The 57,671-nt window shown below is 38.1% G+C and carries 64 protein-coding genes and 1 CRISPR repeat array (1 of these 65 running past the window's edge); of the genes, 26 read left to right on the top strand and 38 right to left on the bottom strand.

Features of this window, described 5'->3' with window-relative positions:
• The 4 genes in view from comGA to BDR01S_RS14390 are tightly spaced (at most 34 nt apart) and all read left to right on the top strand, a layout consistent with a single transcriptional unit that may run on beyond the window.
• Positions 1-690 carry the 3' portion of a competence type IV pilus ATPase ComGA gene (gene comGA, locus BDR01S_RS14400; RefSeq protein WP_268874682.1) on the top strand. 384 nt of this gene lie to the left of the window's left edge, so the window shows 690 of its 1,074 coding nt (coding positions 385-1,074); its start codon lies off the left edge, out of view; the stop codon is at positions 688-690.
• On the top strand, positions 677-1,708 hold the full coding sequence (gene comGB / locus BDR01S_RS14395; protein ID WP_066257567.1) for a competence type IV pilus assembly protein ComGB: 1,032 nt from the start codon (positions 677-679) through the stop codon (positions 1,706-1,708). The genes comGA and comGB overlap by 14 nt, the downstream gene beginning before the upstream one ends.
• 20 nt (positions 1,709-1,728) lie before the next feature.
• Positions 1,729-1,815 (top strand): prepilin-type N-terminal cleavage/methylation domain-containing protein, encoded by an 87-nt coding sequence (locus tag BDR01S_RS24915; RefSeq protein WP_082797427.1) that lies wholly within the window; start codon positions 1,729-1,731, stop codon positions 1,813-1,815.
• A gap of 34 nt (positions 1,816-1,849) precedes the next feature.
• A complete protein-coding gene (locus tag BDR01S_RS14390) occupies positions 1,850-3,265 on the top strand; it encodes a recombinase family protein (protein WP_066257569.1) in 1,416 nt (471 codons plus the stop codon).
• Between the two features lie 444 nt (positions 3,266-3,709).
• On the opposite strand, the gene BDR01S_RS14385 is transcribed toward BDR01S_RS14390, so the two are convergent.
• Positions 3,710-4,117 (bottom strand): NUMOD4 domain-containing protein, encoded by a 408-nt coding sequence (locus tag BDR01S_RS14385; protein ID WP_066257571.1) that lies wholly within the window; start codon positions 4,115-4,117, stop codon positions 3,710-3,712.
• A gap of 320 nt (positions 4,118-4,437) precedes the next feature.
• On the opposite strand from BDR01S_RS14385, the gene BDR01S_RS14380 reads away from it, so the two are divergent.
• A complete protein-coding gene (locus BDR01S_RS14380) occupies positions 4,438-5,013 on the top strand; it encodes a recombinase family protein (RefSeq protein ID WP_066257573.1) in 576 nt (191 codons plus the stop codon).
• A 414-nt stretch (positions 5,014-5,427) separates the two neighbouring features.
• Here BDR01S_RS14380 and BDR01S_RS14375 read toward each other — a convergent pair whose 3' ends face one another.
• The 6 genes from BDR01S_RS14375 to BDR01S_RS14355 all read right to left on the bottom strand — a co-directional run bounded on the left by BDR01S_RS14375 (position 5,428) and on the right by BDR01S_RS14355 (position 14,979).
• Positions 5,428-6,288, bottom strand: a complete 861-nt coding sequence (locus BDR01S_RS14375) for a divalent-cation tolerance protein CutA (protein WP_066257575.1) — start codon at positions 6,286-6,288, stop codon at positions 5,428-5,430.
• A 528-nt stretch (positions 6,289-6,816) separates the two neighbouring features.
• A complete protein-coding gene (locus tag BDR01S_RS26735) occupies positions 6,817-7,047 on the bottom strand; it encodes a hypothetical protein (protein WP_418303030.1) in 231 nt (76 codons plus the stop codon).
• Positions 7,048-8,097: 1,050 nt separating this feature from the next.
• A CRISPR array of direct repeats spans positions 8,098-9,253; the repeat unit is 32 nt; unit sequence ATTTCAATCCACGCATCCATGAAGGATGCGAC.
• A gap of 225 nt (positions 9,254-9,478) precedes the next feature.
• Positions 9,479-10,342 (bottom strand): type I-C CRISPR-associated protein Cas7/Csd2, encoded by an 864-nt coding sequence (gene cas7c, locus BDR01S_RS14370; protein ID WP_066257579.1) that lies wholly within the window; start codon positions 10,340-10,342, stop codon positions 9,479-9,481.
• A 5-nt stretch (positions 10,343-10,347) separates the two neighbouring features.
• The gene (cas8c, locus tag BDR01S_RS14365; protein WP_066257581.1) at positions 10,348-12,126 is read right to left on the bottom strand and encodes a type I-C CRISPR-associated protein Cas8c/Csd1; all 1,779 of its coding nucleotides are present in this window, start codon (positions 12,124-12,126) and stop codon (positions 10,348-10,350) included.
• Positions 12,126-12,770, bottom strand: coding sequence for a type I-C CRISPR-associated protein Cas5c (cas5c, locus tag BDR01S_RS14360; protein WP_235846570.1), 645 nt, complete (start codon positions 12,768-12,770; stop codon positions 12,126-12,128). The genes cas8c and cas5c overlap by 1 nt, the downstream gene beginning before the upstream one ends.
• A gap of 40 nt (positions 12,771-12,810) precedes the next feature.
• Positions 12,811-14,979 (bottom strand): CRISPR-associated helicase/endonuclease Cas3, encoded by a 2,169-nt coding sequence (locus tag BDR01S_RS14355; protein WP_066257584.1) that lies wholly within the window; start codon positions 14,977-14,979, stop codon positions 12,811-12,813.
• Positions 14,980-15,545: 566 nt separating this feature from the next.
• On the opposite strand from BDR01S_RS14355, the gene BDR01S_RS14350 reads away from it, so the two are divergent.
• From BDR01S_RS14350 to BDR01S_RS14340, 3 genes are all read left to right on the top strand, one after another.
• Positions 15,546-15,767, top strand: a complete 222-nt coding sequence (locus BDR01S_RS14350; RefSeq protein ID WP_066257586.1) for a hypothetical protein — start codon at positions 15,546-15,548, stop codon at positions 15,765-15,767.
• A gap of 231 nt (positions 15,768-15,998) precedes the next feature.
• Positions 15,999-16,442 (top strand): SRA domain-containing endonuclease, encoded by a 444-nt coding sequence (locus BDR01S_RS26025; protein WP_066363218.1) that lies wholly within the window; start codon positions 15,999-16,001, stop codon positions 16,440-16,442.
• Entirely contained in the window at positions 16,420-17,082 is a 663-nt protein-coding gene (locus BDR01S_RS14340; RefSeq protein ID WP_066363215.1) for an HNH endonuclease, read from the top strand. The genes BDR01S_RS26025 and BDR01S_RS14340 overlap by 23 nt, the downstream gene beginning before the upstream one ends.
• Positions 17,083-17,309: 227 nt before the next feature.
• On the opposite strand, the gene BDR01S_RS14335 is transcribed toward BDR01S_RS14340, so the two are convergent.
• Together BDR01S_RS14335 and BDR01S_RS14330 are read right to left on the bottom strand one after the other, a co-directional pair.
• Positions 17,310-18,086, bottom strand: a complete 777-nt coding sequence (locus BDR01S_RS14335) for an adenylate/guanylate cyclase domain-containing protein (RefSeq protein ID WP_066257588.1) — start codon at positions 18,084-18,086, stop codon at positions 17,310-17,312.
• Positions 18,087-18,108: 22 nt separating this feature from the next.
• The gene (locus BDR01S_RS14330; RefSeq protein ID WP_066257590.1) at positions 18,109-19,605 is read right to left on the bottom strand and encodes an adenylate/guanylate cyclase domain-containing protein; all 1,497 of its coding nucleotides are present in this window, start codon (positions 19,603-19,605) and stop codon (positions 18,109-18,111) included.
• Positions 19,606-19,775: 170 nt separating this feature from the next.
• Here BDR01S_RS14330 and BDR01S_RS14325 point away from each other — a divergent pair, with 170 nt between their 5' ends.
• From BDR01S_RS14325 to BDR01S_RS14285, 9 genes are all read left to right on the top strand, one after another.
• Positions 19,776-20,366, top strand: coding sequence for a Pycsar system effector family protein (locus BDR01S_RS14325; protein WP_066257592.1), 591 nt, complete (start codon positions 19,776-19,778; stop codon positions 20,364-20,366).
• Positions 20,367-21,232: 866 nt separating this feature from the next.
• On the top strand, positions 21,233-21,490 hold the full coding sequence (gene comGC / locus BDR01S_RS14320; RefSeq protein ID WP_305802338.1) for a competence type IV pilus major pilin ComGC: 258 nt from the start codon (positions 21,233-21,235) through the stop codon (positions 21,488-21,490).
• A complete protein-coding gene (gene comGD, locus BDR01S_RS14315; protein ID WP_066257596.1) occupies positions 21,490-21,930 on the top strand; it encodes a competence type IV pilus minor pilin ComGD in 441 nt (146 codons plus the stop codon). Before comGC ends, comGD begins: the two co-directional genes overlap by 1 nt.
• Complete coding sequence (locus tag BDR01S_RS25790; protein ID WP_066257597.1) at positions 21,914-22,252, top strand: hypothetical protein; 339 nt, start codon at positions 21,914-21,916, stop codon at positions 22,250-22,252. The genes comGD and BDR01S_RS25790 overlap by 17 nt, the downstream gene beginning before the upstream one ends.
• Positions 22,200-22,676 carry a competence type IV pilus minor pilin ComGF gene (comGF, locus tag BDR01S_RS14305; protein ID WP_235846569.1) on the top strand — a complete coding sequence of 159 codons (477 nt, stop codon included), beginning with the start codon at positions 22,200-22,202 and terminating at the stop codon, positions 22,674-22,676. Before BDR01S_RS25790 ends, comGF begins: the two co-directional genes overlap by 53 nt.
• Positions 22,673-23,059: a competence type IV pilus minor pilin ComGG gene (gene comGG, locus BDR01S_RS14300; protein WP_066257598.1), complete on the top strand. Its 387-nt coding sequence runs from the start codon at positions 22,673-22,675 to the stop codon at positions 23,057-23,059. The genes comGF and comGG overlap by 4 nt, the downstream gene beginning before the upstream one ends.
• 47 nt (positions 23,060-23,106) lie before the next feature.
• Positions 23,107-23,292 carry a YqzE family protein gene (locus BDR01S_RS14295; protein ID WP_066257599.1) on the top strand — a complete coding sequence of 62 codons (186 nt, stop codon included), beginning with the start codon at positions 23,107-23,109 and terminating at the stop codon, positions 23,290-23,292.
• A 234-nt stretch (positions 23,293-23,526) separates the two neighbouring features.
• Complete coding sequence (locus tag BDR01S_RS14290) at positions 23,527-24,225, top strand: helix-turn-helix transcriptional regulator (protein WP_066257600.1); 699 nt, start codon at positions 23,527-23,529, stop codon at positions 24,223-24,225.
• Positions 24,226-24,309: 84 nt separating this feature from the next.
• On the top strand, positions 24,310-24,552 hold the full coding sequence (locus BDR01S_RS14285; RefSeq protein WP_066257603.1) for a DUF2626 domain-containing protein: 243 nt from the start codon (positions 24,310-24,312) through the stop codon (positions 24,550-24,552).
• 43 nt (positions 24,553-24,595) lie between these two features.
• Here BDR01S_RS14285 and BDR01S_RS14280 read toward each other — a convergent pair whose 3' ends face one another.
• Both BDR01S_RS14280 and BDR01S_RS14275 read right to left on the bottom strand, forming a co-directional pair.
• The gene (locus BDR01S_RS14280) at positions 24,596-25,684 is read right to left on the bottom strand and encodes a class I SAM-dependent methyltransferase (protein ID WP_066257604.1); all 1,089 of its coding nucleotides are present in this window, start codon (positions 25,682-25,684) and stop codon (positions 24,596-24,598) included.
• A 164-nt stretch (positions 25,685-25,848) separates the two neighbouring features.
• The gene (locus BDR01S_RS14275) at positions 25,849-26,484 is read right to left on the bottom strand and encodes an MBL fold metallo-hydrolase (protein WP_066257606.1); all 636 of its coding nucleotides are present in this window, start codon (positions 26,482-26,484) and stop codon (positions 25,849-25,851) included.
• 214 nt (positions 26,485-26,698) lie between these two features.
• Between BDR01S_RS14275 and BDR01S_RS24910 the strand changes: the two genes are divergently transcribed.
• On the top strand, positions 26,699-26,875 hold the full coding sequence (locus BDR01S_RS24910) for a DUF2759 domain-containing protein (RefSeq protein WP_066257608.1): 177 nt from the start codon (positions 26,699-26,701) through the stop codon (positions 26,873-26,875).
• A gap of 54 nt (positions 26,876-26,929) precedes the next feature.
• Here the strand turns inward: BDR01S_RS24910 and BDR01S_RS14270 are convergent, their stop codons facing one another.
• The 20 genes from BDR01S_RS14270 to BDR01S_RS14175 all read right to left on the bottom strand — a co-directional run bounded on the left by BDR01S_RS14270 (position 26,930) and on the right by BDR01S_RS14175 (position 44,965).
• The gene (locus tag BDR01S_RS14270) at positions 26,930-27,247 is read right to left on the bottom strand and encodes an MTH1187 family thiamine-binding protein (protein WP_066257611.1); all 318 of its coding nucleotides are present in this window, start codon (positions 27,245-27,247) and stop codon (positions 26,930-26,932) included.
• 88 nt (positions 27,248-27,335) lie between these two features.
• On the bottom strand, positions 27,336-28,466 hold the full coding sequence (locus BDR01S_RS14265; protein WP_157406174.1) for a YqgU-like beta propeller domain-containing protein: 1,131 nt from the start codon (positions 28,464-28,466) through the stop codon (positions 27,336-27,338).
• A 131-nt stretch (positions 28,467-28,597) separates the two neighbouring features.
• On the bottom strand, positions 28,598-29,569 hold the full coding sequence (locus tag BDR01S_RS14260) for an ROK family glucokinase (RefSeq protein ID WP_066257614.1): 972 nt from the start codon (positions 29,567-29,569) through the stop codon (positions 28,598-28,600).
• A gap of 5 nt (positions 29,570-29,574) precedes the next feature.
• The gene (locus BDR01S_RS14255; protein ID WP_066257616.1) at positions 29,575-29,790 is read right to left on the bottom strand and encodes a YqgQ family protein; all 216 of its coding nucleotides are present in this window, start codon (positions 29,788-29,790) and stop codon (positions 29,575-29,577) included.
• A 95-nt stretch (positions 29,791-29,885) separates the two neighbouring features.
• A complete protein-coding gene (locus tag BDR01S_RS14250) occupies positions 29,886-31,430 on the bottom strand; it encodes a rhomboid family protein (RefSeq protein WP_066257617.1) in 1,545 nt (514 codons plus the stop codon).
• Positions 31,431-31,606: 176 nt separating this feature from the next.
• Positions 31,607-31,801 (bottom strand): protein YqgO, encoded by a 195-nt coding sequence (yqgO, locus tag BDR01S_RS14245; RefSeq protein ID WP_066257619.1) that lies wholly within the window; start codon positions 31,799-31,801, stop codon positions 31,607-31,609.
• Positions 31,802-31,894: 93 nt separating this feature from the next.
• Positions 31,895-32,848 (bottom strand): L-lactate dehydrogenase, encoded by a 954-nt coding sequence (locus tag BDR01S_RS14240; RefSeq protein ID WP_066257622.1) that lies wholly within the window; start codon positions 32,846-32,848, stop codon positions 31,895-31,897.
• Between the two features lie 62 nt (positions 32,849-32,910).
• Positions 32,911-33,699: a DUF92 domain-containing protein gene (locus tag BDR01S_RS14235; RefSeq protein ID WP_066257624.1), complete on the bottom strand. Its 789-nt coding sequence runs from the start codon at positions 33,697-33,699 to the stop codon at positions 32,911-32,913.
• Positions 33,696-34,262 carry a 5-formyltetrahydrofolate cyclo-ligase gene (locus tag BDR01S_RS14230; RefSeq protein WP_066257626.1) on the bottom strand — a complete coding sequence of 189 codons (567 nt, stop codon included), beginning with the start codon at positions 34,260-34,262 and terminating at the stop codon, positions 33,696-33,698. The genes BDR01S_RS14235 and BDR01S_RS14230 overlap by 4 nt, the downstream gene beginning before the upstream one ends.
• Before the next feature lie 57 nt (positions 34,263-34,319).
• Positions 34,320-34,469 (bottom strand): 50S ribosomal protein L33, encoded by a 150-nt coding sequence (gene rpmG / locus BDR01S_RS14225; RefSeq protein WP_066064234.1) that lies wholly within the window; start codon positions 34,467-34,469, stop codon positions 34,320-34,322.
• Positions 34,470-34,564: 95 nt separating this feature from the next.
• A complete protein-coding gene (locus BDR01S_RS14220) occupies positions 34,565-35,230 on the bottom strand; it encodes a hypothetical protein (protein ID WP_066257628.1) in 666 nt (221 codons plus the stop codon).
• Between the two features lie 219 nt (positions 35,231-35,449).
• The gene (gene phoU, locus BDR01S_RS14215; RefSeq protein WP_066257630.1) at positions 35,450-36,109 is read right to left on the bottom strand and encodes a phosphate signaling complex protein PhoU; all 660 of its coding nucleotides are present in this window, start codon (positions 36,107-36,109) and stop codon (positions 35,450-35,452) included.
• A 13-nt stretch (positions 36,110-36,122) separates the two neighbouring features.
• Positions 36,123-36,896 (bottom strand): phosphate ABC transporter ATP-binding protein PstB, encoded by a 774-nt coding sequence (gene pstB / locus BDR01S_RS14210; protein ID WP_066257632.1) that lies wholly within the window; start codon positions 36,894-36,896, stop codon positions 36,123-36,125.
• Between the two features lie 12 nt (positions 36,897-36,908).
• Positions 36,909-37,715, bottom strand: coding sequence for a phosphate ABC transporter ATP-binding protein PstB (pstB, locus tag BDR01S_RS14205; protein WP_066260265.1), 807 nt, complete (start codon positions 37,713-37,715; stop codon positions 36,909-36,911).
• A 30-nt stretch (positions 37,716-37,745) separates the two neighbouring features.
• Complete coding sequence (gene pstA, locus BDR01S_RS14200) at positions 37,746-38,633, bottom strand: phosphate ABC transporter permease PstA (RefSeq protein ID WP_066257634.1); 888 nt, start codon at positions 38,631-38,633, stop codon at positions 37,746-37,748.
• Entirely contained in the window at positions 38,633-39,553 is a 921-nt protein-coding gene (gene pstC / locus BDR01S_RS14195; protein WP_066257635.1) for a phosphate ABC transporter permease subunit PstC, read from the bottom strand. The genes pstA and pstC overlap by 1 nt, the downstream gene beginning before the upstream one ends.
• Positions 39,554-39,634: 81 nt before the next feature.
• Positions 39,635-40,552, bottom strand: coding sequence for a phosphate ABC transporter substrate-binding protein (locus BDR01S_RS14190; RefSeq protein ID WP_066257637.1), 918 nt, complete (start codon positions 40,550-40,552; stop codon positions 39,635-39,637).
• Between the two features lie 238 nt (positions 40,553-40,790).
• Complete coding sequence (locus BDR01S_RS14185) at positions 40,791-42,833, bottom strand: peptidoglycan D,D-transpeptidase FtsI family protein (RefSeq protein ID WP_082797431.1); 2,043 nt, start codon at positions 42,831-42,833, stop codon at positions 40,791-40,793.
• A gap of 205 nt (positions 42,834-43,038) precedes the next feature.
• Entirely contained in the window at positions 43,039-44,256 is a 1,218-nt protein-coding gene (locus BDR01S_RS14180; protein ID WP_066257641.1) for an MFS transporter, read from the bottom strand.
• 100 nt (positions 44,257-44,356) lie between these two features.
• A complete protein-coding gene (locus tag BDR01S_RS14175; RefSeq protein WP_066257643.1) occupies positions 44,357-44,965 on the bottom strand; it encodes a superoxide dismutase in 609 nt (202 codons plus the stop codon).
• Positions 44,966-45,317: 352 nt separating this feature from the next.
• Here BDR01S_RS14175 and BDR01S_RS14170 point away from each other — a divergent pair, with 352 nt between their 5' ends.
• Positions 45,318-46,013: a Crp/Fnr family transcriptional regulator gene (locus tag BDR01S_RS14170; RefSeq protein ID WP_066363212.1), complete on the top strand. Its 696-nt coding sequence runs from the start codon at positions 45,318-45,320 to the stop codon at positions 46,011-46,013.
• Between the two features lie 325 nt (positions 46,014-46,338).
• Here the strand turns inward: BDR01S_RS14170 and BDR01S_RS14165 are convergent, their stop codons facing one another.
• Entirely contained in the window at positions 46,339-46,821 is a 483-nt protein-coding gene (locus BDR01S_RS14165; RefSeq protein ID WP_066257645.1) for a DUF456 domain-containing protein, read from the bottom strand.
• A 186-nt stretch (positions 46,822-47,007) separates the two neighbouring features.
• Here BDR01S_RS14165 and BDR01S_RS14160 point away from each other — a divergent pair, with 186 nt between their 5' ends.
• The 3 genes from BDR01S_RS14160 (at position 47,008) to ispG (ending at position 49,428) form a co-directional block, all read left to right on the top strand.
• The gene (locus BDR01S_RS14160) at positions 47,008-47,781 is read left to right on the top strand and encodes a DUF1189 domain-containing protein (RefSeq protein ID WP_066257646.1); all 774 of its coding nucleotides are present in this window, start codon (positions 47,008-47,010) and stop codon (positions 47,779-47,781) included.
• 97 nt (positions 47,782-47,878) lie between these two features.
• Positions 47,879-48,211 carry a protein YqfZ gene (yqfZ, locus tag BDR01S_RS14155; protein ID WP_066257647.1) on the top strand — a complete coding sequence of 111 codons (333 nt, stop codon included), beginning with the start codon at positions 47,879-47,881 and terminating at the stop codon, positions 48,209-48,211.
• A gap of 107 nt (positions 48,212-48,318) precedes the next feature.
• On the top strand, positions 48,319-49,428 hold the full coding sequence (gene ispG, locus BDR01S_RS14150; RefSeq protein WP_066257649.1) for a flavodoxin-dependent (E)-4-hydroxy-3-methylbut-2-enyl-diphosphate synthase: 1,110 nt from the start codon (positions 48,319-48,321) through the stop codon (positions 49,426-49,428).
• 55 nt (positions 49,429-49,483) lie between these two features.
• On the opposite strand, the gene BDR01S_RS14145 is transcribed toward ispG, so the two are convergent.
• Positions 49,484-49,966, bottom strand: a complete 483-nt coding sequence (locus BDR01S_RS14145; RefSeq protein WP_335582592.1) for a DUF4190 domain-containing protein — start codon at positions 49,964-49,966, stop codon at positions 49,484-49,486.
• 186 nt (positions 49,967-50,152) lie between these two features.
• Here BDR01S_RS14145 and BDR01S_RS14140 point away from each other — a divergent pair, with 186 nt between their 5' ends.
• The gene (locus BDR01S_RS14140; RefSeq protein WP_066260276.1) at positions 50,153-50,755 is read left to right on the top strand and encodes a 5' nucleotidase, NT5C type; all 603 of its coding nucleotides are present in this window, start codon (positions 50,153-50,155) and stop codon (positions 50,753-50,755) included.
• Positions 50,756-50,791: 36 nt separating this feature from the next.
• On the opposite strand, the gene zur is transcribed toward BDR01S_RS14140, so the two are convergent.
• The 3 genes from zur to BDR01S_RS14125 are packed head-to-tail and all read right to left on the bottom strand — an operon-like array spanning position 50,792 to position 52,819.
• Positions 50,792-51,202, bottom strand: a complete 411-nt coding sequence (gene zur / locus BDR01S_RS14135; protein WP_066257651.1) for a zinc uptake transcriptional repressor Zur — start codon at positions 51,200-51,202, stop codon at positions 50,792-50,794.
• Positions 51,189-52,049 (bottom strand): metal ABC transporter permease, encoded by an 861-nt coding sequence (locus BDR01S_RS14130; RefSeq protein WP_066257652.1) that lies wholly within the window; start codon positions 52,047-52,049, stop codon positions 51,189-51,191. Before BDR01S_RS14130 ends, zur begins: the two co-directional genes overlap by 14 nt.
• Entirely contained in the window at positions 52,046-52,819 is a 774-nt protein-coding gene (locus BDR01S_RS14125; RefSeq protein WP_066260278.1) for a metal ABC transporter ATP-binding protein, read from the bottom strand. The genes BDR01S_RS14130 and BDR01S_RS14125 overlap by 4 nt, the downstream gene beginning before the upstream one ends.
• A gap of 172 nt (positions 52,820-52,991) precedes the next feature.
• On the opposite strand from BDR01S_RS14125, the gene BDR01S_RS14120 reads away from it, so the two are divergent.
• Entirely contained in the window at positions 52,992-53,249 is a 258-nt protein-coding gene (locus tag BDR01S_RS14120) for a DUF2624 domain-containing protein (protein ID WP_066257653.1), read from the top strand.
• 28 nt (positions 53,250-53,277) lie between these two features.
• On the opposite strand, the gene BDR01S_RS14115 is transcribed toward BDR01S_RS14120, so the two are convergent.
• Positions 53,278-54,171: a deoxyribonuclease IV gene (locus BDR01S_RS14115; protein WP_066260280.1), complete on the bottom strand. Its 894-nt coding sequence runs from the start codon at positions 54,169-54,171 to the stop codon at positions 53,278-53,280.
• A gap of 22 nt (positions 54,172-54,193) precedes the next feature.
• Positions 54,194-55,510: a DEAD/DEAH box helicase gene (locus BDR01S_RS14110; RefSeq protein ID WP_066257654.1), complete on the bottom strand. Its 1,317-nt coding sequence runs from the start codon at positions 55,508-55,510 to the stop codon at positions 54,194-54,196.
• Positions 55,511-55,769: 259 nt separating this feature from the next.
• On the opposite strand from BDR01S_RS14110, the gene vrrA reads away from it, so the two are divergent.
• A complete protein-coding gene (gene vrrA / locus BDR01S_RS14105; protein ID WP_066257656.1) occupies positions 55,770-56,429 on the top strand; it encodes a VrrA/YqfQ family protein in 660 nt (219 codons plus the stop codon).
• A gap of 141 nt (positions 56,430-56,570) precedes the next feature.
• The gene (locus BDR01S_RS14100; RefSeq protein ID WP_066257657.1) at positions 56,571-57,518 is read left to right on the top strand and encodes a 4-hydroxy-3-methylbut-2-enyl diphosphate reductase; all 948 of its coding nucleotides are present in this window, start codon (positions 56,571-56,573) and stop codon (positions 57,516-57,518) included.
• Positions 57,519-57,671: the final 153 nt, after the last annotated feature.

Here is a 57,671-nt window from a genome sequence, read left to right as displayed (position 1 = left end):
AAACTACTCGCTCTTCTCAAACATGCTCATGGGTTAATTATCTTCACTGGGCCAACCGGCTCGGGCAAAACCACAACACTCTATTCTTTATTAAACGAAACTGCCCACTTATTTCATCGTAATGTTATCACTCTCGAAGATCCCATTGAAAAAAACTATGACTCCGTCTTGCAAATTCAAGTGAATGAAAAAGCAGGCGTAACCTATGCCGCCGGACTCAAGGCTATTCTTCGTCATGACCCTGACATTATTATGGTGGGTGAAATAAGAGATGCTGAAACAGCGAAAATTGCCGTTAGAGCAGCATTAACTGGGCATTTAGTGCTCTCAACGATGCATACCCGTGATTCTAAGGGAGCGGTTTATCGATTGCGTGAGTTTGGGGTCAATTGGCTAGAGGTCGAGCAGACGCTCATTGCGATAACCGCTCAAAGGCTGGTTGAACTAACCTGCCCCTTTTGTGAAGGAGATTGTTCACCTATTTGTTATTCCTACGGCAGATGGAAACGCGCCAGTGTGTTTGAACTTTTATCAGGAAGAAATTTACATGCAGTAATGAAAGCTGCTCAAGGAGAACAAGTTAAGATACGTTACCGAATGTTAAAGGATGTAATTAATAAGGGCATTGCCCTTGGGTATATTCAAGAATCTGAATTTGAACGTTTGGTGTATGATGATGAATCGTCATAAATGGGCTGTGAATGAACAAGCTCATTTCCTGAGAAGAACTGGTGAACTATTAGCAAGGGGGTATCCAATTGCCTTAGCAATTGAATCCATAGCATTACAATTATCAACAAAACGTAAGGAGGAGTTAAATGGGTGTTTAGATGAGTTGAAAAAAGGTTTACCGTTTCATGATGCCTTAAATAATCTTGGTTTCCACAAAGACTTAGTCGGTTATGTCTATTTTGCCGAGCAGCACGGCAGCTTTGCAGAAGCTCTGTTAGAAGGAAGTGATCTTGCCCTATTAAAAGATAAAGATTTACACAAATTACTCAAGTTACTTCAATATCCAATGGTACTTTTAGTTATCACAGGATTTCTATTTATTTTTATAGAAAATACTTTACTTCCAAGGTTTACAACCCTTTTTTCATCGCTTGGACTGGAAGCAAATTTTTTCACGAATGTCATTTACTCTTTTGATCATTACTTCCCAATTGTTATCAGTGCCTTACTTCTTACACTAACGATTGGCGCAGTTTATTATTTTCTCTTTTTCCGAAAACTCTCCGTCCTTAAGCAAAGATCTCTACTTGTTCGAATCCCTTTTGTTGGCAGGATCCTCAAGCTACTGTTTACCCACTACTTCTCCATTCAACTAAGCTTCCTCTTGTCCGGTGGATTATCAGTTTCCGAAGCCTTATTACTATTTGAACAGAATCATAGACATCCTTTTTATAGTCACTTAGCTAATCAAATAAAAAGTAAATTAATGACCGGAGAAAAATTGGAGACTATCTTAGCATCACTATCGTTTTTCGAAAAAGAATTTCCGATGATTGTAAAACACGGCCAAGAAAATGGAAAATTGGAGCAGGAATTACTATTTTTTAGTAAGCATTGTGTAACTAACATGGAGGAAATGATAGAAAAACGTTTAAAAACCATTCAGCCAGTTCTTTACCTTTTTATTGGATTTATGGTGGTTTCAATGTATTTGGCTATTCTATTACCTATGTTTCATCTATTAGATGGAATTTAAAAAAATGGAGGTTAATTAAAATGATGAACAATGAGAAAGGCTTCACTTTAATTGAAATGATGATTGTCATGCTAGTAATTTCTGTATTATCATGTATGATAGGCTGACTTTATGATACAATGATTTTAAAGGAGCAATTACATGAGAGTAGCAATTTATACCCGAGTTTCAACCATTATGCAAGCTGAGGAAGGACAATCCCTCGACTCCCAGTTAGAACGTTTAAAAGCCTTCTGTACGAGTCAAGAATGGGTCATTTATAAGGTTTACACTGATGAGGGAATCTCAGCTAAGGACATGGAAAGACCGTCCTTGCAGCGGCTTTTAATCGATGCTCAGAAGGGCCTATTTGATGTCCTATTAGTGTTCAAACTTGACCGCCTCTCCAGGTCAGTTAAAGACCTAAAAGTCATGTTAGATCAACTAGAGAAATACAATGTCAAATTCAAGTCATTAACTGAAACCTTTGACACTACAACCGCCTCAGGGCGATTGTTCTTGAACCTGGTGGCAGCTATGGCTGAGTGGGAGAGGGAAACGATCGGGGAGCGGATCAAAGTCGTATTAGAACACAAAGTAAAAAAAGGTGAGCGTGTTGGCGGTCATGTCGCTTATGGGTATAAAGTTATTGATGGAAAAGTAACGATTGTTCAAGACGAGGCTGAGGTAGTAAAAGACATGTTCAAACGTATTTTACAAGTCGGAGTCCACACCATTACCACTGACCTCAATAGACGGGGTGTACCCACAAGAAAGGGTAACATATGGCACGTTAACACGGTTTTTCAACTGCTCCGAAATGCTTTCTATGCTGGTTATGTGGGTCATGGTGAATATGTTTCAACCGAACACCAGGGGATCATAACAAGAGACGAGTTTGACCGTGTTCAGGAGCATTTAAAGAGGAGAAAAGAACAGTATTCTTTTCGTGGAGACAGTAAACACACATACATCTATTCGGGTGTCCTAAGGTGTGCTCAGTGTGGAAGGAAAATGAATGGAAACTTTCAACGTGACAAGAAAAGATATAGGTGTCTTACCAGGACAACAGGCGGGAACTGTTCGGGGAGTCTGGTTTCAGAACACTTAGTGGATGAGTGGATTTTCTCCAATTTTTCAACTTTGATCAATAATCTCTCTGAAATGGTTAAAACCGTGTCTGAGATTGACTCTGAGAGCAAATTAGAAACACTCGAACGGGAGTTAATGCGACTTAATTCTCTTATGGAGAAGGAAAAACAGTTATTCCGTGCTGATCTAATTGACATGGACTCATTAACTGTAAAGATTGGAGAATATCGACTAAGAGAAAAGGAGATCAGGACGGAAATAGAAAGCCTTAATAAAGTGGACTCAAGTCTTGATAAGATAAAAAAATCCCTGGAGCAACTGGAGGGGAACTGGGTGACGTTCAAAGACAGTGAAAAGAAACAACTGATCCAAGAGTTGTTCTCTGAAATCTATGTGCGATCAACTGGGAGAGCAAAAATCGAGATTGATCCGAGTCGACTGACTTTTAATGATTGGTTTTATGATTTTGAATATGGTGATTTCTAGACCGTTCATAAAAGGACGGTCTTTTTTGCGCTGCTGACCTCCTGGTATTGAGATATTAATTTTATCACTGAGAGATCAGGATTTTGAATACATCAAGAGGGACACCGTTCTCGTTTCCGTTTTGACACCATCAGAAAACGTCAAAAGTCAAGGGAGAGTAAGGAGTTACTAAAGTAACCAAAATTACCACTATTTTTTAGCCGTTTGAATATTGTATTTTAACTCTTTTATCTAGTTTATATGTATATTTATATATTTTAAAAATAGTAACTAATATAGATTCTCTCCTACTCTCCCAAGGGATTGAGGGGGTTTCCTACGGTTACCATTCGATGTCGAAATAGGAACCGACATCCCTCGAACCCTTGATAATACTGACTTTCTGACATCGTCAAAGTAACTGTTTTTCGATTCATAAACGGTGACATAAAAAAAAGACTCCCATTATTGAGAGTCCTTGATCTTATATCCTGTAAAATCCTCTTTAAGTTTGTTGATTTCAATAAACCTCTGAATACTTTCCCCTTTTGTAGCCGCCCACTCAAGATTCAGCACACAATTATTCGCTCGATCTCCGTTGATATGAGTGATATATGTCTTTGAGTAATCAGGCATAAATGCCTCAGCTACTAGATGATGAATAGGAAATACTTTTGACTTCCCATCGCTCAAACTCACATATAGAAAACCGTCCCGTTTAGATGGTTTCAATAACTTCCATTTACCACCTCTCCAACTCCGTACATTTCCAAAATTAGAGACCTGATAAAGACGCTTGTACCCATTTACGTCTCTCCACTCTTCCTCAACCTTCCAAAACTCTTTCATTTTGTTTCCAGTGTTCTTTTCCATTTGTTATCCCTCCAAATATATTTTTGGTTGGGGTACTTTTGATATTAACTCAACCCCACTCAACTTATCTCGACTCGTCTATGATCATTTCATTTGTCTTACAGGCATTACATCGTAAAGATTCTATTTTTTGCACACAAAGAACAACACATATTTTTGTAAAAATAGACCATGATTTAAATGAACAAATTGATAGGTCCTTATTATGTTCAAATAAAGTAGGGTTTCTACTTTTTGTGCAAAATGTCTACTAAGTTATAGATTCTAAATGAACAATTTAGTAAAATATATTCAAAGGGAAATAAGGAGCGGATTCAAAAATGACTATAGGAAAATTCTTAAGTTATGTTAGGGTTTCAACAGTCGACCAGAACGAACAAAGACAGGTAAAAGCAATTGAAGAAAGAGCCATCATTGACAAATGGTTTATTGAGAAGGTAAGTGGAAAGGATACAAACAGACCACAATTACAAGCCATGCTCGATTATATGCGCGAAGGGGATACCGTTATCATTAGCGACTTTTCCCGCCTTGCTAGGAGTACAAAGGATTTACTTGAATTGGTTGAGTTAATGCAGAATAAGAACGTTATATTGGTTTCTCTAAAAGAGAACATTGATACTTCTACACCTCAAGGCAAGTTAATGCTTACCATGTTGGGGGCAATAAATGAGTTTGAAAGAATGAACATGCTTGAACGACAACGTGAGGGAATTGCAATTGCTAAAGCAAATGGAAAGTACAAGGGAAGAAAGGCAATTGAAATAGACGAGAAATTCAAAGGACTGTATGAGCAATACATGGCTCGTAAAATCAATAAAACACAGTTTGCCAATGAATTAGATGTAAGTAGAACAACCTTGTACAAGTTGATTGACGAATACGATGCTGGTTAAAAGTTGTTTATTAGGCTTAATTGACAAGAGGCTAACAGTATGATCGTCTAAGGCGATCACTTAGTATGTCATCATCCATTATTAAAGGATAATTTGAAACCGATAGGAGATAATCTATATAAAAAAAGTAATGGTGGGCAATATATGAACCAACAAAAACCCACTAAGCGCATCCGAAGTTGGAATCCTTTGGTAAATAAAAAGGCAGCACATACTGCTGTGCTTGCCTTTTAAGTTGTTTTTAAGCATCAGTGGAATGTCAGCTTTTCTTTCTCTGCAAAATCCCTTGTTTCACTAACGCACCCCGTTTGTTTAAATACAATCAATATATCACAATCTTTCTTGAGAAAAAGGGCGACCTTCTTCTTGAGGTATCGCACCCTGTAGTTGTATCAGAAACAGACATTTTAGCTGCTAGTTTCCTCCTTTTAATCCTAGCGTGGATTTGATAGTCGCCCAGAATCCTGACTTCTTTGGATTGCTGGGTGCATCCGTAGACCTTATTTGGTTTACAGTTTGACTCAATCCCCCACGATAAATCGCTTCCATCAGTTTATCTACTGCTTCATCCCTTGTTTTAGCAATGACCTTAACAATTCCATTTCTGCTCGTAGCTATCCACTCACCGTTGGTTCTAAACACTCTTCCTTTCCACCTGTAAGTGGATGGCTCTCCATTATTCATTGTAATCCATTTTCCCGATGTGACAATTTCATAACCATTATTCCACTTCACATATCCGTCTTTTCTATTGGCAATATATTGAGCCTTAGATTCGAAGCCAATGAGTCTCCATAATGCTGTTTCACCATTTTTAGCAGCACGCTCTTCGCGTTGCCGAGCAAATTCTTCATTACAACTGTTACAGTATGGGGAAGGTTTAACATTTACAATTGTGAATTGGTTACGAGGTTTGATCTGTTGGCAATGCTTGCATTTTAGAGTACCATTTAAATTACTAGCACTATTCGTTGAGGATTGTACTGGTTTGCTTTTTACCTTTACCGCAACTGGCTTTTCGGTTTGTTCTTCAATGGCTGTCATCAAAATTTCAAATTCCTTATCAGTTAGTTGAAGAATACTCTCCTTTTCATATCCATTATTAATGTATTTTACTTTCACTTGAAGATAGCTATCAATTTTACTTGTCACTTCATGGTCTATGATACTTCGCTTATCTATGGGGTTGCTTACTGATACATATTCAATCTTTAAGCTTTTTTTGTTCGCTCTTATCGAACAACCGCTATAATCTCCTGATAATACTTTCCCCATCTTGCATTACCTCTTTCATTAAGCAACTTAAATCCTTTGAATTAAAAATACCACAAATTACCTAGAGCGAATAGCTCTAAACTTCGAGGGATTTTATATTTTACTAGGTCCTTAATAACCTGGCCATAAAATCTAGTTTTTTATGTATACCTTATTGAGCTAACCTAACCAGTTTAAGTACAAACCTTCACAATCATATTTTATATTTTAACAATTATATCTATTATCCACTCCAACAAAACAAAACCTAATTTCGTCTGAGAGGCTCTGAGAGACGTGGGGATAGTGAGAAGAATTCTCATTTAGGGAAATTTTTTTTCGCTGACTTTCGGGCGTGGTCTTTTCACCTAGGGTCAAAATAAAGGAAATTGGAGGGGGGATGCAATAAAGTTGTTTTTCGAACATTTTGAACCGAAGAAAACACTTGAATAGATTGCAAGTCCCCACCAATCGCATGTATCTCCAATCCACGCACTCATGTAGAGTGCGACCAGTTCCCTGCTCAATGGTCAAACGGACCGTCGGATTTCAATCCACGCACTCATTCAGAGTGCGACAAATCCACGCATCCATGAAGGATGCGACTTGGTTTTTTGAATCCTCATATGTCGATTCTAGATATTTCAATCCACGCATCCCTGAATGAAGGATGCGACGATACGTCAATTTGTTGAAAACAATCCAATGACTTATTTCAATCCACGCACCTATATAAGATGCGATTTCGTTCTTCTCTGCCTGGATCGCTGTACCATCCATGTTTCAATCCACGCACCCTTAAAGGATACGACTTTAATACTTTCAACTTCCGATTGCAAGCAGTCGTTTCAATTCACGCATCCATGTAGGATGCGACCATTCCCTATGATGTTATCGGATTGCAACAATGGATTTCAATTCATGCACTCATGCAGAGTGCGACAATTCGTCCTTGATCTCATAGCCGTCCTTCTCACCATTTCAATCCACGCATACATGTAGAGTACAACTGTTACTCTTACATAGTTCAGTTGCAACCCTAACATTTCATTCCACGCACTCATGCAGAGTGCGACGCCAAGTTGTTATTAAGAGCGATTTCGAATTGACCATTTCAATCCACGCATCCCTGTAGGATGCGACTTTAAATAACTTCGGGAATGCCTTATCCCCTCCCGTGTTTCAATCCACGCATCCATGGAGGATGCGACAACAACTGCTGCTAACTCATGATCATGATTTCAATCCATGCATCCATGAAGGATGCGACCCGAAATAAAGTTTGACGGAGGCTAACTAATATATTTCAATCCACGCATCCCTGAAGGATGCCACTTTTAACTCCATTTTAGGTTGGACAACGATATGCTCATTTCAATCCACGCACCCATGTAGGATGCGACGGTACGCACGACGAACACCATAAGAGCTTAATAGATTTCAATCCACGCACCCATGAAGGATGCGACTTAAAGAATCCGAGAATAATTCTCTATTACGAATTTCAATCCACGCACCCATACAGAGTGCGACATGTTAACGATCAAGTAGCTATTCAAATCATGGAATTTCAATCCACGCACTCATGTCGAGTGCGACACTTTGGGCAACGCCACCGGTGTTACATGCCATATTTCAATCCACGCATCCCTGAAGGGTGCGACTGCGAGCCTTTCTAAATCACTATTTACCTTGTTATTTCAATCCACGCATCCATGGAGGATGCGACAAGACCTCATGGACGTTCACAATGAAATCATGATATTTCAATCCACGCATCCATGTAAAGGATGCGACCCGAACTATCGCCAGCCCTTATCGCAACATTAACATTTCAATCCACGCATCCATGAAGGATGCGACATGGATGATCTACAAGGGAATCTACTGATATTGGATTTCAATCCACGCACCCATGAAGGATGCGACGCGTCCAAAGTCGCCTACTACGTCTATATTGAAAAATTTCAATCCACGCACCCATGAAGGATGCGACCGTCCGACCAAGCGAACAACAAAGGCAACTACTGATTTCAATCCACGCACCCATGAAGGATGCGACAGATGTGGTAGCAACATGGTCCATATCTACGTTATTTCAATCCACGCACCCATGAAGGATGCGACCGTCCGACCAAGCGAACAACAAAGGCAACTACTGATTTCAATCCACGCACCCATGAAGGATGCGACAGAAGGCGACCATGACAAGTACGAGAAGATGATATTTCAATCCACGCATCCATGAAGGATGCGACTTGCAGCACCCACAATAGGGTTTGCCGCTCACCAAGTTTCAATCCACGCACCCATATAGGATGCGACCAGATTGGCATGTCGGCGCAACTGTCCATCGCATATTTCAATCCACGCATCCATGAAGGATGCGACATAAAAAAGAAAATGTCTCATCGGGCTGAATTAGAATTTCAATCCACGCATCCATGAAGGATGCGACCGTACATTTATTGACAATGTTGAATCAAATAGATTATTTCAATCCACGCATCCATGTAGGATGCGACGTTAAATTGACTTTCCAATTGACTCTTATCAAAATTTCAATCCACGCATCCATGAAGGATGCAACGATACGGATTCTCTTGTTTGATCTGTTGCTTGCTATTTCAATCCACGCATCCATGAAGGATGCGACGAGAACCTGAAAATGGAGTGTTTGTCATATCATTATTTCAATCCACGCATCCATGAAGGATGCGACAGTGGCAAATCATTTTTTGCGATGGTTCTTGCTCGATTTCAATCCACGCATCCATGAAGGATGCGACTTACCACGCCAGCCATTTCGCAGTCAGCCGTCAAATTTCAATCCACGCATCCATGAAGGATGCGACACGATGGTTAGCGTGGGGAAGACCAGGATTAAAATTTCAATCCACGCATCCATGAAGGATGCGACTAGACTTAACGATGGCGCTCGCCTTCATTTTAACATTTCAATCCACGCATCCATGAAGGATGCGACGGCGAAGCTTAACCAAAAAGACATTAATAATAATAAATTTTAGTTAAAAAAAGCGCTATTCTCTTTACTTGAGTAAAGAACTTGATAAATGACACGCAAAATTAGACTTACAAAATGAAAATATTGGTGCGAATGTATCCGGTATTTTATGTGAGCTTTACATTCGCACTTAAAATATTAAAGACCTTCTTGCCTCCACCGGTATTTACATTTCTAATTAATGTTTTATTTCTCGATCATTGTCACTCCGTCAGGTATCTTATCCCGTTCAATTTCCACGTGATAATCATAGAAACTTCGGGCAGGACGAGTTTCATCCTTCTTTGTTGCTTTCACAAGGTCGAACAATTGATAAGCAGGTGCATTCCCTAAAACACTTTCATGTTTAAATATATAAAGTTTACGAGAAGACATTTTCCCGCGAGCTGCGGAATGGTCATGGTCAAACATATTAGTTAAAGCATCCCATAATAATTGAAGGTCAGCTTCAGTAAAACCCGCTTTCTTTGCTAAATGGGCAGAAACAAAACCTTCCACCTTGTATAATCCATAGGGGATAATATGCTTTCTCCCCATGGCGCGTTCTTTTTCCAAATCTCTTTCATTCGTAACCGCCATTCTTGTAATCGTGATTTCTTGGGGTACGATCGGGTCGATGCTACGCGAAAAGGCTAATTGAACCGGACCTTGAACTTGACCGCCGTTTACCTCGTTGGTCATCACAGCGCCAAAGGTCCGAATATCGAAAAAGGTAGAACACAAAAATTCTGTAATTTGGCGCGCTAGTTCTTTATCTTTGGGTAATTTCTTTGATTCTGGTTTGATTCCTAAATGATCATACGCCTTTTTGTGCTGAAGATTTAATACTCCGCCCTCTCGAACATAAATATCGTATCCGTCAGCACCCTCTTTGACAATATCCACGTAGTTCCGGATTTTTCTTTTTAGACAAACATCGGTCGCAATACCAAATCCAGTTTCTGGATCAATCCGCGGCATATTTCCGGCATCCGGATCCCCATTTGGATTTCCATTTTCGACATCATAGAATAATACAAATTCATATCGGTTTTGAATGACTTCACTCATCTTATTTACCTACTTTCCTCTTTGGTTTTCTTTTCATATAGTGATGATCGTTGGTGATAGTAGCCTAAGACAAACAAACCTTGATCTTCAAGGTTGAAATGACTTGGGAACTGGGTTACCCCATTCATCACCTCTTCAATTTTCTTATCCATGCTCCACCCATATTCTGCTTTTGATATATGGTGTTGTGCTAACCGTAACAGAAGTGGGAAAACCGAACCTGGGGAGGCAGAAGCTGCCCCAAAATAACGGTCACGTATGGTAGCATTGATGCCTGGATTAGCATCTAGCTGAGCTTTTTCTAATAGAGCGAAAAGGCGTCCCAATCGATAAGATATCTTTGAGTTTTTTTCGTCTAATTTCATAGAGATTGGTACCTCATTTCGTTTATGGAATCGGTTGTTACGTGTTAAGCACGCTTTAATCATAGATGCCCGAATATAATTAACCTTTTGATCAGCTCGGATTCTCGAGATCATAGACTGATATAATGCTTGCGGGTAAGGTCCTCCTGTTAAGATCGACCGCATTAAAATCCCACCGAGCAAAGGGGCAATTCGTTTGGCATCGCCTAATGGAGCCGTTTCTTTCAAGATTAAACTGACTGGTATGAAATCAGGCTCATTGGCAAAACCTTTGACTAATGATAAATCTGCATAATGCTGAATAATTTTTTCAGCAAAAGAACCAAAAGAATCCATATGCCAAAACCTGATGGAAAGCCGACTAGCATTAGGAGCTAGTCCCAAAATGTAAAAATTAACATTCAGATCCACTTCATCACGCAAGGTTTCTCGAATAGGAGAACCTGATTTAAGTTTTAAAAATAAATCTTTTAATAAATCAAGCGTCTTCGGATCCCTTTCAAATCTTTTGGGTTCATCTCCTGCTTCTTGTGATTCTACTTGAGAAGGGTAAAACAAAGCGCTCAACAAATCTTCTTCTAATCCTGGACGTTCCGCCCAAAAAACAGTTGTTGTATCGCCGATCCTGATTCGATGTTTTTCGTTACGCAGCAAATAATTTAAAGCGGTCGTGTAGCCAAAAGTGGCGCTGGCACTTACCGGGGCATTTCCACCACCTTCCTTTCCGTACGAGGTAAACGATTCCTGGTTAAAAGATACCAATGATGCTCCACTAGACTGTGCGCCCACTACCCCTTTGATATTTGGGTGCAACCGAGCAATAGGGGAATATTCTCCTGTAACTAAACATTGTGCAATCAGATCAGACTCCCGTTGTAAGGCGAACCTTTCCCACTTTTCCATAATCATAGGGCGCTCATGTAAATATCCGATTTCGCCCTCCAGACGAAAAACAAGATTACCCCCTTTGTCCAACTCTTCTACAAGACTAGCAATCAAAGGGTGATCTTCAGCCTTTTTGGGGTCCCACTTTCGGAGAAATTGAAGCAAAGCGATTGCCCCTTTGTCTTGAATATCACCAAGAATTTCTTCGTGAAGTCTGGCAAAATGGTTGAACGTATCAATACTTCGTTCCTTTTTGCCACCCTTTGCTAAACCGAGTACATAAGTCGAATTATCACACATAAAATTTGCTGAAATGCCGGATGAACGTTTCACCTGTTCGGGCACATTCATTTCACGAGATACGAGGTTCTTTCCTCTTTCTACTCTCATATCAATGATATTAGTTAATATTCCATTGGCGCTGATCACGAGAGCATGGGATACTTTCGCTATACTATATCCCGGTCTGCTAATTTCGGCATGTTCGTCATTTAGTAAAGTTTCATAATATTGATATAACTTTTGGAGAATCACTAAATTACCATCCCCTTTTTGATCCACGGAACATCAATAATTCCATCTTTCATTGATGCTCTGAAAAATTGAGCAGACCGGTTGTTTTGATAATCAAGGTCCCACAGCATCCATCCCAAATCTCGTTCTTCACCATGGTAAACAGACGGTATCATTTCGTCTTTATCTAATAGACGAAACATGGCTGGAAACTCTTTGCATCCCAGGTAAGGTTGGTGAAAACATTGACCTTGACGAGACCGTCGGATTGCAATATTATAATGTTTTTCCGTGGTATCCTCTGGTCCAGCAAGATCAGTCATATTAAAATGTGCTTCAACTATATAAGCAACATCCCGGAGTAAGAGTGTAGCGCGTTGCTGCCTATCGTCATTTGGATATTGATGTAAATCCTCTTCATTTCCCTTCATAGCAGACTTAATTTTTGCTTCAGATATTTTACTTCCCACTTCGTTTCGACGAATATTATCAAGCCGAATCGGGTTTAAGACATGAATCCGATCCACGACCCATTGGATCGCAGGCTTCCAGTGAATGGATTCAAGGATGCCTCTGGCAGCAGAAGGAGTTATGACGTCATAACTGACGCGCTCTCCTTTCATCTCCGGACGGGTAAAACAAGCATAATTACCCCAGATCAACAAACGAATACCATAGCCCATAAAAAAATCACCTTTCTAAACATTAATCTTTCAACTCAGTTGCAGGTACAAGACCTACATGTTCAAGATAATAGGTTTGGATTAACTCTTCTCTCAATACAAAAAAACGCGATGCTATTTCTTCAATAATGCCACGCTCAAGCATGGTCTGAAACTCATCGTCATAAACTTGAACACTGTATCTTTGGAGTTTCCTTAAATATGTTACAGGAAAATCACTATGCCTTATCTCTTTGATTAACTTCCGGGATTGACCATCCCAGGGAACGATCACGGTTGCCGCATCTTCAATTAATTTAAATTTCTCTGCAATGGTCCGGAACGGAAAAGCGAGTTCTTTTTCCCTCTCATGGATAAGAGGTAAAATCCCTTCTCGATCGAGCCCCTCACGTTCAATATCGAAGAGCTCAGTAAAATAGTCTTCAATAGCAGCTAAACTTAACAAATCCAAATGACGATTCATCACATTTAATCCAACCTGAGCCGTTCTGCTAAGCCATCCCGGCGGCAATCCGTGTTTCTCTGCCGGTATGAATACATAGACAATTCCTTCGCTCCGCAATCCTTCCCGGTTACAACGTCCGGCTGCCTGAGCGATGGAATCGATTCCTGCTATACTGCGATAGACAATCGGAAAGTCAACATCCACTCCCGACTCAATCAATTGGGTAGAGATGACACGGCATGTTTCTCCTTTTTTTAGACGTTCTCGAATAGTCTTTAGAATTTCAGTTCGGTGAGCCGGACACATACGAGTACTTAAATGAAAAACCCCATCTCCACTACACTTTTTGAAAAGAATCCGTGCATGCTTTTTGGAGTTTACGATACATAAGACTTGATCAAGCGCCATTAACCTTTCCGCTAATACATCATCGCTGACAGGTTTTTGAAGTTGGATAACCTTCACCCTTTTTAAGTTTTGATACAATTGTTCAGGATCCTGAATAATCTCGACCGGCTCGTATCCTTTTGGAATAAACGAGTTCAACGCTGGTTGAGTTGCCGTGCAAAGAAGAACAGTGGATTGATAATTCGCTACCATTTCAACCAACGCATTTACACAAGGTTTTAAAAAAGGCGTCGGAATCATTTGGGCTTCATCCATCACGATGACACTTTTGGCTATATTGTGAAGTTTCCGGCACCGAGACGATCTCGCTCCGAATAATGATTCGAAGAACTGAACATTAGTAGTAACAATAATGGGAATATCCCAGTTCTCTGAAGCGAGGCGCAATTTATCCTTTATTTTAGTTTGATCTTCCAACCTATCTTCTGGAAACTCAAAGTTGCTATGGTGTTCTAAAACGTCCTCCGACCCGAATATTGCTCTAAAGTTTTCCGCGTTCTGTTCAATGATGGTTGTGTATGGTATGACATAGATAATCCGTTCCATGCCATGTCTTTTCGCATGATTAAGAGCAAAAGCCATAGAAGATAAGGTTTTTCCTCCTCCTGTCGGAACTGTTAATGTAAAAATGCCCGGTTTGGAGTTCGCCTTTCCACGGCACTGATTTAGAATTTCACGGCGGATATGATTCACTTTTGACGGGTTAGCATTCCTTGTTTTTTCCAACAGTGAACCGTTCAATTTATCCAGCAATTCCCAAATGGAACAGTACTTTCCTCGAAGAGTTGATTTATGCTCATTCAACATTCTCTCTGTATCTAAAAAATCAGCGTCAACCAAAGAAGAAAATAAAAAACGAATCCAGAGTTGAAGGCTAAACCCGTGGCTACACGGTATATTCAATTGAGGAAAATGAATAGCTGATGGATCGGGTAGACGAATTTCGTTCTTAAAATATTGATAATCCGGCAAATCAGATGCCAGCAACCGAGCACTTAATGAAGATTGGTTTCCTGGACTCCCAAAATCGGGAAGTCCTGCGTGATGCCCGGCAACCAAATATGCAATCAACCTTCCATATAACTTATGCCACTTTTCTGCTTCAATGGCGCCAGCCGTCGAGTGGGTAACCTTGCCAATCTCACCTTCTAACCGTTTTTGAAATTCAACAGAATATTTTCCGATGTCGTGAAGTAACCCGGCTGTGTAGGCAAACAGCCCCCCTTGGAAGGGTTCGGCAAATTCTCTTGCCTTCTTCGCGACATCCATTAAGTGTATTTTTAATAGATGCCAGTCACTTTTGTCTTTATTTTCAGTAGAATGTGCATAGTATTTCACGTTATTTCTTCGCCTTCTTCATTTGTGAAGTGATCGGTAAATTATGGATATTTTTCATTCTTCATTTTACAGCAAAAAATGTAAAAATAATAGTAAAGTACCTATTTTTTGTATAAATTAGTAATAGAAATGGAAAAAACTTATATCTAAAAAATCAGTAGATATAGAGCTCTCCCATTCTAATTAGCTGGTGATGAAGGATGGTCAGGTACGCCACACCCTTTACAGGTGTGTGAATTTGAAACATGGGGATATGCGATATGTTGAGAGGTAAAAAAAGGCACTTTATGCGCTTTTTTGATTTCACTTGGAGGACTAATTTTTTTCTTCCATATTGTACGGTGGCCGAATTGTTCTCGATTGCCTTATTAAAGCGTTGGATCTGAACCGATAATAAAAATGATTGTAAAATTATACTTAAACAAACGGGTCTTTTCTTAAAGATCCAGTTTACTTTAAATAGCTACCCTAGATAGTCCTGTTTTCTTATTTCACAAATATGTAACAAGGATTTTGTCATTTATTGTCTAATTACCAAAATAACAAATATTAAGGTGGTTGACTTGATGAAATCTGGTGAAAAGAAAACTTTTGTTTACATGCCCATGTTAGGATTTATTGAAGCAGCGGACACCATGGAAGAGACAATAAAGAGAATCCGCCAAGCAGAAGTGAGGCAGGAAAGCGAGGATAAAAAAATGTTAAGAAGATTAAAAAGAGAAAATCCAGGTAAAAACATCATCAAAGCTGGCGATGGATGGTTAATTACGGAAGCCCCTCTCGAATGAGAAGGGATTTTGTTTTTTGAGAGAAGGATATGCCTCCTCTGAATTAGTTAAGCTGCAAGGCGGAGAAGGCATATTGATGAAACGAAAAGACGCATCCTTTGAGTTTGGAAAACGTAGTCAGTAATAGGTGTTTTAAGGCCGAGTTTTTTTATGTTCTAATAAGTACAAAACGACTATTTTGTCCAAACGTGACCAAACTATTGGTATATTATGTTAGTAAGGAGGGGGATTATGCCGTTAAATAAATGGGTTAATTCAACTATATCGGCTATTAAAAGGCTTGGCGGAGAGGGCACTTTAGATGAGATATATAACGAGGTTGCTCATGCTATAGACTTTGACTTAAACGCATATACAGATTGGAAGGCGCAAATTAGGAAGAATATTTATCTACACTCAAGTGATACAGACATTTTTAAGGGAGCTCCTGGCGGTCCTTTAGATATCTTCTATTCGATAGAAGGAAAGGGAAATGGAAAGTGGGCGTTAAGGAAAACTGATAATTTTAAACCTATATTTCCTTTTATAATAAATGAAGATTATAAACGTGCTGAGATTCACAATGCTTTTGGTGGAAACAGGCAAAGAGGAATATCTGTGTCCAAGAACAATCCGATGATATTTATATTTTCAGGAAAATCTGGAGAGGAATATGGATACTGGATGGCAAGATGATTCGACTTTCTTTTATACAGGTGAAGGTCAGATCGGTAACCAGGTATTTAAAGAAGGTAATAAGGCGCTCAGAGATCACGTGGCTAACAGTAAAGACGTTTTCCTTTTCGAGGTTAACCCTGAATCAGGGCTTCATACCTTTAAAGGACAACTCACTTGCATAGGATACCATACTTTCATTGGTCCCGATAAAAACGGACATCAAAGGAGTATGATTCGATTTGAATTTGAGATGACAGACAAAATTTCTAACGAAATGCAAGCGGACAGTGTTATTGATTCAAAGGACTTAAGCGAATTGCGCATGTTAGCTAGTTCAGCAGGTACCGAAGATTCTAGTTTAACAATCAAGGAACGTAAAATCATTGTACGAAGTCGTGCTGCAGCTGTCAGGAAATACGCACTAGTTCGTTCAAATGGAATTTGCGAAGCGTGCGATGCCACTGCTCCGTTTAATACGCCAAATGGTGATCCGTTTTTGGAAGTACACCACTTAACAAGACTATCAGATGGCGGTCCAGATGCACCAGAACATGTTGCAGCAATTTGTCCGAATTGTCATCGTCGTGTACACTATAGCTCTGACGCTAATGAGTACAATTCTAAACTGATTAATAAAATTGCTTTAAAAGAAAGATGAACCCGCCGTTAATTGGTCGGGTTTTTTGTGTTGAAATTTAAAATAAGATTGAACCCCCTTTTTTGCACATGAAAATGTGAAGAATTTCACTTAAACTAACGGGCAGGATTGCGCAATAAGATATTCATATATATTACTATGGGACAAAGTTAAAGGAGAGGGCTAGACCATGAGGCATATGCCTTGTGGTTTTTTAATATAAAAAAAGCCCACATCAGTGAGCCTTCTCATTTATTCTCTTCTGCCCAGTTGTTAATGCTATTTCTATGAAAATTTCCCACATAAACACTTCCAAACGTATTATGATTCTTTTCCGTTAAGAAATCCTGGAACGTTTGCTGTTTCTCAGCATTTGCAATATACGTGCCTGCACTTACATAAACCTCTTCTGTAACGCAAATTGCGTGCGATGTATATTTTTTATAAGCTAGTCCACACATTTTTGATGCTTTGTTTACAACGTCTCCCATGTATACCAAATCCTTAATACCACTTCCGCTAAATCCCGCTTTAATGACAAGAGCCCTTCCATAGGCAACTCCAATGCCCGCTTTCAACTCATCAAAGTTTTTCCATTTCTTCTTGTATTTCACGTTTAGGGCATTCATCATTGCATTGGACATAGATGAAGCTTGAAGAGCTTCGATAACCGGCGATTCAGCACCTTCTATATCCCCAGCAAACATAGCTGACACACAGTCTCCAACAATGTTAATCTCCTTACACGTTTTAAAGCTGTTAACGATGGCGACCATTTCACTGATATATGCTCTATAGAGACGTGCTAAAGATTTGGACAATTTTCCTTGTGTTTTGATTAGGTCTGTTGAACCTCTCAAGTCTATAAAAATCGCCGCACATTTCACGTATTTTCCGTTGTTAAAGGTTAAGTCATCAATATCAGGGATATCATCTGACTCTTCATACGATGTACTGTCATACAGGATAGAGTCAATTCTTTTTAAACTGTTTTCAAGATTGAAACTTTTATGGCTTGACCTCAATTAATGATTCCTCTCTCTCGTACTATTCAATAAACAGACCTATGCGATTTACGATTTCGTTTTCTATTCCTAATTGTTTGAGAACATTCCTGAGCCGGAGAACGTTATCAACGGATGGATTGTGGTGCTGAATGTGATAAATAACGGCTTGCAAGTACTCCTGCTCTCGACCTACTTTTTTAATAACCGGAACTGAGTTGGACTCTAAAGGAATGTAAGCGGTTGGCAAATCTTCTGTCAATTGTCCAATCAGAATCCGAAACGCTAATTCCGATTCACCTTTGCCATGTAAATACATTACCATTTGAAATACATGCAATTCATTGTGGACAGTCCCGGCTTTCTTTCCAATTGCCGCCCCTAAATCTTGAACTTGCTTCAATTCAATTAAAAAGTCCTCTAGCTTCATATGGTTTGTTCTTTCTCTGAGTGCGGTCACTTTAACAGTGTAGGCGAGTTCTTTTTTCCTGTAAGCAAGGATTCTCTCAATATCCTGTTCTTTCTTCTTCAATTCTTCTTCTTTTTTCTTCACAGCTTGTTCCCGGCTCTGCAGTTCCTGGAGTTTCCTCTCCGCTTGGGACTCTTTTGCGGCGACGGCTACTTCACGTAGAACAACTTGTTCAAAATTACTCAACAGTCCACCAACTTTTGATTCTACACCTTGAACAATGTCCGTGACGATACGTCCAATATCATTACCTTCTGATTCTATGATGCCTTTGTGAGAAGACGTTGCTCGTTTCTCATCTGATTCTTCCCCATCAGATGGTTCCTCTACTAGCTCCGGTAGGTAAAACTCACGAACCCCATACCCTTCAAATAAGGTATCGCCTTTAAATCGAAAGGTCTTTGTCCAAATTTCAGAGCCGTCACTATTTTTCTTGTATTCAGAAGGGAGTTTCTCATAAAAACGCTTTGTCACAAAAATCTCAGATGCTTCTGCGAGGTCGGTATGTTTGCTTGCCACGTTTGCCGTCTTTCCTGCCCACACCAAATCCCTGGAGTCATCTCCTTGATGTTTAATCCCAATGGGTGTGACCAGGATTCTTCCCGTATCAATTCCCACACCACAAGCAATTTCTTTTTGGTTGACGTTTTTTCGGCAGAGCGGGTTAAAAATATATTCAACGACACTTGTAATGGCACGTGCGGCATCCATAGCTTTTTGGATAGAGCTTTCTTCTGCATCATCAACGAATACACCCATCACTCTGTCACCAGCAATTTGTCTAACTCTCCCACCGCTTTCATACACACACATCGACATCGCTCTTGCAAAAGCACGATAGATTTTTGCCATACTTTTGGCTTGAGACTTATCCGATAACTTTGTGGAGCTCCTGATATCAACAAAAAGAATTGTGCAGTTGGTTACTATCAACCCTTTGTTTTTATCCGGCAAGTCATCAACTGACGGAACACTGTCTCCCTCGAAATCATCTACTTCCATTTCTGTGGTAAAGATGGTTTCAATTTTTTCTTCTATTTTCTTCAACCCTTCTTCTGTTACCTTTGGCAATTGCGTGCTCCCCCTTCCCCATTGCAACATTCACAATTTTCATTATACTACTATTTGTGTGGTAGCTAGGTCGAAAGTTTGATACGATTTACATAAGAATTTGTTCTTGCAAAAGAATTATGAAATGGCTATAAAAAGATTGATTATTTGATGTGTAAAGGAGAGCGAGTATGTCAGAAGAAAACAAGTTGAGTGAAAGTGAAATAAAAGAGGAAGCGGTTCAAACATTAGAAAGAATAAACTTTTGGATTTCAAACTGCGACACCAAAATATCCTTCTCATTAGCGTTTGCAGGTATCCTTCTCGGAGGATTTTTTTCGAGCGGTATTATTACCGGTTCATTAAACAAGCTAATGAAAGGGCTCAAGGAGATTGACAAGGATACGCCTTATTTGAAGATTCAATACTTGGAGATAACAACTGTTGTGCTAGTGGTGTTCATTATTTTAATGATTGTTAGCCTCACCTACCTTTTTAGAGGGAAGAAAGGTTCCATTGACACAGGTGTTTACAATGAGGCGGATTTATCGAAGGATTCTACTCTCTTCTTTGGCACCATTCAGAACAAATCTTTTATCGCATTTAAAAACAGTATGATTGGGATAAAGAAAGACGAGCTGGTAAATGATTACCTATCTCAAGTCTACATCAATTCAAAAATATGCAACAGGAAATTCACACTCTACAATAAAGGAGTAAACTGGCTAATCGCATCAACGATTGCATTTATCATTCTAAATGGAATGTTTCTATTCTTATAAAAAAAAGACTCAAGAGAATCTCTTGGGTCTTTTTATTAGGCTGTTTCCTTATAGATAGAGGTATGGTCTCTCATTATAGTGAGGAGGGTAAAGTATAAATTTATTTCACTAACGTGTGCTTATATTTAAGATCAGCTGCCAAACCAGGCGGCTTTTCTTATTTCATAAAGGGGCAGCATTCCTGTAATAAAACAAAATTTGTGAACAAATGTACTTAAACAAACGGGTGCGTTAATGAAATAATCATATATTTCTAAATAAGGCATTACTCATGGGCTCTTGGTCGGTCTTTGGTTGATGTCTTTTTTGTACATCTTGACCACGGGTCAGGATTTGATCTTGTCTGAGACCTTGTTCACAAGATCGTCAATAGTAGGAAATACATAAAAATTATTCCTTACCTCTTCCCGAATCAAAAGACCCTTTTCAACCAATTGAGTAACGATTTTACTTGCTCTTTACGGTCTAAATTTAACTTCTAAGCAATCTTACTTTGAGAAGGTAATGAAACACCCTGACAGAGTTCTGCCGCAATGTATGTAAAAGCATTATCCTCTTGTGTTCAGAGGTCAAAATACTGGTAAACTGTTTTAATCGTTGTTATAAAAAAACCATTATCGTTTCGAGTGGATAGAGCCTGAGCGGTTGCAGTCATCAACTTATTACTTGCCATTGTGTTTTTCCCTCCCTTATCGATAAGTGTGAAGTAAGTTATCCCCACATTTATGCTAAAAGGAACAATATTGAGCCTGGTGACGGCTCTCAGCCCCCTCTTGCTCATTAACCAAGTTTCAATCTTTAATCTTACAATATAGTGGTAGGAAAGAGCGTTCTTGTTTAAAAGTCAGCCTGTTCCACTTGACACAGTGCTGTTAATAATCACAATTCCTAACGTTGCTAAACATAATTCAAATATAAACAATAAAGGCTGCGATGCCTACGTTAAAATGGTTCAAGCTCAAGTTCAAGCATATGAAATGGATAAGAATAAGATTCCCACTATCGCGGAACTAAAAACGGAAGGATATATAAAGACGGACGCTAAAGGCTGTCCAAACGGTAAGACGGTTGAAATAGACTCTGACGGTACTGTTACAGCTGTTGCATCAGTAACCACCCCATAATGAATAACCATCAAAAAGGCTTCACTTTAATTGAGTCCCTGTTAGTTCTCTCCATCTTCATGATTATCTCCTCAATTACAGTTTTCTCCTTAAAGCCACAGCACACAATAATGGAGGATGAGGCCTTTTTAACCCAATTAAAAGCCGACCTATATTATGCACAACAATATGCTATCTCCCATCAGGATGAAGTTTCAATTGTTTTTTTTCCAAGCCAGAATCAGTACTCTATCTTTTTGCTGCCCGACCTGCCACCAGTCGTCCATCGCAATTACTCAAAAAATATTACTCTCACTGAAGGCTCCCTTACCTTATATTTTAAATTTCTAAGTGACGGCAATGTAAACAAATTTGGCACGATCTTTATCCAAACAAACAATAAAAGATATGTTTTAACCGTTTTAATCGGAAAGGGGCGATTCTATGTTAAGGAGTACTAAAGGCTTTTTCTTGCTGGAATTGCTGCTTTCTCTTTCGGCCTGGTTAATGCTTAGCTTATTTTGTCTTCCTTTATTGATTGAGCTAAGGGATCAATCTCGACAATTGGAATTGGAAAGTAAAGCAAGGCAGCTTATGTTTGAGGAACTCCAGACCCAACTAATCAATAATAAATCATTTTCAAATTACACTTCCATTCTGAATGGAGTTGAGTACCAAATCATTTGGAAAAACAGTGGAACAGTTGACCAAAAGGAGGTGTGTGTAAGAATTGAAAAAAATTCTTTCCTGCCTGAAACCGAAATATGCGGTTTACTGGAATGAAAAAGCATTTACGCTCATCGAAGCACTTATTGCTTTTTCTATTTTTACAACGATTATTTTCTTTATGACACCTATTTTTCAAATTATCCTTACGAATAAGGATACTGATGCATCCTTACAGGCAATGGAGTGGGAAGTCTTTTCAAGCCAAATAAAAAAAGAAATAAGATTGTCTACTCGAGCAGAAGTGGTTTCAGGACGACTAATTCTAACGAAGGATATAGAAACCATTCAATATGAAAGATATGGCACTAACCTTAGGAGACGTGTGAATTCTACTGGACATGAAATAATCCTCCAAAATGTTTCACAATTTTCCTTTTCTATTTTAAACAATGCCGTCAAAGTCCTCGTAACGGACCTACGGGGAAGAGAATACTCAGTTACAGCAGTTCCAATCATTAATTGGGGGCCTGTCCCATGAAAAATAATGAGAAAGGGTTCACTTACCCACTTACCTTGTGTTTGGTCATCCTTTTTTTATCATTTTTCTCGTTGCGTATTGAACAATTATTGTCCGTAAGAAAAATGGCACATGAAACAGATATCATTCTGCAAGAGGAGTACTATTTTCTATCGTCAGCAAAAAAAGTTGAAATGAATTTTCAAAAGAGTGGGACATTACCTTCAAAAGGAGCATTTACATTTGTTAATGGCACCATGAATTACCAAGCTGACCCTCCTACTGGATTTATCCAAAGAGTCAATTTCACACTTCGCCTTAATGCAGGTGACAAAGCATTTATCGGTAGGGGATTTTTTGATACAAGAACTAAAAGATTAACCAAATGGATTGAATTGAAGTAAACAAATTTGGACATACTTGATGATGAAAATTAAAGGCAGGTGTGTCCATGAAAACTAATGACTATGTTAAATATATGACCCAAACCATCGTAAAATATGCAGACCAACCGAAGGATGAACGAAGACGTCTTCGGACTGTACGCAAGGAAACAAAAGCATCCTTTTGGTATCGTTGGTTCGGAATACTACCCTACATTCTCTATTATGAAGTAAAAAAAAGACGAAAAATGTAACAGGCAATCCTGCAGGTACATTTTTTGATACTTTTCCAATATAGCAATATTTTGGTCATTGACATTAGTAGTAGTTTATTAGATTTAGCCATTTTTTTATTATATTGTTACAATAAAAAGTCTGAAATTGTGAACATTTTCTAAACTTATAGTGTTAACGTTGTTAACCTCATTCCCATGTACCTTCGGCTGTATTATAATGGAATAAATTATGGGGGTCCGAGGTGAACAGTGATGGAACAAACATTAAAGATAACAAACGTTTTGTCAGATCCAACACGGTACTATATTTATCAATACATTACCAAACGTCATCAAGAAGTAACGGTTCAAGAGGTGGCGGAAAATTTTAATATTCATCCAAATGTAGCAAGATTGCATTTATCAAAGCTAGAAGATGTAAATATGTTAGCATCGGAAACAAAGAAAACTGGAAAAGGCGGCAGGCCAAGTAGGTTGTATCGTTTATCTGACGATGTAATCCAGCTTCATTTCCCATTCCGTGACTACATGCTCTTATCCAAAGTCGCCATTCAAACAATGATTTCGCTTGGAGAAGCAGGAAAGCAAGCCCTTTTCCTAACAGGAAAACGTTTTGGTATTGAAGTGATTGAACAAGAAAAGGCAAAAAGAGCGTTTGGCGAGGAATTAGAATTTGATCAAAAGCTAACAATATTAAAAAGTGCTGCAACGCTTGCAGGTTTTTATCCGGAATTTGAAGCAAACGGAGAAAAAACAAAAATCTATTTCCAAATATTCAATTGCCCATTTAAAGAAGTGGCTGAAGAACATACGGAAACAGTTTGCAGCATGCATCATGAATTTCTAAAGGGCATGTTTGAAGCACTTTTTGAATCCGTTGAGTTGATTGAGAAGGATAATATTATTTCCGGCTGCGAAACTTGTTCTTATCAAGCACTGGTAACAAACTAATTCGAAACCATTATTTACATTATGCCTCCTTTTACTTTATAATATTGTAATGATGGTATCGTAGGGTAAAAGGAGGGGATACATATGGATCGCATGTTCAGAGTTTGTGGTTTCTGGACGGGCATTTTTACAGTAATGTTTTATCTAGGAGATTTGGATAAAACAGCAATGTTATTCTTAGCCCAAACAGGTTTTTTCGTTTTGCTTAGCTATCTTAAATTATCCGAACGCATGTATTTGTGGGTCTTCGGAGCATATTTAACAGTTTTCTTCGCTGGCTTCACTTATTGGACAACATTCATGATGGTGCCTGGTGTAGCAGAGTAAGAACAATTTTAAAAAAAGACGCCGGAAAACTCCGGCGTTTTTCTTATTCTACGAAAACGTTCCTCTCATTTAATTTTATCCCTTTTTGCTGGATGACCACATGAAAATAAGAACTCATTCCTGAGGGCATGATTAAGCTGCGAATGGCCCGATTCCGTTTGCTAACCTCTGAAAATGGATTGGGGTCATAATGGTTCTCTAGTTCTTTTAGAATACCGGCCTTTAATAAAAATTCATCTTGTCTTAGTTTGGAAATTAACTCCAATTCTGCTTGTTCACCCTTTTGAATGAGATAATCAAAATGGATATGCGTGGTAATATCCATTTCACCAGGATGCTGTAGGACATCATTAATCATCTGGTGTTGAAAATAGCCTCTTAAACTCCCCTTCGCCCTCCTCGGGTCCATCCACTCCTCAAGTGTATAGCCATAATCTGCTGTTACAACAATTCCTTTTATTAGGGACTTAGAAATTTCTCTTAACATTTTTTCCATTGCTAACGGTACCTCAATCCGCTGGTTTTCACTTAATTCCATCTTGCATTCCTGTAAAAAAAACAGGATGTCTGAATTTGTTAATAGCACTCTTTGCTCAAACAGTTCATTATTTTTAATCCCAATCATTACTTCAAAAAGGTTCCCATTTACCTTCTCAATAACATGAACTGGTAGTGCATCAAATAGTTCGTTGGAAAAGATCATTCCCTCAAAAGCCTCAACTTCACAAAGACTCTCTACTTGGACAATCGAAAAATTAGTCAGCAATTCCCTTTGCAGTTTCCTATGATAGGGACTGCTTTCAACAATAATATATTTTAAGGGTGTTTTTATCGTTTCTTGCCATTCCTGTAAAAACGCCTCGGCAAAACGTCCATTTCCAGCTCCAATTTCACAAAATACTGGGTCTAATTGTCCGTTTGTACAGATATTAGAAAACCATTTTGCCATCATTCTACCGTATAGATCAGATATATTGCTAGTTGTAATGAAATCACCCAGTCGGCCAATTTTCTGTTTATCTTTCATATAATAACCGTAATCAGGATGATATAATGCTGCCCCGATAAAATCCGCATAGGAAATCAGCTGATTGGATGAATTTGTAATTAAACTCTTTAAAAATGTGTTCATATATGCTCCTTTTTTAAATAAACACTATTGACATAGTGTAAACTTTATAATATTGTAAGGATAGTAGCTTAACTTTTAACCCTCCCATATAAGAATAAAATATCCCCCAGAAAAACCCTTCTCAATTTGGAGAAGGGTTTTTCTATAGTATCGTCTCCCCAGTCCTAAAATCCATTTAAAAACGGATTACTGTCCATTTCTTCACCAATGGTTGTTACAGGGCCGTGTCCTGATAAGACATACGTTTCCTCAGGCAAAACAAGCAGTTTATCATGGATGCTCTTTAGTAGCTGAGTTTCATTTCCACCTGGCAGGTCTGTTCGACCAATACTGCTTTGAAACAAGGCATCTCCAGAGAGAACAAACCCAGCCTTCTCAAAATAATAAGAAACACTTCCCGGTGAATGTCCAGGTGTATGAAAAATGGTAAACTCAAAACCACCTAAGTTCATTTCCCCTTCATTTTTAATAATATGATCAGCTGGATTTACTGAAATTGATTCTTGAATCATAAAATATTGCGATCCATTCAATGAGGCGTCACCCAACCATTTTTCCTCTTGTTTGTGAAGATAAACTGGAATTTTATAAAAGTCCCTTACTTCATCAACACCCCCTATATGATCAAAATGGGCATGGGTTAATAAAATCGCAAGTGGTTTTATTTTTCTATTGTTCAACATCTGAATGAGCTTTTTCCCTTCACTGCCTGGGTCAAAGATTAAACAGGAGCGATCTGAATTTTCTACTATGTAACAGTTCGTTTGAAGTGCCCCCAAGGGGATTTGCTGCCATTTCATTCTCTTTGTACCTCCAATTAAAGTTGCGATATAATTATTTTACACTAAGTAGGTAGTAGAGTTAAAGCATACTTATTCAATCATGTCCTTTTTTGGACTCGACAAATGAAAGAAAAAAATATAAAATAAGTATCGAATGTATATAATATAGGTACATAATTTTTTTGAAATTTTTGTTGTATTGCCTGCATATGACGAATAAGGGGGATTTTCCATGGGTTTAGTAATTATTTTTGCTCTTGTAACCATCCTTGCTGCTTACGGCGGATTTTCAGCACTCAAGAATAAAAATTTCTTAGGCGCGTTTTGGGGTGTAGCATCATTTGTGACTTTTGGTTGGTTTACAGTGATGACCATTGTTCATTCTGGATTTCCTACTGGAACTCACTAAGAACTTAAAAAGACTGCCAGGCGGCAGTCTTTTTTTATGTTAAGGGAGGAATTTCTACTCCTCATTTAACAGGCTTGTTACCCGCTCTACTTTATATTCCATACTGTGCTTAACATCTCTTCGTTCATCAATTCGAATCGTTGTAGCGACCCGGTGTATCCCTTCAGAGAAGGGTGCCTCATGCATTTCTTGAATTACCTCTAAAAGAATCGGTAATTCTCCTTCAATTATCGTATTCATCGGTGTTAATTGAAACCGAATCTTCCCTTCTTCTTGATATTTTCTCAAAACCTTTTGAACACTTGCTACATATTTACTGACACTTGGAGTTTCTGTACCTATGGGTATAACTGTTACATCCACAATAGCCATAAAATATTCCCTTCCTCTCTCCTCATTTTTCATAACAACGTGATTTTATCACAATCGAAGATTAAATAAAAAAATGACAACCGTATTGTCATTCTTTTATTAGTTCATATATTTTCTTGCTGTCAATATCAATAATTTTTTCAAACTGATTCCCATACAAAAGTGCACTACCTGAAGGGGATATAGCGATAGGCTCATTTTCTAGTCCTTCGTATATTAAGTTTCTGCTCCCATTCTTAGGATTGTAGGCTAGAAGTTGAAAGCCATCAGTATAGGAATCTGCTTCACCGCTGGTTAAAGGGCTAAAAGTAATAAATTGTCCTTTCTGCTCATTAAAATCATTGTAAGGAACTAACCAATCCGAATAATTGGTTAGCTGTGGTATAGAAAACGTAAATAGCCTTTTCATGCCTTTATCAAAAAATGAATATCTTGCCATGGATTGATCTTTTTCATTTACAGCGACTGTCATGAACAGATTACGTGAGGTAGAAAAATTGATGACAGAAGGATATAGAGTCTTTTCATTCCCATTATCTAAATTTTTTCCAATAAGCGGTGCAGATAAGGATGGACTATTTTCATCCCAAGTAATCAGGGCAACCTCACTCGCATTTATCCATTTTATAAAGGGCTGCGGCAAGTTAAGTTCAGTGATATTAGCCCTTTTCAAATCTAGTAAAAATACTTGAAAGCCCCAATCCACATCAAATTTTGTGACAAGAATCTTTGATTCCTGGTATGGATTCCACTCAAATGCTAATTCATAGGAAGCAAATGATTTTTTCAATTGTTCCTTCCCTTTTGTATCAATGATTGTTACGTCTCCTTCGTATGATGACGGTGAGGAATGAATCAATAACCTCTTTTTTGAAGGGCTAATTTGTACATTGACAATCGGATGTTCACTTTTATAAATAAATTCACTTTTACCTGTTAGCAGATCGTATCGAAAAACACTTGAAGTTTGTTCTAGATTGGTAATATAGAGGACCTGGGTATCAGAAAGCCATCCGACAAGTTTGTAAAATTCACCTGCTGGGATAGAAATGGGTAGCTTCCATTTATCTCCTAGAGAGGCATGTGTTTTAGGCTTTTCATTTTTAGGAGTAACTTTTTGATTTAATTGCTCTTTTTCGGCACATGCACTTAAAATGAGGACCAAAATAAATAAACGGAGGATAAGAAAAATAGGTTCATTACTTTTTTGCCGGCTCAATTTATCAATATTTCCTCCTCTCATTTATCTCTCTTAAATTAGTACGTTTTTTTGCTAATAATGTTTCAGCTTTTATTATAAATAATCAAAATAGGAAAAAAGCCGCATGACTGCGGATTTTCCTAAGTTGTCTATTGATTTACTTTATTCTTAATCAGCCAAGCAGCACCAAGTACACCTGCATCATTCCCTAATGTTGCTAAAGCAAGTTTCGTGGAATCACGTACGGCTGAAAAAGCAAACTTCTCAAAATGACTTATTACAGGATCTAATAAAATATCGCCAGCTTTTGAAACACCACCGCCAAGAACAATTTTTTCAGGGTTGAGCGTATTGGCAATATTAGCTAATACGAAACCTAAATGAAAGGAAATCTCATCCAATACAGATTGTGCCACTTCATCATGATTACGAACTGCATCGAAGACATCTTTTGCAGTGATACTGCCATTCTCAGCCAGCTTTTCAGACAATTTGCCTTTTCTCCCTTTAGCAAGTTCAATCCGAGCTAAACGAACAATCCCTGTTGCAGAAGCGACCGTCTCCAGACAGCCTGTCTTCCCGCAATTGCATGGTGCTCCACCGCTTGGGATAGCTGTAATATGACCTATTTCTCCTGCTGCACCATTAATGCCTTGAACAACCTTGCCGTCAACAATTACGCCGCCGCCGACACCCGTTCCGAGTGTGACACAAACAAGGTCCTTCGCTCCATCCCCCGCTCCAATCCACATCTCACCCAATGCGGCACAGTTTGCGTCATTTTCAATTGCTGCTGGAAGTGAGGTTGCAGCTTCAAGACGGTCCTTTAAAGGATATTGATCTGGCCAGCCTAAGTTAACAACATTTAAAACGATACCCTCTTCATAGTTTACTGGCCCGGGTGCACCCATACCAATTCCTAGGATATTATTTTTTGTTTGATTATGTTCAACTAGTTTTTCATCAATAGCGTTAGCAATATTTACTGTAATCTTTTGCCCTTCATTTGTGTTATCAGTTGGTATTTCCCATTTGTGGACGATCTCACCATCAGTAGTTATAAACGCTAATTTAGTAGTTGTCCCTCCTAGGTCAACGCCAACAATCCATTTTTTTGACAATCGAATCACCTATCTTTTTTTATGACTTTTTCTTTTTGAAATTGTATTTCATGCCTTAAAATTAAAAGTGCGGTTTGGAATTCCCTTGGCTCTATCAACTGTGATTGGTAAAGATCCTTTAACTCCATTTCCATTAATTCAAGGTCTGCGACTCTATCACCTATATAAATAATTGTTCCAAAACTCTTTAACAATTGCTGAATATCATAAATAGTTTTCATCTATATCTCCTTGTATTTTAATTGAGAGAAACCTAATAGTACAAGCTAATTTTTTATTTAAAAAATAATAGAGTGTTCTGCTCTCCTTCGCCGGATTATTGGAGCTGACGATTGATTTCGCGAAGTAATTCGGAATAATCCTTTTGTTTCGGTTTTAGCTTGATAGCCTTTTCTACATTTCCTTTTGCCTCTTCTAGATCTAGTTGTTCAAGATTAATAAGTGCTAAATTGTAAAACGCCTCATCAAAACTAGGATCTAGCATAACGGCTTGTTGTAAATGTGTTTTTGCTTCCGAAAGCATATCTTTTTTAATTTCAACAAACGAGAGAAGAAAGTACGTTTTCTCTGATAGATTGACTGAATTATCTTCGGATTCCTTTAAAACATTATAGGCTTTATCATAGTTGTTTTGTTTTATATATTCCTGTGCCATTAATAAACTTGAGTTTTCATCATGTAATTTTCCAAGAGAACTAAAACCATAAGTTAAAGAACCCCACAGGAGTGCTCCAGACGCAATGAAAAATAGCAGTTGCAGCCATAGTTTCCTCTTCTTTGGAAAATGAACAAGACCAGCTGCAAAGAATCCCCCAACCAAACCGCCCAGATGTCCCGCATTATCAATTCCTGATGAAGAAAACCCAATCATAAGATTGATTCCAAGTACGACAATCAAATTCATTCCCATGGTTCGAAAAAACAATTTCGGGAAAATAGCTCCAAAATAAAGTAACGCACCAAAGCAACCGAAAATAGCACCACTTGCGCCTGCTGATAAGTTGGCACTGAAGATGAAACTAGCTATAAACCCCGTGACTCCGGCAAACAAGTAAATCCAAAGGAAACGAAGATTGCCAAAAATTCTTTCCACTTCAGTTCCGAGAAAGTATAAAGCCAGAGTATTCATTGATAGATGGATAAAACCAATATGAAGAAAAACTGGTGTAATAAACCGCCACCATTCCCCTTCGACAATTAGTTGGTTAACCTTTGCCCCGTATTTTATCAAGGTAGAAGTATTGGTGCTTCCTCCATGAAGCTGAAGCCAGAGAAAAACAGCAATCTGGATCGCTATGAAAACATAAGTGAAGAAGGGTTTACTATTCATCAGAACAGCTCTTTCCGACTTTACTTTTTTAACAGCATAATCCAAGGCTGCTTTCTTAACTAACTTAACCTCCTCTTCAGAGTATTCTTCATTGATTGGAAAATGAAGCTCGGCCCCAAGTCTCTCTGAAATATGATGGAAACCTGCTTCAAATTCCCCCTGTGCAAATAGAAACGAACTAACCATTGTTTTATTTCCATCAGGAAAAATGAAAGGTTTCGCGAGACGAAATTCATATTCATCAACTGGCGGGAATTGACTAACATAAATGTTGACAACATTTAACTGCTGTCGACCAATTTGCTTGCGGACTCTCTCTCCATTAGCAGCAGTAAACTCGATATCCCGCTGCATCGCATTACTCCAATCCAGATTATGAAGCAAAATCCGAATGACCGGTGCTTTTTTATTCTCTATTTTTTCTAGCCATAATTCCTTTTGATTCTCAAATAATTGTATAATTCGGTAACCTTCTTCTGAAATTAATGAATATGCCAGCTTCCAAAAAACGTAACTCTCTTTACTATTCATTTCCCCCCTGCTTCCTATGTAAAAATAAGCACACAATTTATCCGATGATATTTTAATTCAACTTTACTTTACTTTATTATCTTTCATTATAAACGAAATCTCTAACTACAAAAATCAAACAGCTTAATTTTTGTGGCGATTGTTTTTTCAACAAAAAAAAAAACCATCTGTGGTTTTCACCTTTCAGATGGTCTTCCAAAAACTGATTGCATCATTTTCTGTTTTACACCAGGGAAGCTCATGATTGAGCCAACAGCCAGCCGGCGCATCCAATTAGATGCTAGTAGTACATTGATAAGACGGTATCTGTATCGGAATCCAAAATATCCAATTGACCCAATCATCAATATGGAAGTTAACATACGAGACATATCAATCCCTCCTACTACTATTTTGTATGAAGGACCATAATATTATCCATAAAAAAGGACTGAATTCTCACTTTAAGAATTCAATCCTTTATATTAATATTTCTTAAAGACCGGTTCCATTGTTTGCTTTAATACATTTACAGAATTAACAAACTTTCCTTGCTCTTCGTCATCCAATTTTAATTCCACGACTTGCCTAACACCTTCTCGATTAACAACAGCAGGCACACCAATAAAAATGTCATTCTGTCCATATTCCCCATCTAAATAAGCGGAAACCGTTAAAACAGAATTTTCATTTTCAAGAATTGCTTTCGTCAATCTTACTAGACCCATAGCAATTCCATAATATGTTGCACCTTTCCTCTCAATGATATGGTAAGCAGCATCACGAACATTTAAGAAGATTTGATCAAGGTCCGATTGTTTAAACCCTGCTTTATTTTTTGACCATTCACTAATAGATGTACCGGCAATATCAGCATGGCTCCATACAGGAAGTTCTGTATCGCCATGCTCTCCAATAATATAGGCATGGACATTCCTGGTGTCAACATCAAAATAATCGCCAAGCAAAAAGCGGAAACGAGCTGTATCCAGAATCGTCCCAGAACCAATTACCCGTTCTTTTGGCAGACCTGAGAATTTCCATACGGCGTATGTTAAAATGTCGACCGGATTTGTGGCAACAAGGAAAATCCCATCAAACCCACTAGCCATAATTTCTTCGACAATTCCTTTAAAAATCTTTGTATTCTTTTCCACTAAATCAAGTCGAGTTTCCCCAGGCTTTTGATTTGCACCGGCTGTGATAACAACCAGGTCTGCTTCACTACAATCCTGATAACTTCCGAACCAGATTTTCGTCCGGGATGGAGAAAATGGAAGGCCGTGATTCAAATCCATTGCATCACCTTCAGCCTTTTCCTTATTTAAATCAATCAAAACTAGTTCCTCGGTTATCCCTTGATTTAAAAGAGCAAAAGCATAGCTTGAACCAACAAAACCTGTTCCAATAAGAGCAACTCTATTCACGCGATTTAGCATAACCAATCCTCCATGTGAACGTATTTGGGCTGTACATATTATCCTATAAGGATGGATAAAATTTAATTATATAAATATAAGACTCCTATCGCTGCCATTGCAGCAATTAAACCTGAAAGGAAATTCACCATATCATTATCCACAAAGATAGACCCTTTTATTCTAGTTGCCGGACAACCGCAATGCCTCTTTTTTTCAGTCTCTATCCCACATTCCTTGCAAACATAAACCTGTTGGTAAAATGCTCCAATCAACGTATCAATAACATTTCCCAAATAACCAAATATAAAAACAAGCGCCGTTAAGAAAAAACTTAAATCAAAAAGCCAAAAGCCTATGATGGAGATTAGAAATGAACCTGCAAGGGAAGCTAAGCTTCCTAATAAACTGATTGCTCCAGATGTCCCTTTTTCCACCCGTTTAAAGGTCCGTATGTATAATGGTTCTTGTTTGCTTAAACTACCAATTTCCGAGGCCCACGTATCAGAATTGGCACTAGCCAGACAGACTGCAAAGCCTACCATCCAGATCATATCATGGTTGAAAACATAAATGATACTGAAAAGACCTGCCGCTCCTCCATTTGCTGCTACCTGACGCCAATCTCTTGTAGCCCCTTTTGCAAGCTTCTCCTCTATTATGCTCTTATCACTACTTTTATATTTTGACCAAAAATTTGATGAGGCAAAAAATACGCCAAGCAGGAAAAGACCTTTTTCACCGAAGCCTAAAAATACGGCAAGTCCAACGAAAATGGCAGCTATGGCCCCTGTGAATGTCAAGGATTTGCGGATATAACCTGCTGCACTCGTCAGTAGAATAAATATGAAAATCAAAAATGCTTCGATCATTTTATTTTGATAATTCCATGGTTAGTAATAATTCTTGAGACTGGGATATCATGCTCCTCAACCTGAAAATAAGGGACTATTTGTTCGTTAAAGGCAAGTGAAATGGTTTCCCCAGGGTAATCTTGTAAATAACGATCATAGTAGCCTCCCCCAAAACCTAAACGATAGCCTTCTCTGGTATAGGCTAAACCTGGAACAATCATAAGGTCAATCTTACAAGCATCCACTTCCTTGGTTAGTTCCTCAATGGGCTCCAATAAGCCATAAAATACTGATTCCAGTTGTGAAAATTCATTTATTGTACGGAAGGATAGTCTTTTAACTTGAGGTTCACATTTTGGCACAACCACTTGTTTTCCTGATTCCCAGGCTTTGCGAATAATTTGAAATGTATCAACTTCCGGCTGTTTTGAAACCGTTAATCCAATAACTTGCGCCTGTTTCCAGGCCTCATCCTCAAAAAGATGACAAGCAATTTTATAAGAATAATCTTCATACTGAGGTTTTGTTAGCTTTGAAAGTGTTTCTTTCATTTGTTTACGAATAGAGTTTTTATTATTCATTTTCAGGAAGCCTCCTAATTTTTAGGCACAAAAAAAACAGCAGGAAGCCCCTACTGTTTATTTTGTTTCACGATGTGCTGTTGAACGTTTTTCTCTTGGGCAATATTTCTTAAGCTCAAGACGATCTGGATTATTACGTTTATTTTTTGTTGAAATATAGTTACGATCTCCACACTCAGTGCAAGCCAATGTAATATTCACACGCATGTTATTTCCCTCCAAACAATTAAGCATTTCTTTCATACGACTTTTCAATGATATCATTTTTTAAAAGGAAATGCTAGTATGTTTTTTCTAGATAATTAACAACTTCTTTCGATCTGCTTTAAAAGCGCTTGCTCCATGGAAAGTATATCGGTTTTATTGGAACCAGAAATCGTCCAGGTATTCATTTTTCCAATTTCATGAGAATCTAACGTCAAGTTTATAGTAAAAATACTTGCTGCAGGACTTTTGACCATTGGATAATAATTTAAATTCCCCTTTTGAAGTGAACTCCATATCCGGTCTGTAAAGACATTCCATTGCGGCATAGCTGTATATTCCTTCATTCCTACACCATTGTAGTCTCCATTCACCAAGTAAATATTATTATTGGCGAGGTGAAAGATTCTTTTATCCGTCGGTGATACAAATGCAATATTGTCTTGAATAACATTGGGATAGTAATGCATGGCCAACATTTTAATCTGCTTCACTTCATTGCTGTGATTACTGATATAAATGCTTGAAAAACGAATTTTAGAGTGCGGCTGCTCCTGTTTCACCCTGATAATTATTTCTTCCTGATTAAAAACCTTTTCTGTACAATCATGGAGCCAAAGGTATTTTCCGTTTATCCATAAACCTGGAATAAATAGCAGTGTATCCAGTGGCTGTTGGTCGATCGGAGTCTGTTTATAATTTTGTTTTTCAGTTAAGGTTATGGTCCTTCCATCTCCTTCTAATTTAAAAACCTCATTATTCATTTCTTCCTCCATTTCTGCAAACAATCATTATATGCGCAAAATTGCGAATTATTCTCATTAATTGATAATTTAATGGTACCACCAGTTTCAACCGCACACAATAAACGCAAATTGTCGTTTCTTGGAAGAGATAAGGATTGAATTACCAAGACTCATCACTGTAAACAAAAAAAAGATAAGGAAAAAAACTCCTCATCTTGAATCAACAATATTTTTCCATTATGCATTCAAATTAATACGGTTACCCGTCACAAGGTAGATCACATTTTCCGCAATATTCGTTGAATGGTCGGCGATTCTTTCAATATATCTACATACAAATGATAATTGAATAATTTGGTTAGTTGCATTTGGATTTTCTGGAATATAGCTCAACAGCTCTTGTATCAAGCTGCCAAACATTTTGTCGACTTCATCATCTTTCTCAGCGCTCTTTTTTGCCAATTCAATGTCCTCAGAATAATAGGCTTTTATCGAGTCTGAAACCATTTCTAATGCCATTCCCATCATTCTCGGTATATCAATTATTTCTTTAAAATGCTTTTGATTACCGAGATGAAGTGCCGATTTGGCTATATTTACTGCTATATCCGCAAATCGTTCCACTTCAGATGAAACCTTTAAGGCCACACTTATTTTCCTAAGATCGGTGGCTACAGGTGATTGTCTTGCAATTAATAATAATGCTTTATCATTAATTTCATATTCGAGATCATCGATTTCATTATCCCCATCAATTACCTGCTTCGCCTTTTCCATGTCCTGATTAATAAGAGCAATCATTGCTTCTTTGATTGCATACTCGGACTTTTCAGCCATTTTTACTAGCAAACCTTTTAACTCATTTAGATCATTATCAAAATTTGTTCTTGTACTCATATACGTCACCTCATCATCCGAATCTTCCAGTTATATATCCTTCAGTACGTGAATCTTTTGGATTAGAAAAAATTGTCGAAGTTGAATCAAGTTCGATTAATTCACCCATTAAAAAGAATGCAGTCTTATCTGAAACCCTTGATGCCTGCTGCATGTTATGGGTAACAATAACAATTGTATATTTTTCTTTCAATTCTAAGATCATTTCTTCGATTTTTAACGTAGAGATTGGGTCTAAAGCTGATGTGGGTTCGTCCATTAGCAACACTTCAGGTTTGGTTGCAAGTGCTCTTGCAATACATAACCTTTGCTGTTGTCCACCAGATAGTCCTAATGCAGGAGCATTTAATCGATCCTTTACTTCTTCCCAGAGTGCCACATCCATTAGTGATTTAATGACAATTTCATCAAGATGCTTCTTTTTTGTGATCCCATGGACCCTTGGGCCGTAAGCAACATTATCAAAGATAGATTGTGGAAACGGATTGCCCTTCTGAAAAACCATTCCCACTTGCTTACGTAGGTCGACGAGATCCACTTTCTTATCTAATATATTTTGCCCATTAATATTAATTTCGCCTGTCATTTTCACATTTGGTACCATATTGATCATTAAGTTAAGAGTTTTAATAAATGTAGATTTACCACAGCCAGAGGGACCGATGATAGCGGTAACCTCTTTTTTATTAATCGGAAAGTTGATGTTCTTTAATGCATGGTGATCACCGTACCATAAATTTAGGTCTTTAATATCAAATACTTGTCTGGTTAATGTTGGTATTGCCACTACTTTTCCCCCTTATCCAAACCTTCCTGAGATATATTCCTCTGTCTTTTTAACAGCTGGGTTGGTAAAGATTTTTTCCGTATAATCATATTCAATAATATCTCCGCTCAAAAAGAAGGCTGTTTTATCAGAAATACGGGATGCCTGCTGCATATTATGGGTGACAATGATTATTGAATATTCCTGTTTTAAATCAACAATTAAATCCTCCACTTTAGCATTGGATATCGGGTCCAGCGCTGAAGAAGGCTCATCAAGAAGCATGACAGTAGGTTTCATCGCAATTGTCCTTGCTATGCAAAGACGCTGCTGCTGTCCGCCTGATAGGGATAGGGCAGATTTATGAAGCCTATCCTTTACTTCTTCCCATAATGCTGCTTTTTTCAGACTCTCTTCCACAATTTCATCTAATTTGCTTTTCTTTTTGATTCCAGCAAATTTAAGTGCGTGTGTAATATTTTCATAAATGGATTTTGGAAATGGGTTGGGTTTTTGAAAAACCATGCCGATTTCTTTACGTAGAGCAACCACATTGATTTGCTCAGACAAGATATTGAGATCTTCGTATATGATTTCTCCTTCTGCCCTTGCTCCTGGAATCAGATCATTCATTCGATTAATACTTCTTAAAAAAGTTGATTTGCCACAGCCTGAAGGGCCTATAAGTGCTGTTATGGATTTTTTTTCAATATCCATTGAGATCCCATTTACTGCTCGTTTTTCTCCATAAAATATCTCTAAATTATTCACCTTTAAAATAGACTCTTTATGCGATTGGCTGCTTGATTGAACAGCTTGGTTTTCAGTCGTTTTTTCCATAAATGCTGTAACCATCCTATCTCCCCGCCTTTATTTTGATGCTGTTACCTTCTTGTGAATCATACTTCCAATCCACCTGGCTAATAAGTTAAATACTAATACCGATAATACTAAAACCGCAGCTGACCCATTGGAAACATCTTCAACATCTGGAATTAACCCTTGTGTATTTACAGACCAAATGTGAACAGCAAGCGTTTCTGCTGGTCGAAATATATTTAACGGTGATTGCGAGGAAAATGGATTCCAGTTTGCGTAATCGAGTCTTGGTGTTGAAAGACCAGCAGTAAATAATAGTGCAGCAGCTTCACCAAATACACGACCTGCAGCGAGAATTGCACCTGTTAAAATCGTCGGAAATGCACTTGGTAATAAAACGGTTTTTATCGTATGCCATTTGGTAATCCCTAGGGCAAGGCTAGCCTCTTTCAAATCACTTGGGACAGCACGGATAGCATCCTCACTAACACGCACAATTACAGGCAGATTAAAAACAGTCAATGCTAAAGCTCCTCCTAAAATGGTATAGCCCCAGCCTGTTAGATTAACGAACATTAATAAACCAAACATCCCAATAACTATCGAGGGCAGTGATGCAAGGACTTCAATACAAGAACGAACAATGTCTGTAATTTTCCCCGGTTTTGCATACTCTGCCATATATATTCCACCGCCAATACCTAATGGAAGGGCAATGAGCATCGTAATAAATAATATATAAAACGAATTGAATAATTGGTCACGAATTCCTCCGCCCGCACGTACATTGCTCGACGGCGTGGTTAAAAAGTCGAGAGAAATATGTTTAAGTCCATTAACTAAAATATATGAAAATAAACCAACTAATATAGAAATGATAATAATTGCAATTGCGATAAATACTCCTGTGGCAATACGATCTGCAGTTTTACTGTTCATCACATTTTCCTCCTTGACGAAAGGTAGCGAATGAGGAGAATAAACGCAAACGACATGATTAATAAAATTAAGCCCATTGACCAAAGAGTATTATTTTCAACACTACCGTAGGTGGTATGGCCCATGTTTAGCGTAATAATTGTCGTTAATGTGGCTGAAGCGTCTAATATGCTTGTTGGTATATCTCTTACGTTACCGATGACCATTTGAACCGCAAGAGCTTCTCCAAATGCTCTTGCCATCCCAAGAACGATAGCGGTTAACAAAGTAGGTAATGCAGCAGGTATTAAAACTTTTCTAATCGTTTGCCAGCGAGTAGCACCTAAAGCATACGAACCTTCGCGAAGATTTTTAGACAGTGAACTCATTGCATCGGTTGCAATAGTGGTTACTGTCGGCAAAATCATAATGGATAATACAATTGTACCTGAGAGCAAGCTAAAGCCTAGTCCACCCACCTGTTCCCTAATAAATGGTACTAACACTGTAAGCCCGATGAAGCCATAAACTACAGATGGAATTCCGACCAACAGCTCGATGACAGGCTGTAATATCTTTTTTCCCCATGAGGGTGCAATTTCGGTCATAAAAATCGCGCCGCCAATCCCAAGTGGTGCTGCCACTATTGCTGCAAGAAAGGTTACTGCAAAGGAACCAAAAATAAACGGTAAAGCACCGTATTCAGGTTTCGCTTGATTTGTAGGATTCCATTGGGTACTAGTTATGAACTCAATAAGACTTACACCATTTTTTATAAAGGATTGTAAACCCTTCGTACCCAGGAAAATGGTTATCGAGATTGTTGCTGATATCATAATTACAGCACACAAGATAACGAGAATTTTCCCGCGCAATTCACCATCCAGCCAATTTTTATTAGACTTTAACAATCTGTCTTTTGCAGGAACTAACTTTTCCATAATGCACCAAACACCCCTAAAATACGTCATAATAGGGTAAATGCATTGATGCATTTACCCTTTCATTATTCAACCTATTTTTTATAGGTCTTTTTGATTCCCTTTTGCATCACGTTCTACTTTCATTTTTGTTACAGGAAGATATCCTTGTTCCTTTAATAAAGTGTTTTGGATATCGTCAGACATTAAGTAGTCAAGGAACACTTTAGCAAGATCGGTTGCCTCACCCTTTGTATATGAGTGTTGGTAAGCCCAAACTGGGAATTTACCTGATTGTACATTTTCTGCAGTTGGCTCAACACCGTCAATTGCAAGAGGAGTTACTGTTTCATCAGTGAAGTAGGAGAATGCAAGGTAACCAACAGCACCTTCAGTTTCGTTAATAATCTTTTTAACAGTGTTTGAAGAATCTTCCGTAATTCCTTCCGCAGGTGTTGCGCCATCAAGAGCAAATTTATTAAAAATCGCACGAGTTCCAGAAGAATCAGGACGGTTGACAAGAACGATTTTTTGATCGGCTCCGCCAAGTTCTTTCCAGTTAGTAATTTTACCAGTGAATACTTTAATTAAATCTGCTTTTTTAATATCTTTAATACCCACTTTAGGGTTAACAGCTGCAGTCATACCAACAACAGCTACCTTATGGTCAACAAGTTGATCGGCTGGGATGCCTTCTTTTTCTTCAGCGAATACGTCGGAGTTACCAATCTGTACAGATCCTTCTGCAACTTGTGATAAGCCTGTCCCAGATCCACCAGCATTTACTTGAATATCGACTTTTGGATTTTTCGCCATAAACTCTTCAGCAGCTGCGGCAACTAATGGTTGCATTGCAGAAGAACCAGAAACGCTTAATGAGCCAGAAAGTTCAGCTGTTTTATTTTCTTTATTTGAAGTTCCGTCTTTTTTATTAGTAGTTGTTCCTCCACCACAAGCAGCAACAAATACCATTAACGCTGCTAAAATAAGTGCTAGGCTAATTTTCTTGAAACTTTTCATTGGTTTAATTCCCCCTGTAAATTTTGGTTTGTTAGTTATTTGTTCTGCCTTACATGACTAAGAATAAACCTCGACTGTTAACTGAGTTTTAATTGAATGTAAAGATTTTGTAAAGATGTGTTGAGGTTTTGTAAATAGACAAGCTTATTTTCACCTTAAAATCATAGAAATATGCATACGAGATCTTTTACTAAATAAAAAAACACCTGCCACAGTTGCGACAAGTGTTTTATACATATTATTGTTCAGTAGTATTCTTTTCTTTCGCTAGACGTTCTTTCTTTAAGTCAAAGTATGCATCTAATACTCTTTTGCCGATTAAATTATTAAGACTTGGACCACTATTCCCTTGATATGCCCATGGGACCACAACTGCCATGGCCACCTCTGGATTATCAGCGGGTGCAAAACTTACCAAGCTTAGGTTCATGACTGCAGTGCCATATTTTGATTTATCGGAACCGTAATAGAATGCTTGGGCAGTTCCCGTTTTTCCTGCAGGATTGTATGGTTTGTTCTTAAAGTGACTTACAGCTGTACCGTCACCAACCTGCATGACCATTCGAAAACCTTCTTGAACCCTTTTAATCCAAGATTCCTTCATATCTAAACGATTTAAGACCTTCGGCTGAATTTCCTCGACAATCGGGCCCAATTCATTATTTTCCATTTCAGGTTCGCGAATTTCCTTAACCATATGCGGCTGGATACGATTCCCGCCATTTGCTATTGTGGAAACGTACTGTGCGAGTTGAATTGGCGTATACGTATCATACTGACCAATCGCCAAGAAAAGAAGTAAACCAGGAGTCCGCTCAGGACCTGGAAAACCGCTCATTTCATTAGGCAGGTCAATCCCTGTACGCGTACCTAAGCCAAATTGACTGAAGGACTGACGCAAAGTATCAAACGCTGAATAATCAAGCGGTAATGGTTGACCTGCTCTATACTGACCGCCTGCCATTGCGATTACTGTTTTCCACATATATACGTTGGAAGAAACCTGTAATGCTCTTAAATCATTGATTCGGCCAAAGGTTCTCCATGAAGACATTACTGGTGAGCTAGCAATTCGGAGCGGCTCGTCTAGTTGTGTGGAACCTGGTTGAATGGCCCCGGTTTTATAACCGGTTAAAATCGTTGCCCCTTTAACTGCTGACCCGACATTATAAGAAGTCGTAATATTTCCGCCGGCAAAGTCATTCATGACTGTGTGCCCTTTTTTATCTTTACCAATCTGTTTTCCAGCCAGTGATAAGACTTCACCGGTATGAGGGTCCATTAGAACGACGAAGGCTCGATCTAGAAGGGAAGTATTTGGTTGTTGCTTGGCACTCCACATTTCTTCCTCGATGATATCTTCAACCTTCTTCTGAAGATCCATATCGACGGTCAAAACAAGATCTTTCCCCCTTTTCCCTTCCGAAACTACTTCTGTCGAAAGGATATGACCTGTCTTATCGGTTACATTTTTCACTTTTGCCTTTTGACCATGGAGTACATCCTCATACTTTAATTCAAGATAACTTTTGCCAACACGGTCATTACGGCTATAATCACGAGCCATATACTTTTGTAATTGCTCTTTTGGGATTCCTGATTCGGATGTAGTGACATCTCCTAAGATTGATTTTAAAGTATCACCAAAAACGTAGCTCCGTTCCCAATCGGTTGTTGTATCTACACCAGGTAAATTTTCTAAGTTTTCACTAACAATAGCGTACTCTTTGTCCGTTACATTAACATTTTTAACAATTTGTGGGGTTAAAGCATACCCACTATTAAATTGCCTGTAAATAGCAAGAGTTTCTAGTTTTTCACCAGAAATACTTTTTAGATCATCTTCAGTGATTCGATCTAATTGAAGTTGATAAATTTGCTTATCGGTCAATTTTTTTTGTTTATAAGATGCCCATTCTTTTTCGGTTATTTTCGCTTTGGCTGGCTTTGGATTTGTTAATATCCAAAAATCCTTTTTGTCACGGATAGGAACTTTTTTTCCCGTCATATCAATTATTTTTGCCAAACGTCCCGCTGTTTCCAACATTTCTTTCTGGGTGGTTTGTTGATATTTTGTATAAGTAATTGCATTCAATGGCTTATTATCAACAATAATCTTCCCATTTCGATCGAACATTTTCCCCCTTGGTACAGGGTTATTAACAGTAATATCTTCAGTCCGCTCGATTTCACGTTTAAAATCATCACCAAACACGATTTGTAATTCACCAAGTCTAAGAATAAGGATCGAAAATAGCAAAAACACAACAAAAAATAGCATATTTAATCGAAATGGCACATGTTCCTTCTTTTTTTTCTTTTTATTATTCAAGGGATAAAAACACTTCCTTTTTTTCACGGCTTAAGCTAACTTTCTCTATTTTATAGGATATGTCAGCTTTTTTCTATGAAAAACCCTTACCAATTTATCCGGTCATAGCGTCAAAGAAAAAAAGAGCGCTGAGTAAAAAAAGATACTCAACGCATTAGGTAGTTGGTAATTGTACTCTTTTAAGAAAAAAATAGATGCATGTGTGCCCAGCGCCTAAAATGAGAAGGAGAATTGGGATACTAGTTTCTGCTTTAAACCAAGTGATTGCCACTAAAAAGGATAATATCGAAACGATTCTTCCTAAGTTTAAGAAAATTTCTCGAACCACTATGTATTCAATTCTCATTTCTGCTGCTTTCCATCCTGTTCCAATTACATCATATGTAGTTGACATATATGGGACAAGTAAAAGCGGATAGGCAATTGCAATGATCCCGCCATAGATTAACAATTTGACAAAATTTACGTCCCAAGCAATAATAAGCACGGCAATATATAGGAGTAGTCCGCCAATCAGTATCGCCTTTTTTCGATACTTTTGTTTAATTAACCGGGAGGCCAGATAATAGGCTATAAATGATATTCCTGAATTTAGAAGACCAAATGTGCCTAAAGACATTTCACTCCCCGTCGAAAGATAAATAAGAACTGAGATGACAAATGCAAAAGTCCCTTCTCGGAGGCCCTGGAAGAAGTGAGCGTTCGTTATCAGACGCCAGTTTTCATTTTGTTTTCTTTCATTTAGAATCGCTTTAAAACAATAGCTTCCTGCCGATGGTCGAGGTTTTAAAGAAAAACTCATAAAAACTGCAAAAGCAAATAATCCCAAAGACAGCCCAAAGACAATCGTATAACCGGTGAACTGTTCAAATCTAGTAATGATTATACCAGCAGCGATAGGGCCAATCATTCCACCAGCAGATGATAATATTCCTAAAAAACCATTAAAAAAATCCCTCGTATCTGGTTCGGTGATTTCAAAGGTTAACACATTATAAGCAAGCCAATAAAAACCATATCCTACTCCTAACAAACTCCCTAATAGAAGTAAGTAAGTAGATGCATTTGTGCCCGATATTAACACCATTACATAAAAAAGCGCTAAAAAAATCACACCAATTCTAAGAACAATTACCCTGTCGATTTTCTTTGCCCATCGCCCTGCTAAGATGAAAGTGAGCAGTTGCAGTACAACAATCGATAAGTTATAAAGGGCGATATCTGAGTACTTACCCGTTTGTTTCCATAGATAAATGTTTACAAATGTGTTGGATAAAGCGATGCTTAATGAATATAACCCCCCGATAATAAGCAAAAGTGATAAATCCTTTGTTAGTTTAACATCACCTAGAATCTTTAGTTTTTTAACCATAAAAAAACTCCCCTTTATCTTATGGGTAGTCTTTAACAAGCAAGTTTTTCTTATGCACAAAAAAAGACAGCCATGAATGGCTGCCTTTTTTTCATCGCAATTATTTTGCTTGGCTGTAACGTTTTGATACTTCATCCCAATTTACAACATTCCAGAAAGAGGAAATATAATCTGGGCGTTTGTTTTGATATTTTAAGTAGTAAGCATGCTCCCAAACATCTAGACCAAGAATAGGAGTTTTGCCTTCCATTAATGGAGAGTCTTGGTTAGGTGTACTTGAAACTTCTAATTCCCCGTTAGACACAGAAAGCCATGCCCAGCCAGATCCAAAACGAGTAGTTGCTGCTTTAGCAAACTCTTCTTTGAAGCTTTCGAAACTGCCAAATTTACTGCTGATGGCATCAGCTAATTCACCAGCAGGTGCACCGCCGCCATTTGGAGAAAGGATTTGCCAGAATAAAGAATGATTCGCATGACCACCGCCATTGTTGCGAACTGCTGTACGAGCAGCCTCTGGAACCGCATCCAAATTAGAAATAACTTCTTCAACGGATTTAGAAAGTAATTCTTCATTACCAGCTAAAGCGTTGTTTAAATTAGTTACATATGTGTTGTGATGTCTAGTGTGGTGAATGTTCATTGTTTCTTTGTCAATATGTGGTTCGAGTGCATTTTCTGCATAAGGTAATTGCGGTAATTCAAATGCCATTATTATTCCTCCTATGTAAATATGATGAATCGGCTTTAGAATTTTGAATATTTCTAAAGCTTTCCTCTTTAAGATACCAAAGTTATATCATTGTTTCAAATATAATGCTTAGGTACTTAACATAAATACCATTCCCGAAATCAATGAGATTATTCATTTTTATTGAAAAGGTAATTCAAAACCGTTTCTTATTAATTTTCGAAAAATTGTCACGTTTAACCTAAAGGGCAATCTGTCAACGATTTTTGTCATATCCGACTTTTGTCACTCCCAATTCTTGTTAAGGCTCTATTGACACCATGTTAATAATTTATTTTAATCAAAGTGTAGCGTGTATAAGGAGTGATTTTCTATGCAGACAAGTAGTTTTTCTATATATAATTTATTAGTTTATTTTTTCGAAAAAAAAGAACCAATTCAAAAGATTAAAGCAGGTTCCGTTCTTTTTCAAGAGAAGGATTCGGTTGAATATGTCTACTTATTGCTTACAGGAAGTATATCACTTGGCAGAGTTCATTTACGCGGTAAGGATTTTATCTTAAAAATATTAAATGATCAGGAATTAATTGTAGAGTATCAACTTTTCAAACAAAATCCTCATTATCAATTTTACGCAAAAGCGTTGACTGATTGTGAAATGATTCTTATTAAAAAGGATCAATTTGAACAATTCGTTAAAAATGATCCTGAAGCAATGGGTGCTCTTGTTGCTTGGCTAAGTACAGGTTATTTAAAGGCACAAATGAAATGCCAAGACTTAATTATGAATGGTAAAAAAGGCGGTTTATATTCGATCCTCATCCGTTTATGTAATTCTTATGGCATCAGGACAGAAGATGGAATTCTTATAGACCTTCCATTGACACATCAGGAGCTAGCAAATTTAACCTATGGGACACGAGAAGTTATCCAAAGAGCGTTAAAAGAACTTCGAGAGAAAGATATTATTACCTACGAAAATCAAAAGTTTACCATAAAAAAGCTCGATTATCTAAAAGAAGAGGTAGATTGCCAAAATTGTCCCTTTGAAATTTGCGGATTGAATTAAATTAAAAGCCACCAAACTGGTGGCTTCAGATTGTCGAGAAAGGGTATTTTTCTCGGCAATTTTTTATTACTCAGTATTTAATTATAAATTGTACCTGCCAATGGACCTGTTTATTTCCGCTCCAGTCACTTCGCTTTCCGCGGGCGGTCCGGGGAGCCTCCCGCAGGAGTCTGCGTGCCTGGAGCGCAATTCAACAGACATGTTTCAAAGCCTATATTTTAATACTATTAAAGCAAATTAACGAAGTGATTTATTAAAGTTATTATAAAAAAAGAGGCTATCGAAAGTTTTTCGATAGCCTGAAGCCACCAAACTGGTGGCTTTTTCACAAGACCAATATGAAAAAATAGACAATCATTAGAATTTGGATAATGGTTTTTGTGATAACGCTACTTATAAATCCAATCACCGAGCCAAAACCAATTTTAATACTCTCTGTGAAATTTCTTTTGTTGAAGATTAATTCAGCTCCGATAGCTCCGATAAATGGACCAATAAGAATTCCTAAAAAAGGGATAACAAATGGCCCGACGATTATCCCAATCGTACTCCCCCAGATTCCTGCCTTCGATCCTCCATATTTTTTAATTCCAATCATATTGGCAATATAGTCTGCAACAAAAAGAAGAACGATAAACAAACCTTGAATTAACCAAAAGTACCATTGAAAGGGGTGGAAATTAAAAAAGACTCCATATAATAAAAACCCCGCCAGTAAAAATAACACACTTGGAACAATCGGATACACCAGACCAACAAATGCTACAATAAATAACAAAATAATGATACTCCAATAAATCAATTCCATATGATTCATCCCTTATAAACGACTTCTCAATATTTTTCCAGTTTACACTTACCTTCATACGATTATAACTTGTCTTAAGTTTCAAAAAGAAAAATGAATTGTTGTCATTCTTGTATATAACCTTTACTCAAGATACAATAGATGCGGAAGCAAACATTTGTGATTTAATGTATAAAGGTGGTCATTATGAATATTTTCAAGCAATTGTATAAAAGCATTTATTCGCCAAAAGATATTGCCTTATTTCGATTTCAAGGGATAGGAAAAACAATATTATATGTGTTTTTCTTAACATTAATTTCGATCCTGCCATCAGTTATCTACTTAAGCACTACGCTTACTACAGGTATTGATACGGCTAGAACAATTATTAATGACGAATTGCCTGATTTTTCAATTCAAGACGGGCATTTAAGCGCAAATACAAAAGTGCCAATAACAATAAATAAGGATGATTTTTCTATTATCCTTGATCCAACTGGTGCGGTTTCATCTGAGGATGTCCAAGCTGAAGGAAATGCTTTTGCACTTTTGGAAGATGAATTTGCCTTAAGTGCAGGTGGCAGGACGGATACATATCCCTATTCTATGTTAGAGGGGCTAAACATTGCAAAGAGTGATCTTCTCGATTTTATTAATGCAATCGGTGGAATGAAATGGGTAATCATTCCTGTCGTTTCTGTAATTCTCTACTTGTTTGCAAGCGCAGGTAGTTTTATTGAAGTAACTGTTTTGGCTCTAATTGGTCTCTTATTAAAAAACCTTTTAGGAAGGAAGCTGAATTACAGGCAATTGTGGCGAATGGCAGCATATAGCGAAACATTGCCCACACTTTTTTTCACCATTATGTCGGCAATTAAAACAACCGTTCCTAACAGCTTCATGATTAATTGGTTTGTTGTAATTATCGTCTTATACCTAGCCATAAACGAAATACCGAAACCAAAAAAAGTTAACTAGAAGACGCCCATCCAGGGCGTTTTTTTTTAATACATTCGTTCTTTTTACATTAGGACAAGCATACCTATGTACAAACTGTCCATTGGAGGCTTGACCGATGAAAAAATTATTTGGTTTCTTATTAGCCGTTTTAATCATATACGTGATTTATATTGACTTAACTGTAGGTACTCTGCCGTCATCACTTACGCAGCAGGTGGATGCTAAAATCGAGACACAAACTACCCAGCCAAAAACAGGCATACCTGCTTTTGAAGCAAAGGTTGAACCAGGGGAAACCGTAATATCTATCGTGGAGCATCAACTGAATAAATCACTTCCGGTATCAATTCAAGACCTAATCGAGGACTTTCGAAAACTAAACCCCGGGGAATCGCCAGAAAAAATACAAATTGGGTCTACATATCATTTCCCTGATTACTCAAAATAAAGAGGATAATGCTTTTTCTTGTCAAAATTAGTGAAAGGCTGATAAAATAAAGTCGACTTGTTTTTATATACCTTATTCGAATCCCATTTTGAAGGAGCGAATTACACGTGAGTGAAATAATACACCGCACTAAGACTCGACCAATTAAAGTAGGGAACTTAACAATTGGCGGGAGTAACGAATTATTTATTCAAAGTATGACCACAACCAAAACGCATGATGTTGAAGCAACTGTTGCTGAAATAAAACGTCTTGAAGAGGCTGGCTGTCAGATTGTTCGTGTAGCTTGTCCAGATGAACGAGCTGCAAATGCCATTCCTGAAATCAAAAAAAGAATCAACATTCCACTTGTTGTCGATATTCATTTCGATTATAAATTAGCTCTGAAAGCAATTGAGGGCGGAGCAGATAAAATCAGAATCAATCCGGGTAATATCGGAAAGCGGGAAAAAGTCGAGGCTGTCGTAAAAGCTGCAAAAGAAAAAGGTATTCCGATCCGAATTGGCGTAAATGCCGGCTCGCTTGAAAAAAGAATCTTAGAAAAATATGGATATCCCACTGCGGATGGTATGGTCGAAAGTGCTCTTCACCATATTAAAATTCTTGAGGATTTAGATTTCCATGATATTATCGTGTCCATGAAGGCATCTGATGTTAATCTTGCAATTGAAGCTTACGAAAAGGCATCAAGAGCGTTCGATTATCCCCTACATCTTGGGATTACTGAGTCTGGAACCCTGTTTGCAGGCAGTATAAAGAGTGCAGCAGGTTTAGGGACTATTCTACACATGGGAATTGGAAACACACTTCGAGTCTCCTTAAGTGCAGACCCTGTTCAAGAGGTAAAAGTGGCGCGAGAACTATTAAAAGTGTTCGGTCTTTCTTCTAACGCAGCCACATTGATTTCTTGCCCGACTTGCGGTCGGATTGAAATTGATCTCATCAGCATTGCAAATGAAGTCGAAGAATACATTGAAAAAATTAAAGCACCAATTAAAGTAGCTGTTTTAGGCTGTGCTGTTAACGGACCTGGAGAGGCCCGTGAAGCGGATATTGGTATCGCCGGTGCTCGTGGTGAAGGATTGTTATTCAGGAAGGGTGAAATCGTCCGTAAGGTGCCTGAAGCACAATTGGTTGAAGAACTGAAAAAAGAAATTGACCAAATTGCAGAAGAATATTTTCAAAAAAAGACTGAAGAAGAAAAGGTCACTAAATAACGTCAAGAAACCCGGTAATTTTACCGGGTTTCTTTTTGCTCCTATACAGGTTGTGTTAAAAGAACGGTAGAATAAAGATACCAATAACAATCGATATGGCACCGATACCTATGGCCCAGGCACCTAGCCCATTGGCCCCTCTTCTTCTGGCAACAAAACCTAACACAATCCCTGCAGCACCAAAAAGAATAGGCATTACAAACAATGATAAAATCGAAAGTACTAACGCAAGCGTACCTATACCAGTACCGCCAGCAGCCTTTTCCCTTTCGTCTGACTGTTCCCTTCTGCGGATAAGAGGAACAGGTGCGGCAATTTCAGCAGCGGTTTCTTCCTTATATTGAGAAGAGTGAATCGGAACAGAATCACCAATCCTTGGCGTCGACTCATCTTTTTTCAACGTGTAGTGAGCCTTAATCGGTTCAGTCAATTCTGTTGAAGTTTCCTCCCTAAATGATGTAGGAGAATTGGGAATATCTTGCCCAATAGTTGAGCTTCGAAGAGCCTCTTGCACTTTCGTGTCTCTTTCGTCTGCCATCCTAATCCCTCACTTTCAGTAATAGGAGCATTAATTATTGTTCGCCTCTGATTGCTTTTTATTATGTTAATGTTTGCTAAAATTAGTCTTTTATTTCTATTACCGAAAAAATTATACTTTATTGAAGTCGATACTTTGGTAAAATATATAGAGATACTGCAAAGACATAAGAAAGTGAGTAAAAACATGAAGAAAAGATTTGGTATCGATATTGACGGAACTGTCACCTGCCCAAAATCCATCCTTCCTTTTATTAATAAAGCATTTGGGCTTAACATTTTGTATGAAGACGTTACCCAGTATGAATATACTCCATACGTAAATGTTTCTGAAAAAGAGTTTGCTAAATGGTTTACTGAAAATGAGCCGGTGATTTATGCTAATTCCCCACTTGCTAATGGAGCAGGGAAAGTTCTAAAAAAGTGGGAAAAAGAACATGAATTGTTTTTTATCAGCGCCCGTAGTTCGCATTTACTTGATATTACAATTGATTGGTTTATCGATAATGGTTTAACATTTGATCATATTGAATTAATTGGATCCCATGACAAAATTGCATCCATTAAAAAGCATGGTATTGATATCTTCTTTGAGGATAAGCATGATAATGCGGTGATGATCCATGAAGAGTGTCAGATTCCTGTCATATTATTTGATACACCTTATAATCAAGAGCCTCTTCCAAATGGTGTCATCCGTGTAAGCAACTGGAGTGAAGCTTATACTTGGGTAGAAAACTGGGCAAGGCAACAAAAGCTCAGCCGCGAAATGGCAGGTTCACTTACTTAATTAAAAAAACAGCTTGTCTGCAGACAAGCTGTTTTTTTAATGACATTCAGGACAAAGTCCGTAAATCTCAAATTTATGACCTGATATATCGTATCCTTTTAAATTTTCACTTAAGTCATTCATTGGACAAGTTTCAATCTCTTTCGTTTTTCCGCACGTCAAACAGATAAAATGATGATGATGATGATGTCGTGAACAAGTAAAGCGGAAATGCTTCTCTCCTGATAGTTCTGTCATCTCAAGAATCCCCATATTCACGAACAAGGAAAGATTTCGATAAATCGTATCAAAACTTAAACCAGGGTAATCATCTTTAAGTTCATCCAGTACTTCCTTAGCGGTTAAATATTTATCACTGTCAGCAAACAATTGAAGCATATCTTCTCTTTTACCTGTTTGTTTAAACCCTTTTTCTTTTAAGTATTGAATCGCCTCATTTACGTTCAACTGACTCGCGCCCCCTCCGAATTAAGAATTTTTTATAAAATATAGAAAAAATTAAGATGAGAACCGCAATCATCACGATTGTCCCGCCGGGGGCTAAATCTAAGTAATATGCTGTAAATAAGCCGCCAAGTACTGACACTTCCCCAAAAAGGACAGATAAAAAAATGGTTTGCTTAAATCCTTTAGCTAGTCGGATACTGGCTGCTACCGGTAAGGTCATTAGCGAAGAAACTAATAAAATTCCGACAATTCTCATCGACGCTGCAATTACCAAGGCCACCATCACAATAAAAATAAAATGAATGCTTTTCGCTGCAATTCCTGATGCTTTTGCATGCTCTTCATCAAAGGATAATAAAAAAAGCTCTTTATATAATAAAATAATCACCAAAATTACCAAGAGACCGATTGTAAATACGACCCATAAATCAGTTCTGCTAACTGCCGAGACACTGCCAAATAAATAACTGAATAAGTCTGTATTAAACCCATTGGCGAGTGAGATGAAGATGACCCCTAATCCAATACCACTAGAGAGAATAATTGGAATCGCAAGTTCTTGATAGTGCTTGTAAACGCCTCTCAGTTTTTCGATAAACAGTGAGCCCCCAACAGAAAAAACCATTCCTAAGTATAATGGATTTACACCAGCCATCATTGCTACATTTCTTTCCAGCAGTAAACTCGCTGCTATCCCTGCTAGGGTAACATGACTGAGGGCATCTGCAATTAATGATAGTCTTCTGACAACGACAAACACACCTAATAACGGAGCAATAATTCCGATCATAAGTCCGGTTAAAAAGGCGTTTTGTAAAAATTCATAGTGGAAAATTCCTTGAATCATTTTACAACGCCTCCGTGTTCGTGGTTATGCGCAATAATGTGCACATCATGGCCATAAACTCTAGACATATCATCCGCTTGATGCTGCTCAAATTCCTTTGTTTCCCCATGAAAATGCAAATGCTTATTCAAGCAGGCAACATGTGAGACTTTGTCCGAAATCGTCCCAATATCATGAGTAACTAATAAAAGTGTAATATCACGGCTTTTATTTAAATCACCCAGCATTTGATAAAAATTGCTGACATTCTCAGCATCAACACCTACTGTCGGCTCGTCTAGAATCAGAAGACTCGGTTCACTAACAAGGGCTCGTGCAATAAAAACTCTTTGTTGCTGACCGCCAGAGAGTTCACCAATATTTCTATTGCTAAACCCTTTCATCCCGACTGCATCCAATGCTTCGATTACTTTTTGAGCATGTTCTTTTTTGAAAAACTTAAACATCCCAAGCTTTTTCGTCAGGCCGCTCTCAACAACCTCAAAAACGGTGGCAGGAAAGCCTGTGTTGAAGGAATTAGCTTTTTGTGAAACATAGCCAATTTTTTGCCAATCTTTAAATTTATTGATTTCCTTCCCGAATAACAAGATGTTCCCTTTTTGGGGCTTTAGTAAACCTAAGATCAGCTTCAATAGTGTCGATTTCCCAGATCCATTCGGGCCGACAATTGCTAAAAAGGATCCACTTGGAATGGTGATATTGATGTCCTCAAGGACCACATCTTTTTCGTAACGATAGGAAAGTTTTTTTACTTCTATAATTGATTGCATAATCAGCGCATCACCTTTAATTATAAGAATCATTCCGATTTAACCTAAAGTAGTATACAATAGGTCATCTTGAATGTAAAGCCGCTACACCTGTAATCATACATTTGATACAAAAAAATCTCTAATCACACTCTCGGAGCTTTTTCATACATTAAGGTGAGGAGTGGTGAGAGTGACAATTTTCCAAAGCATCATTAATCATAAAATTAACACGATAACTGCTGACGAACTGATAAAATATGCGGATCAATTTAATATATCAGTGAATAAGCAGCAGGCAGTGAAAATTTCCGAATACTTAAGAGGAAAAAATGTTAATATATTTAATGATTCCGAGCGAGCTCAATTAGTGAAGGAAATTGCTAAAACAGCTGGCCCAGCAACGGCACGAGAAGTGAATAAGTTATTTATCCAGTTGACTAAAAACTAAAAAGCTGTGCACTTTGCACAGCTTTTTATTATGATTGAATAATTAAATCAAGCAGTTCCTCATTGAACTTTTGTTCCCTAAGCATATTAATCTCAAATTTATATGGTGCTTTTTTATTATTCTTATCCTCACCGACATAGGGAGTTTCTAAAATTTTGGGAATATCCGTAAGCTGTGGATGGTGGACAATATAATTAAGCGCCTTAAACCCAATATGACCAAAGCCGATATTTTCGTGTCTGTCCTTCCTCATCCCGACTGCATTTTTACTATCATTAATATGCAGTACCTTCAGTTTGTTGATGCCAATGATTTTGTCAAACTCATTTAATACTCCATCAAAATCCTCGACAATATTATAGCCAGCATCATGGGTATGGCATGTATCAAAACAAACGGATAGCTTATCACTGTAATTTACTCCATCCATAATCATCGCTAATTCCTCGAAGGATTTCCCACACTCGGAGCCTTTTCCAGCCATTGTTTCCAAAGCAATTTGTACTTGCTCTTTACCCGTCAGCACTTCGTTTAATCCTTCGATAATTTTTTTAATCCCAGCCTCCGTACCAGCACTGACATGCGCACCGGGATGCAGGACGATTTGCTTTGCTCCAATGGCCTCTGTTCTTTCAATTTCTGTTCTAAGAAACCTTACACCCAACTCAAATGTATCCGGGTTCGTTGTATTTCCAATATTGATAATATACGGAGCATGGACGACAATTTCAGAGATTCCGTTCTGTTCCATATGCTTGCGCCCTGCTTCAATATTTAGATCTTCGATTTTTTTTCGTCTTGTATTTTGCGGTGCGCCCGTGTAGACCATAAACGTGTTTGCACCATAGGAAACTGCTTCTTCACTTGCGGCAAGCAGCATATTTTTCCCACTCATCGAAACATGTGATCCTAATTTAAGCATACCTTTTTTCTCCCCATTTTGTTTATTTTTTTCTTTGCTCAATCCTTCGTTCACGCTTTTTAATTTTATCCATTTCCCATTGCATTTTCTTTTTATAACCTGGTTTTACTTTGTTTGGCTTCTTAACCAAGGACTTCGCTTTTTGATCAGCCTTATCCTCTTGTCTTACACGCGTCTTTCTTTTATTTCGTTCATCGACGGTAACAAATTCGTTATTTTTTAGATCCACATTCTTAAATTGAATCCCCATTTTTTCTAATCGGTTTAATGCATCTTCATCCGATGACTCATAAATGGTAAGGGCAATACCTGAATTTCCGGCACGTGCAGTTCTCCCCACGCGATGAATGTAAAAATCCAAGTCAGACGGAAGCTCAAAGTTGATGATATGGCTGACCCCTTCGATGTCAATACCTCTTGAAGCAAGGTCCGTTGCAATAATATATTGATAATCCAAATCCTGAATCTGCTTCATCATCTGTTTCCGTTCTCGAGGATTTAAGTCACCATGCACACGGCCAACTTTTAACCCTTTTTCATTTAGGAAGTAAGCCACTTCTTCAGCCATTTTTTTTGTATTGGTAAATACAATCGCTAGATATGGATTGTAAGCAAGAAGGGCATCATGAACTAGCTGCTTTTTACTGCGGTGTCTTGATGGCAAAAGATAATGCTCTAAATTTTCTGCCGCTTTTCTTTTTGGTTCGATTTGAACAACTTTTGGATTTTCCATATACTTTTTAAGGAAAGGTTTTAGTTTTTCAGGAATCGTTGCTGAATAAACGAGCATTTGCAGCTGTTCCGGCATTTTTGCTGCTACTCTATCCAAATCCTCAATAAATCCCATATCTAACATCATATCGGCTTCATCCACAACAAGTATTCCCGCAGTATGAACAAAAAGTGCCTTTTCACTCATGAGGTCATTGATTCTCCCTGGAGTTCCTACTACTATATGGGGCTGAACCTTTAATTTTTCAATCGTCCGATTCTTATCTGTTCCCCCAATATAGCATCTAGTCATAATGGCTTGCTCTGGGCTGCAATGCTCGGTTACCTTTAAAATTTGGTGGTAAATTTGAGAGGCCAGTTCTCTTGTAGGAGCAGTAATGACAGCTTGTACTTCCTTTCGTGCAGGGTCAATTTTTTCAAGGATTGGAAGAACATAGGCTAGCGTTTTCCCCGTTCCTGTTTGTGACTGACCAATTGCACTCTCTCCCTTTAAAACGATAGGAATCATCCGTTCCTGAATCTCAGTCGGTTCAGAAAAACCGAACTTCTTAACGGCTTCAAAGATAAATGATTGAAACTTAAAACGCTCAAAACGATTTTCTTTCATATTTTTGCTCCTTATATTTAAAATCTAATGACTTTGTGGTAGTTTTCATACTTTTGCAAGAGCCACACTTTTTATTCCATCCTGCAATTATAGTCAATAACACGGCAAAACTCCAGTTATCTTTCGTTTTAATATCATTTTCTACTTTCTACTGACTTTTAAACAACTAAATTTAGTTTTTGTCCTGTGTATAATACCTAAACCAATTTAGGATAAATGCATAATTTAAACCATGAGGCAATTGAAAGGAGGCAAAGAGATGCAACCAAGACCAAGAATGCCTTTTCAGGGGGGAATGGGCTCAGGACCTTTTGGACCTCGAAATCAGATGACAAACCCTGGATTTAGTCCATTTGGCGGCAGGAATCCAATGATGCGTGCTCCTTCCAATCCGTTTGGAGGAGGAAACAACCCCATGATGGGACAAATGATGGGAAGAGCTAATCCTATGAACACAGGCCGTGGGGGATTACTTTCGAAAATTCTCGGAGGAAGAAACCAAGCTAGCGGCCTTATGGGAATGCAAACAGCAGGAAAAGCAGCATCAGGAGGCGGTGGACTGCTCCAAACGTTAAGTAACCCAGGCGGGCTAACTAGCATGTTGAACAATACTCAGCAAGTTCTAAAGACAGCCCAATCGCTTGGACCGATGATTCAGCAGTATGGCCCAATGGTTAAAAATCTCCCGGCGATGTGGAAAATTTATAAAGGATTCAAAAATGCTTCAAAAACTACGGATAAAGCAAAAGATGAACATAATCAACCAACTGCAGTAGCTGCCGATGAATCATCTAGTAATGAAGAACCTATAAATAGAACTCCCAAAAACAAAGAGAAACGTAAGAATAATCAACAGCAGACGTCGTCAAAAAGGAAATCAAACCAAAAAGGTAGTTCAGTTCCAAAAATGTATATATAATATAAGAATGCTGGAAACAGCATTCTTATTTTTTCTCCGAAAACGGAAAAGGAAAAATGTATCTTTGTATTATTTATATTAGTTTTATATAATAAATACATAAATCTATGAATCAATGTTCTTTTTAGGGGGACTATTTATATGCAGATCATCAAAATTTCACCACGCGGTTATTGCTATGGTGTGGTCGATGCCATGGTTATTGCAAGAAACGCCGCTTTAGATAAAACATTACCACGCCCAATCTACATTTTAGGGATGATTGTTCATAATAAACATGTTACAGATGCTTTTGAGGAAGAGGGGATTATTACCCTTGACGGTAAGAATCGTAAAGATATACTCGATAAAGTTGAATCAGGAACAGTAATATTTACTGCTCACGGAATATCCCCAGAAGTTAGAGAACTGGCGAAAAGGAAAGGGCTAGTAACGATTGATGCGACATGTCCTGATGTGACGAGAACCCATGATCTAATTGAAGAAAAAACAAAAGAAGGCTTTCAGGTAATTTATATTGGAAAAAAAGGTCATCCAGAACCCGAGGGTGCGGTTGGTGTAGCACCAGACATGGTCCACCTGGTTGAAACTCCACTTGATGTCGAAGCATTGACGATCGACTGCGACAAGCTGCTTGTGACAAATCAAACTACGATGAGTCAATGGGATGTGGCTGACACAATGAAAAAAGTTCAGGAAAAGTATCCTCATGCAGAAGTTTATAATGAAATTTGCCATGCCACGCAAATACGCCAGGAAGCAGTTGCAGAACAAGCAACAGAAGCTGATGTAACAATCGTGGTTGGGGATCCGAAAAGTAATAATTCCAATCGTCTTGCACAGGTTTCAGAGGAAATTGCCGGTACAAAGGCCTATCGCATCGCCGATATTACCGAGTTAGACATTGACTGGATTAAAGATGCCAAAAATGTTGCGGTCACATCTGGCGCCTCGACACCAACACCAATAACAAAGGAAGTTATCACATTCCTTGAACAATTTGATCCAAATAATGAAGCCACTTGGGAACGCCGTAAAAAAGTCCAATTAAGCAGAATATTACCAAAGGTTAAAAAGACTGAAGCTTAAAATACAAAGAAAAGAACCGAGTCGTTAGATAACGGGTTTACTACGCATCTAAATGAGATTCACTTGGTTTTTTTATATAAGAAGTCTTATCCTTGATCGAGTAACCAGTGGTGCTTAAAATAAGCGGAGATTTTCCGGTTATATACATAATGG

The sequence above is a fragment of the Neobacillus drentensis NBRC 102427 genome (genome assembly GCF_001591445.1).
Taxonomy (GTDB): domain Bacteria; phylum Bacillota; class Bacilli; order Bacillales; family Cytobacillaceae; genus Neobacillus; species Neobacillus drentensis.
The sequence above is the reverse complement of the archived record's forward strand: the minus strand, read 5'-3'. Positions and strand labels throughout refer to the sequence as shown.

Coding starts and splice junctions, on each gene's coding strand:
- comGB (WP_066257567.1), top strand. CDS start 677: ATGAATCGTCATAAATGGGCTGTGAATGAACAAGCTCATTTCCTGAGA.
- BDR01S_RS24915 (WP_082797427.1), top strand. CDS start 1,729: ATGATGAACAATGAGAAAGGCTTCACTTTAATTGAAATGATGATTGTC.
- BDR01S_RS14390 (WP_066257569.1), top strand. CDS start 1,850: ATGAGAGTAGCAATTTATACCCGAGTTTCAACCATTATGCAAGCTGAG.
- BDR01S_RS14385 (WP_066257571.1), bottom strand. CDS start 4,117: ATGGAAAAGAACACTGGAAACAAAATGAAAGAGTTTTGGAAGGTTGAG.
- BDR01S_RS14380 (WP_066257573.1), top strand. CDS start 4,438: ATGACTATAGGAAAATTCTTAAGTTATGTTAGGGTTTCAACAGTCGAC.
- BDR01S_RS14375 (WP_066257575.1), bottom strand. CDS start 6,288: ATGGGGAAAGTATTATCAGGAGATTATAGCGGTTGTTCGATAAGAGCG.
- BDR01S_RS26735 (WP_418303030.1), bottom strand. CDS start 7,047: ATGGATGGTACAGCGATCCAGGCAGAGAAGAACGAAATCGCATCTTAT.
- cas7c (WP_066257579.1), bottom strand. CDS start 10,342: ATGAGTGAAGTCATTCAAAACCGATATGAATTTGTATTATTCTATGAT.
- BDR01S_RS14350 (WP_066257586.1), top strand. CDS start 15,546: ATGAAATCTGGTGAAAAGAAAACTTTTGTTTACATGCCCATGTTAGGA.
- BDR01S_RS26025 (WP_066363218.1), top strand. CDS start 15,999: ATGCCGTTAAATAAATGGGTTAATTCAACTATATCGGCTATTAAAAGG.
- BDR01S_RS14340 (WP_066363215.1), top strand. CDS start 16,420: ATGGATACTGGATGGCAAGATGATTCGACTTTCTTTTATACAGGTGAA.
- BDR01S_RS14325 (WP_066257592.1), top strand. CDS start 19,776: ATGTCAGAAGAAAACAAGTTGAGTGAAAGTGAAATAAAAGAGGAAGCG.
- comGD (WP_066257596.1), top strand. CDS start 21,490: ATGAATAACCATCAAAAAGGCTTCACTTTAATTGAGTCCCTGTTAGTT.
- BDR01S_RS25790 (WP_066257597.1), top strand. CDS start 21,914: ATGTTAAGGAGTACTAAAGGCTTTTTCTTGCTGGAATTGCTGCTTTCT.
- comGG (WP_066257598.1), top strand. CDS start 22,673: ATGAAAAATAATGAGAAAGGGTTCACTTACCCACTTACCTTGTGTTTG.
- BDR01S_RS14295 (WP_066257599.1), top strand. CDS start 23,107: ATGAAAACTAATGACTATGTTAAATATATGACCCAAACCATCGTAAAA.
- BDR01S_RS14290 (WP_066257600.1), top strand. CDS start 23,527: ATGGAACAAACATTAAAGATAACAAACGTTTTGTCAGATCCAACACGG.
- BDR01S_RS14285 (WP_066257603.1), top strand. CDS start 24,310: ATGGATCGCATGTTCAGAGTTTGTGGTTTCTGGACGGGCATTTTTACA.
- BDR01S_RS14280 (WP_066257604.1), bottom strand. CDS start 25,684: ATGAACACATTTTTAAAGAGTTTAATTACAAATTCATCCAATCAGCTG.
- BDR01S_RS14275 (WP_066257606.1), bottom strand. CDS start 26,484: ATGAAATGGCAGCAAATCCCCTTGGGGGCACTTCAAACGAACTGTTAC.
- BDR01S_RS24910 (WP_066257608.1), top strand. CDS start 26,699: ATGGGTTTAGTAATTATTTTTGCTCTTGTAACCATCCTTGCTGCTTAC.
- BDR01S_RS14270 (WP_066257611.1), bottom strand. CDS start 27,247: ATGGCTATTGTGGATGTAACAGTTATACCCATAGGTACAGAAACTCCA.
- BDR01S_RS14255 (WP_066257616.1), bottom strand. CDS start 29,790: ATGAAAACTATTTATGATATTCAGCAATTGTTAAAGAGTTTTGGAACA.
- BDR01S_RS14250 (WP_066257617.1), bottom strand. CDS start 31,430: ATGAATAGTAAAGAGAGTTACGTTTTTTGGAAGCTGGCATATTCATTA.
- yqgO (WP_066257619.1), bottom strand. CDS start 31,801: ATGTCTCGTATGTTAACTTCCATATTGATGATTGGGTCAATTGGATAT.
- BDR01S_RS14240 (WP_066257622.1), bottom strand. CDS start 32,848: ATGCTAAATCGCGTGAATAGAGTTGCTCTTATTGGAACAGGTTTTGTT.
- BDR01S_RS14235 (WP_066257624.1), bottom strand. CDS start 33,699: ATGATCGAAGCATTTTTGATTTTCATATTTATTCTACTGACGAGTGCA.
- BDR01S_RS14230 (WP_066257626.1), bottom strand. CDS start 34,262: ATGAATAATAAAAACTCTATTCGTAAACAAATGAAAGAAACACTTTCA.
- rpmG (WP_066064234.1), bottom strand. CDS start 34,469: ATGCGTGTGAATATTACATTGGCTTGCACTGAGTGTGGAGATCGTAAC.
- BDR01S_RS14220 (WP_066257628.1), bottom strand. CDS start 35,230: ATGAATAATGAGGTTTTTAAATTAGAAGGAGATGGAAGGACCATAACC.
- phoU (WP_066257630.1), bottom strand. CDS start 36,109: ATGAGTACAAGAACAAATTTTGATAATGATCTAAATGAGTTAAAAGGT.
- pstB (WP_066260265.1), bottom strand. CDS start 37,715: ATGGAAAAAACGACTGAAAACCAAGCTGTTCAATCAAGCAGCCAATCG.
- pstA (WP_066257634.1), bottom strand. CDS start 38,633: ATGAACAGTAAAACTGCAGATCGTATTGCCACAGGAGTATTTATCGCA.
- pstC (WP_066257635.1), bottom strand. CDS start 39,553: ATGGAAAAGTTAGTTCCTGCAAAAGACAGATTGTTAAAGTCTAATAAA.
- BDR01S_RS14190 (WP_066257637.1), bottom strand. CDS start 40,552: ATGAAAAGTTTCAAGAAAATTAGCCTAGCACTTATTTTAGCAGCGTTA.
- BDR01S_RS14185 (WP_082797431.1), bottom strand. CDS start 42,833: ATGCTATTTTTTGTTGTGTTTTTGCTATTTTCGATCCTTATTCTTAGA.
- BDR01S_RS14180 (WP_066257641.1), bottom strand. CDS start 44,256: ATGGTTAAAAAACTAAAGATTCTAGGTGATGTTAAACTAACAAAGGAT.
- BDR01S_RS14175 (WP_066257643.1), bottom strand. CDS start 44,965: ATGGCATTTGAATTACCGCAATTACCTTATGCAGAAAATGCACTCGAA.
- BDR01S_RS14170 (WP_066363212.1), top strand. CDS start 45,318: ATGCAGACAAGTAGTTTTTCTATATATAATTTATTAGTTTATTTTTTC.
- BDR01S_RS14165 (WP_066257645.1), bottom strand. CDS start 46,821: ATGGAATTGATTTATTGGAGTATCATTATTTTGTTATTTATTGTAGCA.
- BDR01S_RS14160 (WP_066257646.1), top strand. CDS start 47,008: ATGAATATTTTCAAGCAATTGTATAAAAGCATTTATTCGCCAAAAGAT.
- yqfZ (WP_066257647.1), top strand. CDS start 47,879: ATGAAAAAATTATTTGGTTTCTTATTAGCCGTTTTAATCATATACGTG.
- BDR01S_RS14145 (WP_335582592.1), bottom strand. CDS start 49,966: ATGGCAGACGAAAGAGACACGAAAGTGCAAGAGGCTCTTCGAAGCTCA.
- BDR01S_RS14140 (WP_066260276.1), top strand. CDS start 50,153: ATGAAGAAAAGATTTGGTATCGATATTGACGGAACTGTCACCTGCCCA.
- BDR01S_RS14130 (WP_066257652.1), bottom strand. CDS start 52,049: ATGATTCAAGGAATTTTCCACTATGAATTTTTACAAAACGCCTTTTTA.
- BDR01S_RS14125 (WP_066260278.1), bottom strand. CDS start 52,819: ATGCAATCAATTATAGAAGTAAAAAAACTTTCCTATCGTTACGAAAAA.
- BDR01S_RS14115 (WP_066260280.1), bottom strand. CDS start 54,171: ATGCTTAAATTAGGATCACATGTTTCGATGAGTGGGAAAAATATGCTG.
- BDR01S_RS14110 (WP_066257654.1), bottom strand. CDS start 55,510: ATGAAAGAAAATCGTTTTGAGCGTTTTAAGTTTCAATCATTTATCTTT.
- vrrA (WP_066257656.1), top strand. CDS start 55,770: ATGCAACCAAGACCAAGAATGCCTTTTCAGGGGGGAATGGGCTCAGGA.
- BDR01S_RS14100 (WP_066257657.1), top strand. CDS start 56,571: ATGCAGATCATCAAAATTTCACCACGCGGTTATTGCTATGGTGTGGTC.